Below are 57671 nucleotides of genomic sequence, written 5' to 3'. Positions count from 1 at the left end.
AGAGCGCGCCGGACGGCGGAGAACCGATAGGAGGTGAGCCCGTCGTCACCGCGGACGACGTAACTCTCACCCTCCCGCTCGGGCGCGATCAGCCGCTCGTGCGCGAACTCGGCGATCGCCTTGCGGATCAGCAGGCGGTTGGCCTGCTCCCAGCGCTCGGGGGAGAGATGGGCCACGGCGTCGGCGAGGCTCATGCGCCCACCCCCGTGGCCGTGACGAACTGCTCTCGCGTGCAGAAGCTCAGCAACGCCTTCTTCTCCGGCTTCTGGATCTCCCGTGCGGGCACGAACCCGACGGCCTCGTTCAGGGCGTGCACGGCCTTGTTGCGCACGTCCGGCTCGACGACGACCCGGTGTGTCGCAGGGTCCTCGAAGAGACGGGCTACTACGGCCGTGATGACGGCCTTCGTGAACCCGTGCACCGGCGTGTCGGTGGCCGGGGTCAGGAAGTGCATGCCGACGTCCCCCGGCTCGGGCTCGTACAGCCCGACCAGCTCTCGGTGGGCCGGGTCGTACTTCTCCATGAGGAAGGCGGGCTCGCCGTCGTGCAGCCCGAGGAGGGCGTGGTGGTGCTCGTCGGCCGCGATCTCCATGTACGCCCGCTCGACGTCCTCCAGTTTGGCGTCCTGCATCATCCAGAAGGCCGCCTTGGGATGGGTGACCCAGCCGTGCAGCAGCTCGGCGTCCCGCAGGGGGTCGAGGGGGCGGAAGGTGAAGGCGCCTATGGCGTTGGTCGTGGTGTTCATACCGCAAACTCCTGGAAGGCGATCGTCTTCTCGACCGGGTAGTACTCGGAGCCGAGCAGCTCCCGGATGATGTACGCGTTGCGGTACGCGCCCATGCCCAGGTCAGGGCTTGTGATGCTGTGCGTGTGGACGCCCGCGTTCTGCAGGAACACGCCCCGGCCCGTGGTGTCGATCGCGTAGTTGCGGGCGACGTCGAAGTTGCCCTGCGAGTCGTGGCGCAGCCGGTCGCGGACCGGCTTCAGGAACTCCGGCTCGGCGTACTTGTAGCCGGTGGCGAGGATCAGGCCCTGGGAGCGCAGCTCGTAGTCCTTCTCCTGCTCCTCCTGGCGGAAGGCGAGCGTGTACGTGCCGTCCTCGTGGCGCGCGCTGTTCAGCGAGGAGTTGGTGAGCAGGCGGGTGGGGACCGGGCCGCCGAGGTTCTTCTGGTACAGCAGATCGAAGATCTCGTTGATCAGGTCGCCGTCGATGCCCTTGAACAGGCCCTTCTGCTGGGCCGTGAGGCGGTAGCGGGTCTGCTCCGGCAGCTCGCGGAAGTAGTCGATGTACTCCGGCGAGGTCATCTCCAGCGTGAGCTTGGTGTACTCCAGCGGGAAGAAGCGCGGGGAGCGGGTCACCCAGTTCAGCTGGTAGCCGTGGACGTCGATCTCGCTGAGCAGGTCGTAGTAGATCTCGGCGGCGGACTGGCCGCTGCCGACCAGCGTGATCGACTCCTTGCGCTGCAGTTCCTGCTTGTGCTGCAGATAGCGGGAGTTGTGGATGAAGTCGCCGCCCAGGCCCTGGCAGGACTCCGGGACGTACGGCGGGGTGCCCGTGCCGAGGACGAGACGACGACCGTAGTACGTCTCGCCGCCCGCCGTCCGTACCGCGTAGACCTCGCTCTCGTCCTCGTACACGACCTCGGTCACGGTCGTGTCGAAGCGGATGGAGGAGAGCTTCGAGGCGGCCCAGCGGCAGTAGTCGTCGTACTCGACGCGCAGCGGGTAGAAGTTCTCGCGGATGTAGAAGGAGTACAGGCGGCCCGATTCCTTCAGATAGTTCAGGAAGGAGTAGGGCGACGTCGGGTCGGCGAGGGTGACCAGGTCCGACATGAAGGGCGTCTGGAGGTGGGCGCCCTCCAGGAACATCCCCGAGTGCCACTCGAAGTCCGGCTTGGACTCCAGGAAGACGCCGTCGAGCTCGTCGATGGGCTCGGTGAGGCAGGCCAGGCCGAGGTTGAAGGGGCCGAGGCCGATCCCCACGAAGTCGTGGACGTGGGTGCTGGGCTCAGGAAGCGCGGTCAAGGGACTCTCCCAGGTACTGCTCGGCGTGGCCGGCGATCAGGTCGAGGACCGCGGCGATGTCGGCGGCCGTCGTCTCGGGGTTGAGCAGGGTGAACTTCAGGTAGTGGCGGTCGCCCACCTTGGTGCCCGCGACGATCGCGTCGCCGGAGGCGAACAGCGCCTTGCGGGCGTACAGGTTGCAGCGGTCGATCTCCGCCGGGTCGGTGACGGCCGCCGGGATGTAGCGGAAGACCAGCGTGGACAGCTGCGGCTGGACCACGACGTCGAAGCGCGGGTCGGCGGCCAGCAGTGTCCAGCCCTCGGCGGCCAGGTCGCACACCTCGTCGAAGAGCTCGCCGACACCGTCGGCGCCCATGACGCGCAGCGTCATCCACAGCTTGAGCGCGTCGAAGCGGCGGGTGGTCTGCAGGGACTTGTCGACCTGGTTGGGGATTCGTTCCTGCACCATGCGGCGCGGGTTGAGGTAGTCGGCGTGATAGGTGGCGTGGCGCAGCGTGGCCGCGTCCCGCACCAGGACGGCACTCGAACTCACGGGCTGGAAGAAGGACTTGTGGTGGTCGACGGTGACGGAGTCGGCGCGCTCGATGCCGTCGAGGAGCTCCCGGCGGGTGGGGGAGACCAGCAGGCCGCAGCCGTACGCCGCGTCGACGTGCATCCAGGTGCCGTACTGGGCGCACAGCTCGGCGATCTCGGGCAGCGGGTCGATCGAGCCGAAGTCGGTGGTGCCGGCGGTCGCGACGACCGCCATGGGGACCAGGCCGCCCTGGACGCAGCGCTCCAGCTCATGGGCGAGCGCGAGCGTGTGCATGCGCTTGTCCTGGTCGCAGGGGATCGCGACGACCGCGTCGGGGCCGAGACCGAGGAGTTTCGCGGACTTCTTCACGCTGAAGTGGCTGACCTCGGAGGCGAAGATGCGCAGCCGCGCGGTGTTGTCGGCCTTGGCCTCCTCGCGGGCGAGCAGCAGCGCCTGGAGGTTGGACTGCGTACCGCCGCTGGTGAACACGCCGTCGGCGGCCGGGCCGAGGCCGATGCGCTCGGCGGTCCAGTCGATGAGCTTCCGCTCGATGAGGGTGCCGCCCGCCGACTGGTCCCAGGTGTCGAGGGAGGAGTTGACGGCGGACAGGACGGCCTCGCCGAGCACCGCCGGGATGACGACCGGGCAGTTGAGGTGGGCGAGGTAGCGCGGGTGGTGGAAGTAGACGGCGTCCCGGAGGTAGACCTCCTCGAGCTCGTCCAGGGCCGCGGTCGTGTCGCCCAGCGGCCGGTCCAGGTCGATCCTGTCGATGCCGGGGGCGAGGGCGTCGACCGTGACGCCGGTGAACGGCCGGTCGGTGGTGGCGAGTTTCGCCGCCACCCGCTCGACTCCTTCGGTCACGGAGCGGCGGTACCGCTCCGCGGTCGTGTCATTGAGCAGGTGCGAGCGCATGGGGGGTCCTCCGGACGGCTCAGGACAAGGGGCGGGGTCGCGACGTATGACTTAGGTTAGCCTAACCTAAGTTGACGTGCGACCCCGCCCCACCTGTGGCTTTGTGGCCGATTTCCGTGCCTGGGTTGTTGATTGGCGCGATTACGCCTGCTCGCGCAGCTGTTCCTCCGTCAGGCCGCGGCGCCAGTAACCGACGAAGGTGACGCGCCTGCGGTCCATCCCGCGCTCGCGCACCAGATGGCGGCGCAGCGCCTTCACGCATCCGGACTCGCCCGCGATCCAGGCGTAGGAGGTGGTGGCGTGCGGTAGTTCGGCGGCCCTGAGGGCGTCGAGGGCCATGAGGGGCCCGTCGGCGCAGCGCTCGCGCTCGTCCCGCACAAGCCAGGTGATGCCCGCGTCGGCCAGGGTGTGCAACTCAAGGCGGTCCGCGGCGTGCTGGACCTCCAGCCAGACGCGCGCCCGGGTGCCGGGCGGCAGCGACTCCAGGATGGCCGAGGCCGCGGGGAGGGCCGTCTCGTCCGCCCACATCACGACGAGGTCGGTGTCGGCGGGCGGCCGGAAACGCACCGCCGTGTTGTCGGCGATCGCCGGGCCGAGGACCAGCACGCGGTCACCGGCCCGGGCGCCTGCCGCCCAGCGAGAGGCGGGGCCGGCCGGGGCGGCGGCCCCGGGCTCCACCCCGTGCAGCGCGAAATCGATGTCGATCTCGTCGACGCCGTCCGGGGCGCGGCGCTGGGCGCGCACCGTGTACGACCGCATCACCGCCCGCACGTCGTCGGGCAGTTCACGCCAGGCGTGCCACCAGCTGTCGCCGGCCTCCAGCGGCACGACGGGCTCGGGCTGCCCGGGGTGCGGCAGGAAGAGCGAGAGGCTCTGGTCGCGGCCACCGGAGGCGAAGGCGTGCGCATCGGGGCCGGTGAACGTGACACGGACCATGGACGGGCCGAGCCGCCTCGTCCGTACGACGTGAAGTGCGAAGAAACGGAACGGGGCGGCCACGGCTGTCGTCATCTCGGGCTCCTGGAGCGTCGATGAGGTTCTTTATGAGGTTGGACTGCGGTGGGTGGAGCGGGGGTCAGCTGACCTTCTTCGCCGTCTCGATGGCCTTCGCGAGGTTCTCGAGGATCGGCGCGCACTTGTCGTAGGACAGGATCGGCTCGGGCGTACGGGCGATGACCTGGCCGGCCTTGACGGCGGGCAGCTTCTTCCAGGTCGCCTCGGTGATGTCGGCCGGCTGGATGGCCGACGTGCGGTCGTCCATGATGATGATGTCGGCCTTGTACTTGTCGACGTTCTCCCAGCTCAGGTTCTCGAACCAGCCACCGCTGGCCTTGAGGGCCTTCGCCGACGGCTCGACGATGTTCACGCCGAGGGCCTTGAAGTACTCGAGGTCGATGGAGAGGTTCGAGCCGGAGACGTAGAAGATGTCCTGGCTCGCGGAACCGGCCAGCACCTTGATGTCGGGGTGGGCCTTGGCGGCCGTGCGCAGCCGGGCGGCCGCGTCCTCGAAGCGCTTCTTCGCCGCGGTGATCTTCTCGGACTTCACGTCGGCGCCGAGCGACTCGGCGAGCGCGAGCATGCGCTGCAGCGGCTTGTCCATCTGGCGGTCGTAGACGGAGATGCCGACGCTCGGGGCCAGCTTGAGGATCTTGTCCTTGGACTCCTCGGGGACGTACCAGAGGGTGCCCGCGTCGTCGAACATCGTGGAGATCAGCACATCGGGGGAGAGGCCCGCGTACTTCTCGATGTTGAACTCGCCCCAGGTGTTGCCGAGGATCGTGACCTTGCTGATGTCCAGGTCGCCGGCCTGGACGTCGGCCTTGCCGTCCTTGGTCTTGGTCGGGCCGAAGACGCCCTTGACCTCGACGCCGTAGTCGTGGAGGGCGGCCGCGACACCGGTGAAGGCGACGATGTTCGCCGGGGTCTTGTCCAGCTTCACGGTCGTGCCGCGGTCGTCCTTGAACGTCCAGGGGCCGGACTTCTCGGCCGCCGTCGTCGCGTCCGAGCTGCCGCTTTTCGCGTCGGTGTCGCCGCAGGCGGTCAGCAGTGCGCCGAGGCCGAGGGCACCGCCCGCGGCCAGGATGCCGCGGCGGGAGAGGTGGGAGACACGAGCGTTGGGCATGGGTCGGCTGCTTTCGTGACGGGGCGTAGCGCCCCCCGGACAAGGTCGAAGGTAGGTTAGCCTAACCTCATCACTTGTCCAGGGGGCGGGTCGCCTCCGTCTCGCGGGCCGGGTCCCGTCCCGGTGTGTCAGCCCGCGAGCCCCAGTTCGCGGGCGATCAGCATCCGCTGGACCTCGCTTGTGCCCTCGCCGATCTCGAGGATCTTGGAGTCCCGCCACATACGGGCCACCGGATACTCGTTCATGAAGCCGTAGCCGCCGTGGATCTGGGTCGCCTCGCGGGCGTTGTCCACGGCGATCGTCGACGAATAGAGCTTGGCCAGTGCCGCCTCCTTCTTGAACGGTTCGCCGCTGATCAGGCGCGATGCCGCGTCCCGCCAGGCGAGCCGGGCCGTGTGGGCCTTCATCTCCATGTCGGCGATCTTGAACTGGACGGCCTGGTTGGCACCGATCGGGCGGCCGAAGGCGTGGCGTTCCTTCGCGTACTTGACGGACTCGTCCACGCAGCCCTGCGCCAGGCCCGTCGCCAGCGCCGAGATGGCGATGCGGCCCTCGTCGAGGATCCGCAGGAACTGGGCGTAGCCGCGGCCCGGTTCACCGAGCAGGTTCGCCGCCGGGACCCTTACGTCGTCGAACGCGAGCTCCCGGGTGTCCGATGCGTTCCAGCCGACCTTCGAGTACGGCGGCGCCACCGTGAAGCCCGGGGTGCCCGACGGCACGATGATCGACGAGATCGACGGCTTGCCGTCGTCCGTGCGGCCGGTGACGGCCGTGACCGTGACCAGGCCGGTGATGTCCGTCCCCGAGTTGGTGATGAAGCACTTCGTGCCGTTGATCACCCAGTCGTCCGTCGTCTTGTCCAGGACCGCGGTGGTGCGGGTCGCGCCCGCGTCCGAGCCGCCGTCAGGCTCGGTCAGGCCGAAGGCGCCCAGGATCTCGCCCGAGCAGAGGCGGGGCAGCCACTCCTGTTTCTGCGCCTCGGTGCCGTAGCGGAAGACCGGCATCGCGCCCAGCGAGACCCCGGCCTCCAGCGTGATGGCGACGGACGAGTCCACGCGGGCGAGCTCTTCGAGCGCGATCCCGAGCGCCAGATAGTCGCCGCCCATGCCGCCGTACTCCTCCGGGAACGGCAGGCCGAACAGACCCATGCGGCCCATCTCGCGCACGATCTCGTACGGGAACTCGTGCCGCTCGTAGAAGTCGCCGATCTTCGGGGCGACGACGTCGTGTGCGAACTCCTCGACCGTGCGGCGGAGTTCCTCGTGTTCCGGCGACAGCCGGTGGTCGATCGTCATGCTGACGACTCCTTGTGGGAGAGGGCACGCACCGTGCGGGACGGGCTGGGCCGGCTGAGGTGGGCGGCCATCCACACACTGGTGGCGGTGAGACGGCCGAGGTCGACCCCGGTCTCGATGCCGAGGCCGTGCAGCATCCAGACCAGGTCCTCGGTGGCGAGGTTCCCGGTGGCGCTCTTCGCGTACGGGCAGCCGCCGAGGCCGCCCGCGGAGGCGTCGACGGTGGTGACGCCGTGCTGGAGCGCGGCCAGCGTGTTGGCGAGGGCCTGGCCGTAGGTGTCGTGGAAGTGCACGGCGATGGCGTTCGTCGGTACGCCCTCCTCGTTGAGCTCGGCGAGGAGGGTCTGCACATGGCCGGGGGTCGCGACGCCGATGGTGTCCCCGAGGCTCAGCTCCTCGCAGCCCATGTCCATCAGCGACTTGGCGACCCGGACGACCTGGTGGATGGGGACGGGGCCCTCCCACGGGTCGCCGAAGCACATGGAGAGATAGCCGCGGACATGGGCCTTCTCCGCCCGTGCCCGTTCGACCACCGGCTCGAACATGGCCAGGGACTCGTCCACCGTCCGGTTCAGATTGGCCTTGGCGAAGGACTCCGTGGCGCTGGCGAAGACGGCGACACGGCTGGCGCCGAGCGCGAGGGCCCGGTCGAGGCCGCGCGCGTTCGGCACGAGCACGGGCAGGGCGACGCCTTCCAGGTCCCGTATGAGCGGGAACAGCTGCTCGGCGTCGGCCAGCTGGGGCACCCACTTGGGGTGCACGAAGCTGGTGGCCTCGATGGTGGTGAGGCCCGACTCCGCCAGGCGGCGGATGAAGTCCGCCTTGATCTCGGTGGGCACGGCGGACTTCTCGTTCTGCAGCCCGTCGCGCGCACCCACCTCGTGGATCCGCACCCGCGCGGGCAGATCCTGGGCCGGGACGGCCATGGGCAGTCCGGCTGCGGTCATGACGCCACCTCCTCGGGTGCGGATGACTTCTCGTGCGACTCGTCCACGGGGGCCGACGTGGCGGCTGGGGGCGGCGGCTCCGCGGCCGAGGGCGATTCCTCGGCGGACGAGCCGTGATCAGGGGGCTCGTGCGGGTCGACCACCGCCAGCACCTGGTCCATGGCGACGGTCGAGCCGGGCACGACGTCCAGCTCTCTGACCGTGCCGGCGTGCGGGGCGGAGATGACGTGCTCCATCTTCATCGCCTCGACCACCAGCAGGCTCTGACCCGCGGTCACCTCGTCGCCCACGGAGACCTTCACCACCGTGACCGTGCCCGGCATGGGCGCCGTGAGCGAGTCGGCGCCCGAGAGGGCGGCGCCGGTCAGTGCGGCGGCCACCGGGTCGTGGTCCCGCACGTGCCAGGCGTCGGCGTCCCGGCCCAGCCAGTCGCCCGCCCGGTGGAAGGCGTGCCGGATGCCGTCGAGGGTGACCGTGACGCGGCCGGGCTCGACGGTGTGGGTGCCCCGCGCGACGTACTCGACGGGGTCCAGGCCCGGGAGCTGCAACCAGTGCCTGACCGGCGCCGGTTCACCGCCGAGCCGCCAGCCGCTGGGCACCGAGAAGGGGTCGGTCCAGCCCCCGCCCCGGGGTTCGAGCGCCGCCTGGCGGACCGCCGCCGCGGCCTCGTACACCTCGTCGGGCACCGACTGGTCCACGAGGGCGTCCGTCTCGCGCTCCACCAGGCCGGTGTCCAGGTCGCCCGCGACCACGGCCGGATGGGCCAGCAGCCGGCGCAGGAACCCGGCGTTCGTCTGCACGCCCAGGGTGACCGTCCCGGCCAGGGCGGCCCGCAGTCTGCGCAGTGCCGTGGCCCGGTCGGGTCCGTGCGCGACGACCTTCGACAGCATCGGGTCGTAGAGGCTGCCGACCTCCGTGCCCTCGCTGAGCCCCGAGTCGGTGCGGACCCCGTCGCCCTGGGGCTCGTGCAGCGCGAGCACCGTGCCGCCCGAGGGCAGGAACCCGCGCGCCGGGTCCTCGGCGCAGATGCGGGCCTCGACGGCGTGCCCGTCGAGCCTGATGTCCTCCTGCCCGTACGGCAGGTGTTCGCCCGCCGCGATCCGCAGCTGCCACTCGACCAGGTCCAGGCCGGTGACGAGTTCCGTCACCGGGTGCTCGACCTGGAGGCGGGTGTTCATCTCCATGAAGAAGTACGAGGAGGGGTCGCCGCCCGGGACGATGAACTCGACCGTGCCCGCGCCCTCGTAGCCGCAGGAGCGGGCCGCCTGGACGGCCGCCTCACCCATTGCCGTGCGCGTCTTGTCGTCCAGGAGGACGGACGGCGCCTCCTCGATGATCTTCTGGTGGCGGCGCTGCAGCGAGCACTCGCGCTCGCCGAGGTGGATCACATGGCCGTGCGCGTCCGCCAGGACCTGGATCTCGATGTGCCGGGGCCGGTCGATCCAGCGCTCCACGAGCAGCGTGTCGTCACCGAAGGAGGCGCGGGCCTCGCGACGGGCGGCCGCGATCTCGTCCAGCAGCGCGGACTCGACGCGGCTGAGGCGCATGCCCTTGCCGCCGCCGCCCGCCGACGGCTTGAACAGCACCGGCAGGCCGATCTCCCGGGCGGCCTCGGCGAGCTGGGCGTCGTCAAGTCCGCTGCCCGACGAGCCCGGCACGACCGGCACCCCGGCCTCCTGCACGGTCTCCTTGGCGCGGATCTTGTCGCCCATCAGCTCGATCGCGGAGGAGGGTGGTCCGATGAAGACGAGACCCGCGTCCGCGCAGGCCCGGGCGAAGGCCGCGTTCTCCGCGAGGAATCCATATCCCGGGTGCACCGCCTGGGCGCCCGTGCGACGCGCCGCGTCCAGCAGCCGCTCCACCGAGAGATAGCTCTCGGACGCGGGTGGCGGACCGATCCGTACGGCCGTGTCCGCTTCCCGTACATGCCGGGCGCCCGCGTCGGCGTCGCTGAAGACGGCCACCGAGCGCACACCGAGGGCCCGGAGCGTACGGATGACGCGGACGGCGATCTCGCCCCGGTTGGCCACAAGAACCGTGTCGAACATTCCCACCCTCACATCCGGAAGACGCCGAAGCCGGCGGCGGTCGAGTCCCTCTCGGGAAGCGGGGCGTTGGCGCAGGCGGTCAGGGCGAGGCCGAGTACCTGCCGGGTCTCCAGCGGGTCGATCACGCCGTCGTCCCACAGCCGCGCGGTCGCGTAATAGGCATTCCCCTGCGTCTCGTACTGTGCACGGATCGGGGCCTTGAAGGACTCCTCGTCCTCGGCGGGCCACTCCTCGCCGCGCGCATCCAGCTGGTCCCGCTTGACGGTCGCCAGCACGGACGCCGCCTGCTCACCGCCCATCACCGAGATCTTGGCGCCGGGCCACATCCACAGGAACCTCGGCGCATACGCCCGGCCGCACATCGAGTAGTTGCCCGCGCCGTACGACCCGCCGATCACCACGGTCAGCTTCGGGACGCGTGTGCAGGCCACAGCCGTGACCATCTTGGCGCCGTGCTTGGCGATGCCGCCCGCCTCGTAGTCCCGGCCGACCATGAAGCCCGAGATGTTCTGCAGGAAGACCAGCGGGATGCCGCGCTGGTCGCACAGCTCGATGAAGTGGGCGCCCTTCTGCGCGGACTCGGAGAACAGGATGCCGTTGTTGGCGACGATCCCCACCGGATGGCCGTGGATCCGCGCGAAGCCGGTCACCAGCGTCTGCCCGAACTCCGCCTTGAACTCGGCGAAGCGAGAGGCGTCGACCACGCGCGCGATGACCTCCCGTACGTCATAAGGGGTGCGGGAGTCCACCGGCACCGCCCCGTACAGCCCGGCCGGGTCCGCCTTCGGCTCCACGGCCGGCTCGACCGGCCAGGGGAGCTCCCCGCGCGCGGGGAGGGTCGAGACGATGGTCCGCACGATGCGCAGCGCGTGCGCGTCGTCCTCCGCCAGATGGTCCGTCACCCCGGAGACCCGTGAGTGGACCTCGCCGCCGCCCAGCTCCTCTGCCGTGACGACCTCGCCCGTCGCGGCCTTCACCAGCGGCGGGCCGCCCAGGAAGATCGTGCCCTGGTTGCGGACGATCACGGCCTCGTCGCTCATCGCGGGCACATACGCGCCGCCCGCCGTGCAGGAACCGAGCACGGCCGCGATCTGCGGGATCCCGGCGCCCGACATCCGCGCCTGGTTGTAGAAGATCCGCCCGAAGTGCTCCCGGTCCGGGAAGACCTCGTCCTGCATGGGCAGGAAGGCGCCGCCCGAATCCACCAGATAGACACAGGGCAGGCGGTTCTCCAGGGCCACCTCCTGGGCGCGCAGGTGCTTCTTCACCGTCATCGGGTAATACGTGCCGCCCTTGACCGTCGCGTCATTGGCGACGATCACGCACTCGCGGCCCGACACCCGGCCGATCCCCGCGATCACCCCCGCCGCCGGGGCGTCCCCGCCGTACATCCCGTACGCCGCGAGCGGGGCCAGCTCGAGGAACGGCGAACCCGGGTCGAGCAGCGTGTCCACGCGGTCGCGCGGCAGCAGCTTGCCGCGCGCCACATGGCGGGCGCGAGCCCGCTCGCCGCCGCCGAGCCGGGCCTCGGCCAGCCGGGAGCGCAGCTCCTCGCCGAGTGCGCGGTGCGCCGCCTCGTTGACCCGCCAGGCCTCCGAGGCGGGGTCCGCCCCGCTCGTCAGCTCCGGTGCCTCGTGCATCGCGTCGAGCCCCCTTGCCCGTACCGATGAAGCCGATGAAGCCGGTCAAGCCGTCGCGGCAGCCGAGCCTGTGCAGCTGCCGCAGCCGCGCGGCGAAGTTAATGACCGTTAACCCATTTCCCTCAGGTTAACGACCGCTAACCTCCCTGTCTAGAATTACCGCATGGTCACCAGAACCGACGCCCCCACCCGGCGCGAGCAGATCCTCAAGGAAGCCGCACGGCTCTTCGCCGAGCGCGGCTTCCATGGCGTCGGCGTCGACGAGATAGGAGCCGCCGTCGGCATCAGCGGCCCCGGTCTCTACCGCCACTTCGCCGGCAAGGACGCGATGCTCGCCGAGCTGCTCGTGGGCATCAGCGGGCAGTTGCTGACCGGCGGCAAGCGGCGGGTCGCCGAGACCGACGGGGATCCCGAGGCGCTGCTCGACTCCCTCATCGAGGGGCACATCGACTTCGCGCTCGACGACCGTCCACTGATCACCCTGCACGACCGCGAGCTGGACCGCCTCCGGGAAAGCGACCGCAAGCTGGTCCGCCAGCTGCAGCGGCAGTACGTCGAGCTGTGGGTGGAGGTCGTCCGGCAGGTCTATCCGGACCTGGCCGAACCGGCGGCGCGGGCCTCCGTGCACGCGGTGTTCGGGCTGCTGAACTCGACTCCGCATCTGAGCCGGCCGGGGGCGCTGCCCGGGCGGGCGGCCACCGCGGATCTGCTGCACCGGCTTGCACGGGGGGCGTTCGCGGCGGCGGCCGGGAGCGGGGCCGTGAACCGGTCCGACGCGAGGTCCGTTAGAGGTGATGTGCCTTAGGCGTGGCCGCGTTCGACGTGACGTGCGTCTCTGGACGGTCGCGGTAACTGGCCGGTAACCTGGGTCTGAGCAAGCGCTTAGTCCTAAGTTTGTCTGCTTGTCAGTCCGCTGGTTCCGATGGTCGCGAGCCGTAACGAAGGAGCATGTCCGTGCGCCGTACCGTTTTCAATGAGGACCACGAGGCGTTCCGGGAGACCATCCGCGCCTTCATCGAGGCCGAGGTCGTACCGGTCCACGACGAGTGGTTCGCGGCCGGCCAGGCGCCGCGCGAGTTCTACTACAAGCTCGCCGAGCTCGGCGTCTTCGGCATCCGCGTCGGCGAGGAGTACGGCGGCGCCGGCATCGACTCGTACAAGTTCGAGGCCATCATGTACGAGGAGACCGCCCGCGCGGGTGTCTCCTTCGGCGGCTCCGGCGTGCACGTGCTGCTCGGCCTGCCGTACATCAAGCTGCTCGCCACCGACGAGCAGAAGAAGCGTTACCTGCCGAAGTTCGTCTCCGGCGAGGAGATGTGGGCGATCGCGATGACCGAGCCGGGCACCGGCTCCGACCTCGCGGGCATGAAGACCACCGCCAAGCTCTCCGAGGACGGCACGCACTACGTCCTCAATGGCGCCAAGACCTTCATCACCGGCGGCGTGCACGCCGACCGCATGATCGTCTGCGCCCGCACCGCGGCGCCCACCGCCGAGGACCGCCGCCACGGCATCTCCCTCTTCGTCGTGGACACCAAGGCCGAGGGTTACTCCGTCGGCCGCAAGCTCGACAAGCTGGGCCTGAAGACCTCCGACACCGCCGAGCTGGCGTTCGTCGACGTCAAGGTGCCCGTCGAGGACCTCCTCGGCGAGGAGAACAAGGGCTTCTACTACCTCGGCCACAACCTCGCCTCCGAGCGCTGGGGCATCGCCTTCGGCGCCTACGCGCAGGCCAAGGCCGCCGTCCGGTTCGCCAAGCAGTACGTCCAGGACCGCGTCGTCTTCGGCAAGCCCGTCGCCGCCTTCCAGAACACCAAGTTCGAGCTGGCCGCCTGCCAGGCCGAGGTGGACGCGGCCGAGGCCGTCGTCGACCGTGCGACGGAGGCCCTCGACGCCGGTGAGCTGACCCCCGCCGAGGCCGCCAGCGCCAAGCTGTTCACCACCGAGGTCGCCCACCGCGTGATCGACCGCTGCCTCCAGCTGCACGGCGGCTACGGCTTCATGAACGAGTACCCGATCGCCCGCCTGTACGCGGACAACCGCGTCAACCGCATCTACGGCGGCACCAGCGAGATCATGAAGACGATCATCGCCAAGGACATGGGCCTGTAGCCCCCAGAGGGCCTCTTGATCATCAGTCGTAACACGACACCGGCAAGCTAGCTGCATGCATCAAGCACTCCAGTCCCTGCTCGATCTGCTCGACCTCGAGCAGATCGAGCAGGACATGTTCCGCGGCCAGTCCCGCCCCTCCCTGGTTCCGCGCGTCTTCGGCGGCCAGGTCGCGGCGCAGGCCCTCGTCGCCGCCGGGCGCACCGTCCCCGGGGACCGGCACGCGCACTCCCTGCACTCGTACTTCCTGCGTGCGGGGGACCCCGGCGCCCCGATCGTCTACACGGTCGACCGCATCCGCGACGGGCGCTCCTTCACCACCCGCCGCGTGGTCGCCGTCCAGCACGGGCAGCCGATCTTCCATCTGTCCGCGTCCTTCCAGACGTACGAGGAAGGGCTCGAGCACCAGGCGGACATGCCGGCCGCGCCCGATCCCGAGACGCTGCCCACGGCCGCCGAGTCACTGCCGAAGTACGCGGACGTCTTCGGCGACCCCACCGTCGCGGAACGGATGCTCGAGGCGCGGGAAGCGGTCGATCTGCGGTACGTCGACGAACCGCCGTTCGGCACGGTCGGGCAGCTCCGTGAGCCGCGCTCGCAGGTCTGGTTCCGCACCAACGGCAAGCTTGTGGACGATCCGCTGCTGCACGTCTGCCTCGCCACCTATGTCTCCGACATGACGCTGCTCGACTCCGTGCTGCTCGCGCACGGGCGCGGCGGCTGGGCCATCGGCGACGTCGTCGGGGCGTCCCTCGACCACGCGATGTGGTTCCACCGGCCGTTCCGGGCCGACGAATGGCTCCTGTACGACCAGGAGTCGCCCTCCTCGTCCGGCGGGCGGGGGCTCGGGCAGGCCCGGATCTACACGCAGGACGGGCGGCTGGCCATCACCGTCATCCAGGAAGGCGTCGTGCGGGTGCCGCGGGCGAAGTGAGCCCGGCGGCGGGCGGGGCCTCGGCCCCGCTCCGCCGCGGCCTCGCTCATGCCTTGCTCATGCCTTGCTCATGCCTCGATCAGGCCGGCCTGTGCCAGCAGGTACGCCGTCATCGGGTCGTAGTGGCGCGGGTTCGTCACGTGGTCGTCGAGGGGAACCGTGACCTGGACGGTGCCCTCGGCCTCGCCGATGAAGAGCGCCGGGTCGTTGCAGTCCGCGTAGCCGACGGAGTCGATGCCGCGCTGACCCGCGCAGCCCGCCCAGCCGTGGTCGGCGACCACCAGGTCGGGCAGCGGGCGGCCCTCCTGCTCCAGGCCGTCCAGGATCGCCGCCATCGGCTCGGGCGAATGCGTGTGCCACAGGGTCGCACCGCGCTCAAGCACCGCGACGTCCGCGAACTGCCAGACGTAGCCCCCGTCCGCCTGCAGGCCCTCCGGGATCACCATGATCTCGCACCCGGCGGCGCGCAGCGCCGCGGCCGTCGCGCGGTGCACGTCGAGCAGGCCGCCCGGGTGACCGGTCGCGAACAGTACGCGCTGCCGGCCCGCGGCCGCCTTGCGCAGCCGGGCCGCCAGGCGGTCCAGGCCGTCGACCGTGAGCTCCGGGTCGATGGTGTCCTGCCCGTGCCGGTGCTTCGGATCGTCGTTGACACCGCACCGCTCGGCCATCACCGCGAGCACGTTCTGCTCGTCTGTCCAGCGGTCGCCGAGCTCCAGGCCGAGCCAGTAGTGGCGGTCGCCGTTCGCGAGCTTGCGGTAGTGGGAGAGGTTGTTCTCGCGGGGAGTGGCGACGTCGCCCGCTATGCGGGTGCGGACGAGATGGCCGACGAGGTCGGCGCGGCTGGGTGTCCCAGATATCGGCATGAGCCCCATTCTGCCGTCGGCTGCCCGGACGGGCGGCGGTGTCCCGGACGCTGGGACGCGCCTCACGTCCGCGCGGCCGTCCTCGCGCCCAGCGTCCGGCTACTCCGACTGCCTCAAACCGAACCACAGCTCCATGCGTACGTCCGGGTCGTCCAGGTCACTGTCGAGCAGTGCCGCGCAGCGGGCGATGCGCTGGCGGACGGTGTTGCGGTGGACCGAGAGGGCGACCGCTGTGCGGTCCCAGCTTCCGTGGAGGGAGAGCCAGGTGCGCAACGTCTCGGTCAGCGCGGCGCCCTGCGGGGTGCCCGTGAGCGGGGCGAGCAGCACGCGCGCGTGGGCGTCGGCTTCGTCCGGAGGGACGAGCGCGGCGAACCCGGAGCGGTCGCTGTGCGACACGAGCGGCGTACGCGTGGCCAGGGCCCGGGTCAGGGCCCTGGCGGCCTGCGCGTCGGCGACGCCGAGTTCGCGCGGCCCGCACGGCGCGCTCATTCCGAGCGTCCAGCCGGGTTGCTCGGCGACCTGACGGCCGGCAGGGACGAGGAGCCGTACGACGTCGCCGTCCACGTCCACGAGGGCGGTGCCCAGCGCGGCGCCCAGCGCGGCGGCGCTGACGGGGGCGACGGAAGCGGGGCCCGCCGTGCCGGTTACGCCCACTGCGTCCGCTGTGCCGGCTGCGCGTGGCGTCCCCGTCGGGTCCGCCGTGCCGGTCGAATCTGCCGAGCCCGCGGTGTACGCAGCGACTGCCATGTCCGCCATGTCCGCCATGTCTGCTGTGCGGACCGAGCGGTTGCCGCCCGTATCGCCGGCGCGGTCGTTCGTGGCGCTCCCGCGTGGGCCGCCACGACCAACGGCGCGGTCCCTGTCCTCGTCGTTTCCCCCTCGGCGGCCGAGTGCGCCGGCCGCACCCGCTCCTCCTCGGCAGCCGTCCGGCCGCGCGTGGGCCACGACCCACCGTTCGCCGCCCAGCAGCGGTGCCACCTCCTCCGGGGCGGCGCCCAGCAGCAGCCGGACCAGGGCTGTCGAGCGGGCGGCCCCCGTGGTGTTCTCGTGCTCCCCGGTGAGCAGCGAGAGAAGGACCACGGCGACGCCCGCGATCGTATGGTCGCCGGGGTCGCGGCGGGCGGTGGCGATGCCGAGCGCGAAGCCCTGGCCGCCGCCGAGCGCGTACGCGGTGAGGTGTACGCCGGCCGCGGTGTCGGCCGCCGCGGACGGGCGTGCGCCGGGGCCCCGGTTCCCGGAGCCCGGTCCCGTGCCGGTATCGGTGCCCGCCGCGCCTTCCGCAGGCCGTACCACCGACGCCAGCTCGGACAGGGCGCGCAGCGCCTGGCCCACGGGCGGGCGTCCCGCGGTCGCCGCCTGCGAACCGTCCGGGCCGAACAGCACAGCCCAGCCACCCAGGCGCTGCGCCAGCTGGCGCAGGACCGCCGGTACCGGATCGGGCCGGGCCGCCGCGACCGCGAGGCCCTGCTGGGCCTCCGTCACCCGGCGCAGCTCCGCGTGCCGGGCCTGGGCCATGAGGCCCCACACGGCGCGGGCGACCGCGCTGAAGGTGGTCCGCGGCGGCACCTCGACGAGCGGCAGCCCGTAGCGGTCGCAGGCCGTGATCAGGGCGCGCGGCACGGTGTCGTGCACCGGCGCGAGGCCGAAGCCGAGCGCCGCGCCGCCCGCCTGGACGATCCGGGACACGTAGTCGTCGAAGTACGACCCCGTGCCCGCGGCCTCCGTGGCGTGCACGCCCGCCGTGAGCAGCAGTTCGCCGCCGAGGAGATACGGATAGGGGTCGGCCATCTCGGAGGTGTGGGCCCACAGGATCATCGTCGGCTTGGCCGCGGGGCCGGCGATCTGGCGCAGCCCGAGGTCATCGCGGGCCAGCAGGGCGGCCAGCGGGACGGGCGGGGTCGGTGGGGCGGCGGGGTCCGGCACGGTGGACGTTCCCTCCATTTCGTTCCGGAGGAATGGATGAAACGTACACTTCAGCGCCGCATTCCGGCCACCTAGTGTCGTGCCGTCGGTGACCGCGGGTACGGGCGGATGTCCCCGCGCTCAGTCGCCGGCCACCGGGCCCGTGAGCCGAGCGCGCTCGCCGGCCTGCCCCCACCCATCTGCACGACACGCCACCGAGGCGCGCGAAGGAGGGCCCATATGGCCGTCGACTACACCGTGATCGTGGTCTATCTGGCCGGGATGCTCGCCATGGGCTGGTGGGGCATGCGCCGCGCCAAGTCGAAGAGCGAGTTCCTGGTCGCGGGCCGCCGGCTCGGCCCTGCCATGTACTCCGGCACCATGGCCGCCATCGTCCTGGGCGGCGCGTCCACCATCGGCGGCGTCGGTCTCGGCTACCAGTACGGGCTGTCGGGCGCCTGGATGGTCTTCACCATCGGCCTCGGCCTGCTCGCCCTGTCGGTCTTCTTCTCGGCCCGTATCGCGCGGCTGAAGGTCTACACCGTCTCCGAGATGCTCGACCTGCGCTACGGCGGCCGCGCCGGCGTCATCTCCGGTGTCGTGATGTGGGCGTACACGCTCATGCTCGCGGTCACGTCCACGATCGCGTACGCGACGATCTTCGACGTCCTCTTCGACATGAACCGGACGCTCGCGATCATCCTCGGCGGCTCGATCGTCGTCGCGTACTCGACGCTCGGCGGCATGTGGTCGATCACGCTCACCGACATGGTGCAGTTCGTCGTGAAGACCATCGGTGTGCTGCTCCTGCTGCTGCCCATCGCGGTCGTCAAGGCCGGCGGCTTCAGCGAGATGAAGGCCGAGCTGCCCACCGAGTACTTCGACCCGCTGGGCATCGGCGGCGAGACGATCTTCACCTATGTCCTGATCTATACGTTCGGCATGCTCATCGGGCAGGACATCTGGCAGCGCGTCTTCACCGCGCGCAGCGACAGGACCGCCAAGTGGGGCGGCACGGTCGCGGGCACGTACTGCCTGGCGTACGCCCTCGCGGGTGCCGTCATCGGTACGGCGGCCAAGGTGCTCTACCCGAAGCTGGACAGCGCGGACGACGCCTTCGCGACCATCGTCAAGGACGAACTGCCCATGGGCGTGCGCGGTCTCGTGCTGGCCGCCGCCCTCGCCGCGGTGATGTCCACGTCCTCCGGTGCGCTGATCGCGTGTGCGACCGTCGCCAACAACGACATCTGGTCGCGGCTGCGCGGCGCGGTCTCCAAGGGGGCCGACTCGGGCGAGGCGCACGACGAGGTGAAGGGCAACCGCGCCTTCATCCTGATCATGGGTGTCGCCGTGGTCTGCATCGCGATCGCCCTCAACGACGTGGTCGAGGCGCTGACCGTCGCGTACAACCTGCTCGTCGGCGGGCTGCTCGTGCCGATCCTCGGCGGGCTGCTGTGGCGGCGCGGCACGGTGCAGGGCGCGCTCGCGTCCGTCGTGGTCGGCGGTCTCGCCGTCATCGGGCTGATGTGGGGGTACGGCATCCTCGCCAACGAGCCCGTGTACTACGGCCTGCTGTCCTCGCTCGTCGCGTATGTCGTGGTCTCCCTGGCGACGAAGCCGACCGACCCGGCGGTGCTGGCGCACTGGCGCGAGCGGCTGGCGGGGCGGGGCGGCGAGGCTCCGGCGGTGGCCGATGCGGCCGTGACAGGCGCCGCGGGCGCCTGACCGACCCGTTCCTGCGCGGCCCGCTGCTGCGGCACGCCCCCGTTGCCGGACCGGCGTCGGTGACTGTCAGTGGGCCGCGCAACACTTGGCCGAGAAGATCCGCACCACCGGATCCGCACCACCGGACCCGCACCACCCGGATCCGCACCACCGGACCCGCACCACCCGGATCCACACCCCTGGATCCGTAGCACTTGGAGGAGTTCCACCGATGAACAGCACCGACCACCCGGTTATCGGCGGCGAGGGCAGCCCCCGCGGCCCCGTCGACTCCTCCCGTGTCCCGCGGTACGCCGGGCCTGCGACGTTCGCCCGGCTGCCGCGCATCGACCAGGTCGAAGCCGCCGACGTGGCCGTCGTGGGCGTGCCGTTCGACACGGGTGTCTCGTACCGGCCGGGCGCCCGCTTCGGTGGCAACGCGATCCGGGAGGCCTCGCGCCTGCTGCGGCCGTACAACCCGGCGCAGGACGCCTCGCCCTTCGCGCTCGCGCAGGTCGCGGACGCCGGTGACATCGCGGCCAACCCCTTCGACATCAACGAGGCCGTGGAGACCATCGAGGCCGCCGCGGACGAGATCCTCGGCACCGGCGCGCGGATGATGACGCTCGGCGGCGACCACACCATCGCGCTGCCGCTGCTGCGCTCGGTCGCGAAGAAGCACGGCCCGGTGGCGCTGCTGCACTTCGACGCGCACCTCGACACGTGGGACACGTACTTCGGCGCGGAGTACACGCACGGCACGCCGTTCCGCCGGGCCGTCGAGGAGGGCATCCTCGACACCTCCGCGCTCTCCCACGTCGGCACGCGCGGCCCGCTGTACGGCAAGCAGGACCTGACCGACGACGAGAAGATGGGCTTCGGCATCGTCACGTCCGCGGACATCTACCGGCGCGGCGCGGACGAGGTCGCCGACCAGCTGCGCCAGCGCATAGGCGAACGCCCGCTGTACATCTCCATCGACATCGACTGCCTCGACCCGGCGCACGCCCCCGGCACCGGCACCCCCGAGGCCGGCGGCATGACCTCGCGCGAGCTGCTCGAGATCCTGCGGGGGCTGGCCTCCTGCAACCTGGTCTCCGCGGACGTCGTGGAGGTCGCCCCCGCCTACGACCACGCCGAGATCACCGCCGTCGCCGCCTCGCACACCGCGTACGAGCTGACGACGATCATGTCCCGGCAGATCGCGGCGGCGCGTGAGGCGGCCGGTGAGGAAGGTGTGGCCAAGTGACCCACGACCACGACCTGGAGCTGCGTCCGACCGCCGCACAGACCGAGGCCGCGCTCAACCCCCCGGCGGGCCGCAACGGCGGCGACCTCGTCATCGAGACCCTGCAGGGCCTCGGCGCCACCACCGTCTTCGGGCTGCCGGGCCAGCACGCGCTCGGCATGTTCGACGCGCTGCGCCGCTCCTCCCTGCAGTACGTGGGGCTGCGCGTCGAGAACAACGCCGGGTTCGCCGCCGACGCGTACGGCCGGGTCACCGGTGAGGCGGCGCCGCTGCTGCTGTCGACGGGCCCGGGCGCGCTGACCTCGCTGGCCGCCCTCCAGGAGGCGGCGGCGGCGAGCGCCCCCGTCCTCGCCATCAGCAGCCAGATCCCGGTCGCCGGGCTCGGCGGCGGCCGCCACGGCTATCTGCACGAGCTGCCCGACCAGCAGGCGTCGTTCCGCGGCATCGTGAAGTCGGTGCACACGGTGCGTACGCAGTCCCAGATCCCCTCGGCGATCGCCGAGGCCTGGGAGTCGGCGCTGACCGCCCCGCACGGGCCCGTCTGGGTGGAGATCCCGCAGGACGTGCTGCTCGCCGAGACGGCCCTGCCCGTCGTCACGGCGGTCGACGCGACCCCGCACGACCTCGTCCCGCGCCCCGAGCTGACCGCGGTGGCGGCCGACCTGCTCTCGCGCGCCGAGCGCCCCGCGATCATCGCGGGCGGCGGTGTCGTACGGGCCGACGCGTCCGGGAAGCTGCGCGCCCTCGCGGAGAAGATCCAGGCCCCGGTCGTGACGACGTTCGGCGGCAAGGGCGCCTTCCCCTGGGAGCATCCGCTCTCGCTCCAGTCCTGGCTGGAGGACCGGCACACGACCGACTTCCTGGAGGACGCCGACGTCCTGCTGGTGGTGGGCTCGGGCCTGGGCGAGCTGTCGTCGAACTACGGCACGTTCAAGCCGCGCGGCCGCGTCATCCAGATCGAGGCCGACCTCGGCAAGCTGGAGTCCAACTACCCGGCGCTCGGCATCCACGCGGACGCGCGCCTGGCGCTGTCGGGGCTGCTGGAGACGGTGCAGGAGCGTCCTGACCCGACCGCACCGGAGCGCGTGGCGGCGCTCCTGGCCGAGGTCCGCGACCGGATCGCCGCCCAGGACCTCACCCTGGAGCAGCAGGTGCTCGCCGCCGTGCGCGCCGCCCTGCCCGACACGGCGCTGTCCTTCTGGGACATGACGATCCTGGCGTACTGGGCCTGGTCCGCGTTCGACGCCCGCCGGCCGAACACCATGCACTCGGCGCAGGGCGCGGGCGGCCTCGGCTACGCCTTCCCGGCGGCGCTCGGAGCGGCCGTCGCCGACCCCACCCGCCCGGTCCTGGCGGTCTCGGGCGACGGCGGCGCGCTGTACTCCATCGCCGAACTGGCCACGGCCAGGCAGCACGACCTCAACGTCACCTGGCTGATCGTCGACGACGGGGGCTACGGCATCCTGCGCGAATACATGACGGACGCCTTCGGCCAGGCCACGGCCACCGAGCTGTCCCGCCCGGACTACGCGGCCCTCGCGGAGTCGTTCGGTGTGCCGGGGGTCCGGACGAGCCCGGAGACCCTGGAGTCGGACCTGGCGAAGGCCCTGGCGGCACCCGGGCCGTCGGTGGTGGTGCTCCCGGCGGTGCTACGGATGTTCGCGCCGACGCATTTGGGGGGCCCGACGAACTGAGCCGGAGAGCTGCCCGCTCGGCACCCAAGATCGCACAGGGTCTAGGACCGAGGACCGGGCAGCCCTGCGACCTTGGTCCCCTCCTGCCCCCCGAATTGTTGCGGCGGGATGAAAACCGCACCCCGTGGCGTTGTGATCGTCCGGCGGCAGAGGACGAACGGGAGGCGCCGGCGTGGCAGTGCAGAAGGGTGCGGTCGGGCAGGGGGAGGAGCCCGGCTGGGCGCGGCGGCTTGCGGGGTACGCGTGGCGGTACCCGAAGGACGTCGTGCTCGCGCTCGGCTCGTCGCTCGCCGGTATGGGCGTCATGGCGCTCGTGCCGCTGATCATCAAGGTGATCATCGACGACGTGATCGAGGACAAGACGCGGTCCATGGCCGTCTGGGCCGGCGCGCTGATCGGCGCCGCCGTCCTCGTCTACGTCTTCACCTATGTGCGCCGCTACTACGGCGGCCGTCTCGCGCTCGACGTGCAGCACGACCTGCGTACCGAGATGTACGGGACGATCACCGGACTCGACGGGCGGCGGCAGGACGAACTGTCCACCGGGCAGGTCGTCGGGCGGGCCACCAGCGATCTCCAGCTCATCCAGAGCCTGCTCTTCATGTTGCCGATGACCATCGGCAACGTCCTGCTCTTCCTGATCTCCCTGGTGATCATGGCGTGGCTGTCGCTGCCGCTCACCCTCGTCGCGCTCGCCGTCGCCCCCGCCCTCTGGTACATCGCCCGGCGCAGCCGCTCCCGGCTGCACCCCGCCACCTGGTACGCGCAGGCGCAGGCAGCGGCCGTCGCGGGCGTCGTCGACGGGGCCGTGTCGGGTGTGCGCGTCGTCAAGGGCTTCGGGCAGGAGGAGCAGGAGACCGGGAAGCTCCGCGAGGTGAGCCGGCGGCTGTTCGCGGGGCGGCTGCGCACCATCCGGCTCAACGCCAGATACACCCCGGCCCTGCAGGCCGTCCCGGCCCTCGGGCAGGTCGCGATGCTGGCGCTCGGCGGCTGGCTGGCGGTGCGCGGGCAGGTCACGCTCGGTACGTTCGTGGCCTTCTCCAGCTATCTCGCGCAGCTCGTCGGCCCGGTCCGGATGCTCGCCGTGGTGCTTACCGTCGGCCAGCAGGCACGCGCGGGCGTGGAGCGCGTCCTCGAACTCATCGACACCGAGCCGAGCCTCAAGGACGGCACCACGGAGCTGCCCGCGGACGCCCCCGCGACCGTCGAGTTCGACGACGTGTCCTTCGCGTACGCGGACGGCCGGCCCGTCCTCGAAGGGCTGTCGTTCGAGATCCGGCCCGGTGAGACCGTCGCCGTCGTCGGCGCGTCCGGCTCCGGCAAGTCCACCGTCTCGCTGCTGCTGCCGCGCTTCTACGACGTGACGCACGGCGCCGTCCTCATCGGCGGCCGCGACGTGCGCGAACTGACCCTGGACTCGCTGCGCGCGGCCATCGGACTCGTACCGGAGGACAGCTTCCTCTTCTCCGACACCGTGCGCGCCAACATCGCGTACGGAAAGCCGGACGCCACCCAGGAGGAGATCGAGGCGGCCGCCCGCGCCGCCCAGGCCGACCGGTTCGTCTCCGAGCTCCCCGACGGCTACGACACGACGGTCGGCGAGCACGGGCTCACCCTCTCCGGCGGCCAGCGCCAGCGCGTCGCGCTCGCCCGCGCCATCCTCAGCGACCCGCGCCTCCTCGTCCTCGACGACGCCACCTCCGCGGTCGACGCGCGCGTGGAGCACGAGATCCACGAGGCGCTGGCCCAGGTGATGGAGGGCCGGACGACCCTGCTCATCGCCCACCGCCGCTCGACCCTCGGCCTCGCCGACCGCATCGCGGTGCTCGACGGCGGACGGCTCGCCGACATCGGCACGCACGAGGAGCTGCAGGAGCGCTCGGCCCTCTACCGGCGGCTGCTCACCGACCCCGACGAGATGGGCGGGGTCTCGCCCGGCCACCAGCCCCCGGCAGCCGAGCCCGAGGAGGACCGTTCCCTCCGCGCGGAGCTCGACGCCGAGTTCGACGCCGAGCGTGGCATCACCCCGCGCCTGTGGACCGGCGACCGCGAGCCCAAGGACACATCCCTGTCCGGAACGCCCGCCACGCCCGAACTCCTCGCCCAGGTCGAGGCACTGCCCCCCGCCGACGAGACGCCCGGCATCGACGAGGCCCGCGCGGTCACCGCCGAGGAGTCGTACGGACTGCGCAGGCTGCTGCGCGGCTTCGGCAGGCCCCTGCTGTTCTCACTCCTCCTGGTCGCCGTCGACGCGGGCATGGGACTGCTGCTGCCGGTGCTGATCCGGCACGGCATCGACGAGGGCGTCACGCGGATGGCGCTCGGTGCGGTGTGGGCGGCGGCCGGTCTCGGCCTGGTCGCCGTGCTCGTCCAGTGGGCCGCGCAGATCGGTGAGACGCGCATGACCGGACGGACCGGCGAACGCGTCCTGTACTCGCTCCGCCTGAAGATCTTCGCGCAACTGCAGCGGCTCGGACTCGACTACTACGAACGCGAGCTGACCGGCCGCATCATGACCCGCATGACCACGGACGTGGACGCGCTGTCCACGTTCCTGCAGACGGGCCTGGTCACCGCGTTCGTCTCCGTCGTCACCTTCTTCGGCATCATGGCCGCGCTGCTGGTGATCGACTTCCAGCTCGCACTCGTGGTCTTCGCGACGCTGCCGCCGCTGATCGTCGGCACGTACTTCTTCCGCAAGCAGAGCGTGAAGGCGTACGAACTCGCCCGTGAGCGCGTGTCGGTGGTCAACGCCGACCTGCAGGAGACGGTGTCCGGGCTGCGGATCGTGCAGGCGTTCAGGCGCGAGCGGCCCAGTGGGCGGCGGTTCGCGGAGCGCAGCGACAGCTACCGCCAGGCCCGGATCCGCGGCCAGTGGCTGATCTCCGTCTACTTCCCCTTCGTGCAGATGCTGTCGTCCGTCGCCGCGGCCGCCGTGCTGATCGTGGGCGCGGGACGCGTCGACGCCGGCACGCTCACGACCGGCGCCCTGGTCGCGTACCTCCTCTACATCGACCTGTTCTTCGCGCCCGTGCAGCAGCTGTCGCAGGTCTTCGACGGTTACCAGCAGGCCACTGTCTCGCTCGGCCGCATCCAGGAGCTGCTCCAGGAGCCGACGTCCACGAAGGCCGCCGCCGAGCCGCTCGACGTGCTGTCGCTGCGCGGCGAGATCGCCTTCGAGGACGTGACCTTCGCGTACGGGGAAGCCGACGAGAACGGAGACGTCGAAGAGGCTCTCAGCGGTGTCACACTGCACATCCCGGCCGGGCAGACCGTCGCCTTCGTCGGCGAGACGGGCGCCGGCAAGTCGACGCTCGTCAAGCTCGTCGCGCGGTTCTACGACCCGACGGACGGCCGCGTGACGGCGGACGGCACCGACCTGCGCGCCCTGGACCTGACCAGCTACCGCCACCGCCTGGGTGTCGTCCCGCAGGAGGCGTACCTCTTCTCCGGCACCGTCCGCGATGCCATCGCCTACGGCCGTCCCGAGGCCACGGACGCCGAGGTGGAGGCGGCGGCCCGTGCCGTCGGCGCGCACGACATGATCGCCAGGCTCGACGGCGGCTATCTGCACGAGGTCGCGGAGCGCGGCCGCAATCTCTCCGCCGGGCAGCGCCAGTTGATCGCGCTGGCCCGCGCCGAGCTCGTCGACCCGGACATCCTGCTCCTCGACGAGGCCACGGCATCCCTCGACCTGGCCACCGAGGCCCAGGTCAACCAGGCGACCGACCGGCTCGCCGGCAAGCGCACCACACTCGTCGTCGCGCACCGGCTCACCACGGCGGCCCGCGCGGACCGCGTCGTGGTGATGGCCGACGGCCGGGTCGCGGAGGAGGGCACCCACGACGAACTCCTCGCACGCGGGGGGCGGTACGCGGCGCTGTGGCGGACCTTCATCGGGGAGCCGGAGGAGACCGTGGAGGTCGGCACGGCTCCGTGACGGGAGGCCGGCACGGCCCGTGACGACTGGGGCACCTCCCGGATCCTCAAGGCCACCTCCCAGGCCCTTGAGGCACTGGGGGATGCCCCTGGTTCGTCCGTTCCACGGTGTGCATGCAACCACGGGCCCGGCGTGGCGCGTCCCGTTCACCAGTACGGTGATACTGGTGCGACAAGAGGGGCTGCAGTGGACATTGGTGCGATACGCCGGGGCCTCCGGCGCCGCAGCGTGCTCGGTACGGCCCTTCTGACGACGGTGGCGCTGCTACTCCTCGCGGGGCCTGGCAGCGGCACCGCCGCAGCAGCCTCCTCCCTCTGTCCCGGCCGCAAGGTCCGTACGCTCCCGTTCTCCACCGGTGAAGTACGTGTCTACAAGAGCCGTGGCTACATCTGCGCGGTGACCATGCCTAAACGTTCCGGCACGCGCACGCAGATGTCCGTCAGCGTGCAGGCGCGCGGCAGCCGTCCGGTGCGGGACAGCGGGAGCTACAGCCATCACGCGGGCCCGGTCACGGTGCACGCGGGCCACCGCTGTGTATGGATCAAGGGAGCCGTGGGTCCGGGCTCGGTGAGCTCGGGCTGGATCCTCTGCTGAGGGATCGCTGCTGGCGGATCTCTGCCGAGGGATCTCCCTCTCATTTCCCGCTCGCCTCAACTTCCCCTGGTGTCAGGTCAGTTGCTCCGCTAGGTTCCGGCGCATCTGTGTTCCATCAGGGGAGGGTGCATGCGCAAAGCAGTCAGCTGGCTGCTGTCGCTCGTGGTGCTGATCGGCACCCTGAGCGCGGCCGGTGCGGCCACCGCCGCAGAACCGGCGGCCGCCGACACCGACATCAAGGACCGGCTTCTGGCCATACCCGGCATGAGCCTGATCGAGGAGAAGCCCTACGACGGCTACCGCTACTTCGTCCTCGACTACACCCAGCCGGTCGACCACCGGCACCCGTCCAAGGGCACCTTCGAGCAGCGCATCACGGTGCTGCACAAGGACGCCAGCCGCCCGACCGTCTTCTCCACATCGGGCTACAACGTCTCCACCACGCCAAGCCGTTCCGAGCCGACGCGCATCGTCGACGGCAACCAGGTGTCGTTGGAGTACCGCTTCTTCACGCCCTCCCGGCCCGACCCGGCCGACTGGTCCGCACTCGACATCTGGCAGGCCGCGAGCGACCAGCACCGCGTCTTCGAGGCGCTGAAGCCCGTCTACGGCAAGAACTGGCTCGCCACCGGCGGCTCGAAGGGCGGTATGACCGCCACGTACTACGAGCGGTTCTATCCGCACGACATGGACGGCGTCGTCGCGTACGTCGCGCCCAACGACGTGGTGAACAACGAGGACTCGGCGTACGACGCGTTCTTCGACAAGGTCGGCACCAAGGAGTGCCGCGACAGGCTGAACGCGGTGCAGCGCGAGGCGCTGGTACGGCGTGAGCCGCTGGAGAAGAAGTACGCCGCGTACGCCGAGGACAACGGCTACACGTTCACAACCGTCGGCTCGCTCGACAAGGCGTACGAGGCGGTCGTGCTCGACCTGGTGTGGGGCTTCTGGCAGTACCACCTCGAGGACGAGTGCGCAGACGTGCCCGACGCGTCGACCGCGACCGACCAGGAGATCTTCGACTACGTCGACGCGATCTCCGGCTGGTCCTTCTACTCCGACCAGGGGCTCGAGCCCTACACGCCGTACTACTACCAGGCGGGCACCCAGCTCGGCGCGCCCACCATCCAGCAGCCCTGGCTGGGCGGTCTCTCCCGGTACGGGTACCAGCCGCCGCGGAACTTCGTGCCGCGGTCCATTCCGATGACGTTCCAGCCGTGGGTGATGCGGGACGTGGACAGCTGGGTGCGGCACGACGCGCGGCAGATGCTGTTCGTCTACGGCGAGAACGATCCGTGGGGTGCCGAGCGCTTCCGGCTCGGGAAGGGGGCGCGGGACTCGTACGTGTTCACGGCGCCGGGGGCCAACCATGGTGCGCGGGTCGCGGGTCTGGCGGAGGCCGATCGCGACCTTGCGACGGCGCGGATTCTTGCGTGGGCGGGGGTTTCGGCCGCGGCTTCGGCCGAGGCGAAGCCGCTGGCCGCGTATGACGCGAAGCTGGACCGGCAGCAGCTCCGGCGAGAGCCGGCACTGCGGCCGTAGGCTGCCCTGTTTGTGGGCAGGCGTTCCGCCCCAGCGGAACGCCTGCCCACAGCGGAGCGGCGGAGCCGCCCGCAGAGGTGGCGGCGTCAGACGCGGACCGCGCAGCCCACCGGCAGCGTGCCGCCCAGTTCGACGTACAGGGCCGTCGACGACGGGCACTTGGGGCGGGACGTGACCGCCTTCGTCACCCGGTACTCGGGGGCCTTCTTGCCCTTGCCGTCGCACGACGTCTCGCGAACCTCCCCGCGCCCCGCCGAGTACACGCAGTCCCCGACGATCGTGCGCGGCCCCCCGCCGCCCCCGGGATCCCCGGGGTGCGGCGCCTCGAGGTTGCGCATGCACGCGTACCCCTGCGGCACCGCCCCGTCGCCGTCCTCGTCCAGGGCCGGACTGCTCTCGCTGATGTGCAGCACGAAGTCGGTGCGCTCGGGGCACGACGGCCCCTCCGACACGCCGCCGTCGTAGCGCGCGATGACCCGTGCCGCCGCCTTCTCGCTGGTGCACGACACCTCGGTGAACGTCTCGCGCCCCCGCGAACTGCACTCGTCGAGGGCGAGGAACACCGCGCCGTACCCCGAGGGCCGGGTCGGCGACGGTTGCCCGCCGAGCCTGCCGTCCTCCGAACCCGCCCCCGATGGCGGGGACTTCTGACACCCCGTGAGCGCCGCTGCGGCGACCAGCAGCGCGCACACCACCCCCGCGGTCCGCGCGTTGAGCATGACCAACCCCCCATAGATCCATCAAGCGTGACCTGCCGGAACGGGCACACGCCAGATGTGCAGGGGATTTGCGTCTCTTGGGGGTGGTGCGCCGGGTGTCCGGCGTACCTCGCGTACGCCGGAGTGCGCAGCTAGTACGACAGTCCGTAGCCGATCGGATACAGCACCTGCGACGGGTCGTCCGCCCGCTGCACCGGAACCGGCAGCCTGCCCTCCGGTTGTGCGCGGCCCGCGATCACCCGTACCGCGGCGCGCAGTTCCACGTCCGTCCAGGAGTACGCGGCGAGACACGCGCCGACGCCGGGCAGCTGCGCCACGTCGTACGGGTTGCGGATCGCCACCGCGACGACCGGTACGCCCGTTGCGACCAGCGCGTCGACGAGGGTGCGCTGCGAGCTGCCGGCCGTGACGTTGTACGTGCCGACGACCACCGCGTCCTTGCCCCGGGCCGCCGCCACCGCCTCGTCGATCTTCGCCTGGGTGGGTGCCGTACCGGTGGACAGGGCGGTGGCGGAGAAGCCCGACTCCGTGAGCGCACCCGCCAGCACGGTTGTCGGCGGGCCGGTCGTGCCGGACGGGGAGGCCGGGTCCGCGCCCACGACCAGCACGTTCTTGTGGGTGAGGCGTGACAGTGGCAGCAGGCCCTGCTCGTTGACGAGCAGCGTCGTCGTCTCCTCGGCGATGCGGTCCGCCGCCGCGAGATGCGCGTCGGTGCCCACGGTCCGGTCGACGCCGTCATGGGAGACGTACGGGTCCTTGAAGAGCCCCAGCTTCGCCTTGAGCCGGAGGATGCGCAGGATCGACTCGTCGAGGCGCGTCTCCGTCAGCTCCCCGCTCTTGACCGCGTTCAGTACCGCGTTCCAGGCGATGTCGAGGCTCGGCGGGTTCAGCAGCTGGTCGACGCCCGCCCTGAGGGCGAGGACGGGGACGCGGTCGTCGCCGTACTTCTGGCGTACGCCCGCCATGCCGAGCGAGTCCGTCACCACCACACCGTCGTAGCCGAGCTGTTCGCGCAGGATGCCCGTGAGGATGGGGTGCGAGAGGGTGGCCGGGTCGCCGGCCGGGTCGAGCGCCGGGACCATGATGTGCGCGGTCATGACCGAGTCGATGCCGGCCGCTATCGCCGCCCGGAACGGGGGCGCGTCCAGCCGGCCCCACTGCTCCGTGGTGTGCTCGATGACCGGGAAGCCGTAGTGGCTGTCGGTCGCCGTGTCGCCGTGCCCGGGGAAGTGCTTGGACGTCGCGGCGATGTCCGCGCTCTGGTAGCCCTTGACCTGCGCGGCGACCAGTCCGGCCACGGCGTCGGGGTCTGCGCCGAAGGAGCGTACGCCGATGACGGGGTTGGCCGGGTTGACGTTCACGTCGGCGACGGGCGCGTAGTTCTGCCGGATTCCCATCGCCCGCAGCTCGGCTCCGGCGATCTGCGCGGCCCGGCGCGCGTCGGACCGCGAGCCCCCGGCGCCGAGCGCCATCGCGCCCGGGAACAGCGTCGCGGGCTTGCCCACGCGCGCGACGATGCCGTGTTCCTGGTCGGTGGAGATGAGAAGGGGAAGCCCGTTCGGTTGCGAGAGTCCGGCCTGCTGGATGCCGTTGGACAGGTCCGCGATCTGGTGCGGATCACGGGTGTTGTGGGCCCAGGCGAAGTAGATGATGCCGCCCACGCGGTACTTGGCGATGAGCTCGGCGGCCGTCCCGACCCCGATCTCCTTGAGGTTGGCGTCGATGTCGGCCTGGTCGGGTTCGGTCGCGGAGTGGCCGTACACCCGCATCACGAAGAGCTGGCCGACCTTCTCCTCGAGGCTCATACGGGAGATGAGCCCCTTGAGCCTGTCGTCCTGGCCGCTGTCCGTGGCGGCGTCCGCGTGTGCCGTGCCGGCGCCCGCGGCCATCGCCGCGGCCGCGCCCGCGGTGGCCGCGAGGAGAGTGCGTCTGGAGGTTCCGGAGTGTCTGTACTGCACGTGCGCTCCTTCCGGAGGAGATCCCGGGGATCCATGGAGGGGCGTGGTGAAGAAAGGCGATGAAGGAAACTTCCGCGACGCCACGGATATCCTGACAATTTCTTCCAGTCAAGGGTGTGTGCGAGGGCCGTGGCGGGAACGCGCATGGTGGGGACGGCGCAACAGGGAGCGGGCAGGCCCGTCATGAGGGGCCGTCACCGGCGCATTGGAGGGGGGCGCGCCGGTGACGGCGTGCTGCCGGCCGCAGGCGGTGGAGAGGGTGGTCAGCGTTCGCAGCCAGCAGCGAGGCCGACACCGCCCTGCGGAGACTCATCCGTCAGCATGCCGCTTTGACGCGGCTGCATGGGCACGGGTTCCCTGAATTGCGGAGATTCCGCGAAGTTGGTGCGCCGGCGCTCACCGAGGCGCGTGTGCCGAGACCTGAGGCCAGTGGGCCTGCAGGGTCCGAACGGTCTCCGCGATCGCGGGCCGCCGCGCCGCCCCCGTCCGCCACAGCGCGTACAACCGCCGTACGGGCATGGGGTCGAGGCGCACCTCGACGACACCGTCGGGCAGCGGACCGCGCCCAAGGCGGGGCAGCAACGCGATGCCGAGCCCGGCCGCGACGAGCGCGACCAGCGTCGGATTCTCCTCCGCCTGGTGCGCGATGTCCGGCTCGCAACCGGCCGCGCGCAGCGTGCGCACCAGCCAGTCGTGACAGACCCGCCCCGGCGGCTGGCAGACCCACCGCTCCCGCTTCAGATCCTCGCGGCGTACGGACTCCCGTCCTGCCAGGGGATGTCCGACCGGTACGAGCAGGTCGCACAGGTCCTCGCCGATGACGGCCTGTTCGACGCCTGGCGGGGCGGGCAGCGGCGCGATGTCCCAGTCGTGCGCGACTGCCACGTCGACGGCGCCCTTGGCCACCAGGTCGACGGAGAGATGCGGGTCGACCTCGGTCAGCCGGGCGTCCAGCGCCGGATGGCGTACGGCCAGGTCGGCCAGTACGCGGGGGAGCAGGCCGCGCGCCGCCGAGGCGAACGCGGCCACGGTCAGCCGCCCGGCGGGCAGTCCGCGCCGCTCCTCCAACTCCGTCTCGGCGCGCTCGACGATCGCCAGCAACTCCTGGGCAGTGTCGACGAGCCGGTACGCCTCGTCGGTGAGCCGGACCCCGCGCCCATGCCGTTCGAGCAGGACCGTCCGGGTCTCCCGCTCCAGCTTCGCCAGCTGCTGCGACACCGCTGACGGGGTGTAGCCGAGGGCGGCCGCCGCCGCGCCGACGGTGCCGTGGACGGAGACGGCGTGCAGGGCGCGCAGCCGTTGGAGATCGAGCATGGGGACCCCTCGCGTCAGCTCAGGCAGGCAGTTGCGTAAGCGATGCTTCATCCAACCATGAAGAAATCCGCGCTGGTGCTTCATGGTTGTGACCGGCGAAGCTCACGGCATGCGTCCCGTACACATCTGCCTCGCCGTCCTCGTCGCCGCCGTCTGGGGCGTCAACTTCACCGTCATCGAGGTCGGCCTCGACCACTTCCCGCCGCTGCTCTTCTCGGCCCTGCGCTTCCTGGTGGCGGCGCTGCCCGCGGTCTTCTTCGTCGGCCGGCCCAAGGTCGCGTGGAAGTGGATCGTGGCGGTCGGCCTCGTGCTCGGCGTGGCGAAGTTCGGGCTGCTCTTCGTCGGCATGGACGCGGGCATGCCGGCCGGCCTGTCGTCGCTTGTGCTGCAGATCCAGGCCGTGTTCACGGCGCTGTTCGCCATGGTGGCGCTGGGCGAGCGGCCCGGCCGCGTCCGGGTGGCGGGCATGGTGGTGGCCCTCGGCGGCGTCGCGGTCGCCGCGGTGGACGAGGGCACGTCCGGGCCGCTCCTCGCCTTCGCACTGGTCATCGCGGCCGCCGCCTGCTGGGGCGTCTCCAACGTCCTGACCCGCAAGGCCTCCCCGCCGGACTCGCTCAACTTCATGGTGTGGGTCAGCACGGTCCCTGTGCTGCCGCTGCTCCTGCTGTCCCTGCTGACCGAGGGACCGTCCGCGGATCTCGACGCGCTGCGCTCCCTCGACTGGCAGGGCGCGGGCATCATCGTCTACGTCGCCTGGATCACCACGGTCTTCGGCTTCGGCGCCTGGGGGTGGCTGCTGCGCCGCCACCCCGCGTCCACGGTCGCGCCCTTCTCGCTCCTCGTCCCCGTCTTCGGGATGTCGGCGGCGGCGCTGTTCATGGGGGAGCCGGTGAGCCCGCTGCGGTGGTGCGCGGCGGCGCTGCTGGTGGGCGGGGTGGCGCTGACGTCGCTTGCCGGGGCCAGGGGGAGCCGCCAGGCGAAGGCGGATCGTCCGGCGGGGGCCGAGCCCACGGCGAAGTCGCCGGTACTGGCCGAGTAACGGCACCTCATGGGTGCGGTGTCCGGAGCGCGGCGTTCGCCTGAGCGGAGGCGTCGCCGCACTCAGGCGACGGTGTCGCCCGCTGCCGGCCTGCCGCCGCCGGGGAGCGTCCGGTTGTACCGCTCCAGATAGGCGGCGAAGCGCACCAGGTCACCCGTGTTCCAGTCGCCCAGGCGGTTGTCGAACATCGCCTGGCGGCTGCGAGCTGCCGCCGCCAGGGCGCTGTACCCGGCCTCGGTCACCTCGAGGATCTGCGCACGGTGGTCGCGGGGGTCCGGCCGGCGCGCGAGCAGGCCCATTCCCAGCAGGGCCGAGACCTGTCTGCTGACCGTGGACTTGTCGAGCATGTAGTGCGCCGCGAGATCGGTCGCGTTGCAGCCTTGCTGGTCGCTCACGTGCGTCAGGATCGTGTGCGTCACCAGGGAGAGCTCCGGGTGCAGCTGGGCGGCTGCGGCGCGCGCCCGCCGGGTGAGTGCGATCACCTCTCGCGCGATCGCCTGACTGGCCTTCTCCCGGGCGAGGTTCTCCTCGCTGTTCTCCGCGCCCACGTCGCTCACGGCACCCCTCTCGCAACCATCTAGTTGTATGGTACAACAGAATTTAGTTGTATGACCCATCTAAATCTGGGGAGGAACGCACCGCGATGTCAGCTTCAGGCCAGGCCCCGGCCGCCCACGACGGCCCCGCGCTCCCGAAACAGGGAATACCTCCGGGCGCGCTGCGCCACGTCGTCAGCCACCTGCTCGTCCCGCTCCTGATGTGCGTCGGCATGGGCCTGGCGTACCTCGGGGGCCTCGCCAACCCCCAGCCGCACGGGGTCCACGTGGACATCGTCGGATCGGGGACGAAGGTCCAGGTCATGGCGCAGACGCTGCAGGACCGGGCCGGTGACGCGCTCGACATCCGCACGGTCGCCTCGCGCGACGCCGCCGTCTCCCGGCTGCAGCACCGCGAGGTGTCCGGTGCATTCGTCCCGAGCGCCAGGCATCCGGAGCTGCTGATCGCCGAGGGGGGCTCCGAGACCACGGCCACCGTCGTGCAGAAGGTCTTCACGCAGGTCGCCGCGCAGGAGAGCCGGCCCCTGAAGGTCACCGACGTCGTCCCGCTGGGCGAGAACGACCCGACCGGTCAGGCGCTGTTCTTCCTGCTCGTCGCCGTCAGCATCGGCTCCTATGCCTCGGTGGCCGTCATCGGCGGTGCGGGGGCGGTCCTCGCCACCGGGATCCGGGCACTCATCGGAGTCGGAACCTCGTTCGTCGTGAGCATCCTCGGGCTGCTCTTCGCAGGCCCCGTCTTCGGCTTCGTCGACCACGACCTCGCCGCCGTCTGGGCGCTGTCCTGGCTGTACTCCCTGGGCATCGTCTGGGTCGGGACCGGCCTGCACACGTTCTTCAAGCGCTGGACGACGCTCAGCATGACGATCATGTTCGTGGCGCTGAACTTCACCTCGTGCGGCGGAATCTTCGAACCGGCGCTCCAGCCGGGGTTCTTCGGCGCCCTGCACGCCTTCTGGAACGGAGCCGGGTTCCTCGAAGCGGCACGGAACATCGTGTACTTCGACGGCCTCGACGTCGGGGGGTACGTCCTGCGGCTCGCGCTCTGGGCCGTGGTCGGAGCGGTGCTTCTCGGCGCCGCCTATGCCTTCGAACGGCGGGGCAGGCGGTCCGCCGCGGCGGCTCCCCGGACCGCCGCAGCAGAGCCCGCGCGTGCGGACGGCTCCGTACCGCCCGCCGCGCCCGCGCCCTCGTCGGTGCCCGCATCCCAGCGGGCCGCACACCCGTCCGGCGTGCAGCGGCTCTCCCCGCAGGCCGCCGCCGCGACCGGGTGGAGCCACGCGTACTACCACGGTGATCCGGACCACAGTGATCCGAAGCTGGAGGAGGAACTCGAGGAGAACACCCCCGCCTAGGTCCGGGGTGTGCCCTGCGAGCCGGTCACGCCGACTCGTTCAGCAGGCGCGCGAGGTGTGTCCTGCCCGGCCCCAGCAGGCCGGGCAGCGGCGCCGCCGCCTCGTACCAGCGCTTCTCGTACTCCCAGCACAGCCAGCCGTCCCAGTTGTTCCGGCTGAGGACGTCCACCAACTCGGTGAGCGGCAGGACGCCCGCGCCGAGCGGCAGTGGGGTCGTGTCCTCGGCGGAGGCGATGTCCTTGACCTGGACATAGCCGAGATACGGCGCCAGCGCGGCGTATGTCTCGGAGGGCTGTTCACCGCCGAGCCACGTGTGCATCACGTCCCACAGGGCGCCCAGGCGGCGATGGCCCACCAGGCCGAGGACACGGGTGGCGGCGGCGCCCGTGCGGTGCGAGTCGTGGGTCTCGAGGAGGATGCGTACGCCGAGGTCGCCGGCCCACTCCACGGCGGTGCCCAGCCGGCGGGCGGCCGTCTCGTCGGCCTCATCGGCGGTCTGCTCGGTGCCGCCGCCGGGGAAGACGCGGATGAAGGGAGCGCCGAGGTCCCGGGCGAGTTCCAGGAGGCCGCGGATCTCCGCGAGCACCGGCTCGTCCTCGCCGGGGGCCGCCACGCGCGCGTACCCCGCGATTCCCAGGATCTGGACGCCGGCCGCCTTGAACTCCGCGGCGACGTCGGCCCGTTCGGTGAGGCCGATGCCCGGGTGGACCGGCTCCTCCTCGTGGGCGCGCAGTTCGACGCCGTGGTAGCCGTTCTCGGCGGCGAGCCGCACCACCTCGGCGATGGGGAGCCCCGGCACGCCGAGGGTGGAGAAGGCCAGTTTCACAGCTGTTCACCTCGCTGGGGCGGGCCGGGCGTGCGCCACGACGCGCATGCCTTGGCCGGGTCCGTGAGCACGCCCGGAAAGGGCGGCCCCCCGGACCCTACCCGTCACCCGGCGTCCTCGTGCAGAGCCGGCTGTCCGCTCGTGCTGCGGCGTCCACGCGAACCGGACGCGTCAGAGCACCTTGGACAAGAACGCCCGGGTGCGTTCGTGCGATGGGTTCGCCAGGACCTCCCGGGGCGCTCCGGACTCGATGATCGTGCCGCCGTCCAGGAAGACGAGCGTGTCGCCGACCTCACGGGCGAAGCCGATCTCGTGGGTGACCACGAGCATCGTCATGCCGGAGGTCGCGAGGTCCCGCATCACGTCCAGGACCTCGCCGACGAGTTCGGGGTCGAGCGCGGACGTCGGCTCGTCGAACAGCATCAGCTTGGGCTCCATGGCGAGGGCGCGGGCGATCGCCACCCGTTGCTGCTGCCCGCCGGACAGCTGGGCGGGGTAGGCGTCGCCGCGGGTGCCGAGGCCCACCCGGTCGAGCAGGGCGAGTGCCCGTTCGCGGACCACGGCCTTGGGCTCACGGCGGACCCGGCAGGGGGCCTCCATGATGTTCTCCAGCGCGGTCATGTGCGGGAACAGGTTGAAACGCTGGAAGACCATGCCGATGTCGCGGCGCTGTGCGGCCACCTCTTTCTCGCGCAACTCGTAGAGCCTGCCGCCCTGTTCGCGGTAGCCGACCAGCCGGCCGTCGACCTCGAGGCGGCCGGCGTCGATCTTCTCCAGGTGGTTGACGCAGCGCAGGAAGGTGGACTTGCCCGAGCCGGACGGCCCGATGACGCAGGCCACCGCGCCGGGCTCGACGTCCAGATCGATCCCGGACAGCACCTCGGTGTCGCCGTAGCTCTTCCGGACCCCGCGCGCCCTGACGGCCGGTGTCATCGCTGCACCCCCTTGGAGTAACGCCGCTCCAGGAACCGTTGGAGCACCGTGGCGACGGTGGTCAGCACCACGTACCAGATCGAGACGGTCAGCAGCAGCTCGACGATCATGAGGTTGTTGGAGTAGATCTTCACGGCGGACTGGAGCAGTTCGCCGTACTGGATCGCGTACGCCAGCGAGCTGGTCTTGAGCATGCCGACGAACTCGTTGCCGGTCGGCGGCACGATGACCCGCATGGCCTGCGGCAGGACGACCCGGCGCAGGGTGAGCAGCCGGGACATGCCGAGGGCCTGGGCGGCCTCGGTCTGGCCCTTGTCGACCGAGTCGATGCCGGCCCGGACGATCTCGGCCATGTAGGCGCCCTCGTTGATGCCGAGGCCGAGCAGGGCCGCGACGAACGGGGTGATCAGCTGGTTGGTCTGCCAGCTGCCGAGGCCGGGTAGCGTCACGGTGTCGACGACCAGCGAGAGGTTGTACCAGAGCAGCAGCTGGACGATGACGGGTGTGCCGCGGAACAGCCAGACGTAGCCGGCCGAGAACGCGCGTACCTCGCGGTGCCGGGACCGCCCGAGGATCGCGAAGACCACGCCCAGCGCGATGCCGAGGGCCTGGGCGAGCACACTGATGACGACGGTGTTGCCCAGGCCGCTCAGCACCGTGGAGGCGGTGAGGAAGTGGAAGGTGACCGAGTAGTCGATGTCCGCACCCGCGAACGCCCCCACCGCCAGAGCGAGGAAGGCGACCAGCGCGACCAGGAACACCAACCGTCCGTAGTGGCGGACCGGGACCGCCCTGATCTGCTCGCTCATGTGCCCGAGTTGACCTTGGCCTCGGTGACCGCGCCCGCGGGGATGTCCCACTTGTCGATCAGCTTCTTGTACGAGCCGTCACCGATGATCGCGTCGAGTGCCTTCTGGACGACATCGCGCAGCGCGGTGTCCTTCTTGGCGACCGCGATACCGAGCGGTCCGGCCTCGATCTGGTCGCCGGCCACCTCGAAGTCCTTGCCGCCGCCGGACGTACGGGCGTTGTAGGAGGCGACCGGGTAGTCCTCCAGACCGGCCACCGCGCGGCCCTGCTTGACCTGCAGCAGCGCCTCGGTCTCGCGGTCGAAGGAGAGGATCTCGATCTTCTTCTTGCCGCCCTTGACGCAGGTCTTGCTCTGCTCCTCGGCGTATCCCTCCTGGGTGGTGGCGCGCTGCACGGCGATGGTCCTGCCGCACAGGTCGGCCAGCGTCTTCAGGTGCTCGGGGTTGCCCTTCTCGACCAGGAGCATCGCGCCGGCGGTGTAGTAGTCGACGAAGTCGACGCTGCCCTGGCGCTCCTTGGTGTCCGACATCCCGGACATCACCACGTCGATCCGCTGGGACTTCAGCGAGGTGATCAGACCGTCGAAGGAGGCGTTCTTGAACTCGAAGGGGACGCCGAGCTGCTTGCTCAGGGCGTCGGCGAGCTCCTTGTCGAAGCCGAGGACGGTCTTGCCGTCGGTGTCGTAGTACTCCATCGGCGCGTAACTGATGTCCGAGCCGACCACGATCTTGCCGGCCTTGCGCTGCTGCTGCGGCAGTTCGTCGTAGAGCGGGGCGGAGGAGTCCGCCTTGGCGTTCGCGGCGGTCTCGTCGGAGTCCGCGGAGCCGCCGCAGGCGGTGGCCGACGCGGCGACGACCGCGGCCGTCAGGGCCGTGATGAGGAGCTTTCCGGGCTGAAAACCGGGCTGGGAAGTCATGTCCTCTTCTCTTTTCAGGCGTTCAGGGCGTGTCTGAGGGCGTGAGGAGGGACGCGCCGGGCGACATTGACGCGGCGCAGGCCGTTTCTCGGGGGTGGGGCGGTGCGGCGGGCGGCTGACGAGCCGCGGTGCGGGCGGCTTTCAGGACGTGAGCAGATCGCGCCGGGCGACGGTGACGCGGCGCAGGGCGTGCGGCAGCACGGTCGCGCCGGTTCCGGGTCCGTCGGGGACGGTCAGATGGCCGTCGTCCAGGACGTACGGGGCGGTGAGGTCCTCCGCGTAGTAGCGGGAGGAGGCCGAGGTGTCGCCGGGCAGCACGAAGCCGGGCAGCGCGGCGAGCGCGAGGTTGGCCGAGCGGCCGACGCCGGTCTCCAGCATTCCGCCGCACCAGACCGGCACGCCGTGCGCGACGGCGACATCGTGGATACGGCGGGCCTCCAGATAGCCGCCGACCCGCGCCGGCTTGATGTTGATCACGCGGCAGGCGCCCAGCGCGAGCGCGGCGGCGGCGCCCCGCGCCGAGGTGATCGACTCGTCCAGGCAGATGGGGGTGCGGACGACCTTGGCCAGCTCGGCGTGGCCCATCAGGTCGTCCTCGGCCAGCGGCTGTTCGATCAGGACGAGACCGAACTCGTCCAGGCGGCGCAGATGCTCGGCGTCAGTGAGCGCGTAGGCGGTGTTCGCGTCCACCTGGAGCAGCACGTCGTCGCCGAACTCGGCGCGCACCGCGCGGACGGCCTCCACGTCCCAGCCCGGCTCGATCTTCAGCTTGATCCGCACATAGCCCTCGGCGAGATAGCCCTCGACGGCACGCAGCAGCTCGGGGATCGTGTCCATGATCCCGACGGAGACACCGGCAGGCACCCGGTCTTTCACGGCGCCGAGATACGTGCCGAACGACATTCCGTACGAGCGGAGTTCGGCATCGAGAATCGCGGTCTCCAGCACGGCCTTGGCCAGCGGATGGCCCTTGATCTCCTCGACGGCCGGTCCGACCTCGGCGGCGGTGACCTCGCGCAGCGCCGCGACCCGGGGGATCAGGTGGTCGCGCAGCGCCAGTTCGGCACCGGCCGCGAACTCCGGGCAGTACAGCGGATCGGGGTCGCCCGCGAACTCCGCCCAGCCCTCGCCGGTGCCGGTGACGACGCGCAGCAGGAAGGTGTCCCGGACGGTGTCGGTACCGAAGGAGGTACGGAACGCGCCGACCAGCGGCAACCGGACGTGGATCAGTTCGATGCGGTCGATCTTCACGGGGTTTCCTCGCGGTCGGAGCGGGTCAGGTGGTACCAGCCGTCGCGGGTCATCGACGTGGCGGTGAAGCCGTCGGCCAGCGCGTCCGCGAGCACGTCCCGTACCGCCGTGCGCCAGGCCAGGGCCAGTTCGGGCCGCTCACGGCGGATCGCCGTGATGTCCTCGGGGACCCGGCACCACAGCGAGCGGCCGTCGCGGGCGGTGAACGGCTGCCCGTCCGGGCCGGGCACGGGGTCGGGCTCCGGCCGGGCGGCCACCGGCGCCTCGGCGGTGCCGACGCTCTCCAGCCGCCAGACGGCGGTCAGCCGGTCGGTCTCGTCGCCCGCGTTGAAGTCGTCGTCCATCGGGCCGTAGAAGTCCACGGTGTACTCGGCGGCCACCGCACCCAGCTTGACCAGGTTGAACCAGGCGTTGCGGCGGACCAGCGGGTCGAACGTCCAGGTGATCGTCCGTGCGCCCTGCTCCAGCGCCCAGGCGCGCTGGGCCAGCTTCAGCGCGTATCCGACACCCTGGCTGATCCGGGTGGCGCCCGCGATCAGGCTGTAGAGGTCTCCCGTACGCGGCGGGCCGAACACGGCGGCACTCGCGCCGACCAGGCCCGCCGGCCCGAAGGCGGCGTGCACCGCGCCGCCCGCATGGGCCAGGGAGCGCAACACATCACCGGCGAACGGCTCGTGTCCGGGATCGGTCCCCCAGACCTCGGCGAACAGGCCGGACACGGCCAGCAGCCGCTCGGGGGACTCGACGGTCTCGATCCGGACACCCGCGGCCCCGGCGGCGGCCTCGGCCTGCCGGGTCGCGGAATCGAATGACGGGGTGGTGGTGAACACCCCCCAAGCCTTGGGGACGCACCCGTCGTACCGCTTCGGCCGATCTCCCAAGGTCACGAATCAGGGACTGGGAGAACGGCCAAATTCGATCTAGCATCCCGGCCATGCCTTCGTCCCTGCGGCACCTCTGCGACGCGCTGGGCCCGTCGCCCGTCCGGCTGGTGACGGCCCCGCGCGGCGCGGCGGACCAGGTCTCCGGAACCCTGGTCCACGAACCGCGCGGCCCGCTGCCCCGCCGGGACGGCGCCCTGCTGCTCGCCGTCGGCGTCCCGCCGTCCGAGGCCCGGCAGTTGATCGACGCCGTCGCTGCGGCCGGGCTCGCCGGGATCGTCGTCAAGCAGTACGGGGAGCCGGTCGCCGAGCTGGCACTGGCCGCCGAGAAGGCCGAAGTGGCCCTGCTGACCGCCGACGACGACCTGGCCTGGCAGCAGCTCGACGCCCTGGTCACCTCGGCCCTGGCCGCCGTCGCGGGCACCGGCCAGGGCACCGCAGGGCCCGACATCGGCGACCTGTTCTCGCTGGCCAACGCCATCGCCGCGGCCGTCGGGGGAGCCACCGCGATCGAGGACCCGTACCAGCGGATCCTCGCCTACTCGACGCTGCGTGGTCAGGAGATCGACGAGGAGCGCCGCCAGGGCATCCTCGGTCTGCACGTCCCGTACGCGCCCATCAACGTGCCCCAGTACCGCGAACTCGCCCGCGCCACCGACGTCCTGCGGTTTCCGGCCAGCCCCGGCGGTCTCGCCCGGCTCGCGGTGGCGGTCCGCGCGGGCAGCGAACTGCTGGGCTCCATCTGGGTGGTCGACCCGCACGACGACCTGGGCGAGGACGCCGTACGCACGCTCGACGACGCCGCCCGCATCGCCGCCCTGCATCTGCTGCGCGCCCGTACGTCCCACGACCTGGTCCGCCGGCAGCGCGGTGATCTGCTGCGCCGCCTCCTGGACGACCCGGCCAGCGCACCCCTCGTCGGCCCGCAACTCGGACTGCCGGTCGACGCCCCGGCCGTGGTGGCCGCCTTCCACCTCACCGCGGCCGAGCCCGACGACGCCCTCACCGCACGGGCCGCGCTCCAGCTCACCGACCTGGTCAGCCTGCACTGCGAGGCCCACTACAGCCACCACGGCTGCGCCCTCATCGACGGCACCGTCTACGCGCTGCTGCCCGCCGACGCCCACCGCGACTTCGTGGCCGACGTCGCCCGCCGCGCCCACCGCGCGCTGCACCTGCCCGTCCGCGCCGCCCTCGGCTCGGTGGCCCCATCACTGCGCGCCGCCCCAGCATCCCGCCGCGACGCCGACACCGTGCTGCGCACCCTCGCCCCCGCCGGCACCGCCGTGGCCGCCATCGAGGACGTACGCCCCACGGTCACCCTCGCCGAACTCACCGAGCAGGCCCACCTGATACCCCGCCTCGCCGAGGGCGCCGGCCCCGCGATCCGCGCCCACGACACCGCCCACCGCACCGCCTACGCCGAGACCCTGCTCGCGTACTTCGCCGCCGACAGCGACATCTCCAGCGCCGCCCGGGCCCTCAACGTCCACCCCAACACCTGCCGCTACCGCCTCTCTCGCGCCGAGTCCCTCTTCCACCTGAAGCTCTCCGATCCGGACACCCGGTTGGTGCTGTGGCTGCAGCTGCGGCTGTCGGAAGGCTCGGAGGGATCGGAGGGCTCGTAAGAGGTAGAGGTCAGCGACGCGGTGCCCCCGTCGACCCCCGCACCATCAACTCCCCCTGCACCGTCGCGATCCCGCCCGGCGGCGGAGTCTCCCGCCCCATGGCGATCCGCCCCGCCCGCGCCCCCGCCGCGGCCAGCGGCAGCCGTACCGTCGTCAGGGCCGGCACCGCGTCGACGGCGAACGGCAGGTCGTCGAAGCCCGCCACCGACACGTCGTCCGGGATGCGCAGGCCCTCGTCGCGCAGGGCGGCGCAGGCGCCGAGGGCGACCGTGTCGTTGGCGGCCACGACGGCGGTGAACGAGCGGTCGCGGCGCAGGAGTTCGAGCGTCGCGTCGTACCCGGAGCGGCGGTCGTACGGCCCGTGGACGGTGAGCCGGGGGTCGTCCTCGATGCCGTGCGCGGCCAGCGCGTCGCGGTGGCCCTCCAGCCGGTGCCGGGTGGTGGTGCGCTCCTCGGGTCCCGCGATGTAGGCGATACGGCGGTGCCCGAGCGCGATCAGATGCTCGGTGAGCCGCTGTCCGCCGCCGCGGTTGTCGAAGGTGATCGCGACCGCGTCGGTGCCCGGGACCGGCGGCCGCCCGCAGAGCACCACGCGCGTGCCCGCGTCCGCGAGCCTCCGCAGCTTCGCGGACACCGCCTCGCCGTGCGCCGCGTCCTCGACCGCGCCACCGGTGAGGACCACGGCGGCCGCCCGCTGCCGCTGCAGCAGCGTCAGATAGGTGATCTCCCGCTCCGGCGAGCCCCCCGTGTTGCACACGACGGCCAGCCGCTCGCCCCCGGCCCGCCCGTCCGGCTGGCCCCCGATCTCCGACTGGACCGCGCCCGCCATGATCCCGAAGAACGGGTCGGCGATGTCGTTGACCAGGATGCCGACCAGGTCGGACGTGGCCGCGGCCAGCGAACTCGCGGGGCCGTTGAGGACGTAGTCGAGCTCGTCGACCGCGCGCAGCACCCGCTCCCGCGTCTTCGCGGCGACCGGGTAGTTGCCGTTGAGCACGCGGGAGACGGTGGCGGGCGAGACCTGCGCGCGTGCCGCCACGTCAGCGAGGGTCACAGTCATCTGGTCGTCCTCCGGTGCTTGTCCGAGCCCATGTGCACTGGTCGCTCTCCGGTACTTGTCCGAGGTACTTGTCCGAGCCGCAGTGCAGAGGCTAGCTTCTTACCGTATAGAAAGCGCTTGCTAAAGATGCTCGACGTGCGCGGACAGGGCGCACGGGGCCGTACGGAGGGGAAACTCGTGACACGCAAGACGGTGCGCATCGCCATGAACGGCGTGACGGGACGCATGGGCCATCGCCAGCACCTGGTCCGCTCGATCATCGCCATACGCGAGCAGGGCGGCCTCGACCTCGGCGACGGCACCGTGCTGTGGCCCGAGCCGGTCCTCGTCGGCCGCCGCGAGCACGCGCTGAAGGCGCTTGCCGAGCAGCACGGCCTGGAGCCGGAGAACATCTCCACCGACCTCGACGCGGTCCTCGCCGACGAGACGATCGACATCTACTTCGACGCCCAGGTCACCTCGGCCCGCGAGGAGGCGATCAAGAAGGCGATCGCCGCCGGCAAGCACATCTACACCGAGAAGCCCACCGCCACCGGCCTCGACGGTGCCCTGGAGCTGGCGCGCCTGGCGGAGGCGGCCGGCATCAAGCACGGCGTCGTCCAGGACAAGCTGTTCCTGCCGGGCCTGCTCAAGCTGAAGCGGCTCATCGACGGCGGCTTCTTCGGCCGGATCCTCTCCATCCGCGGCGAGTTCGGCTACTGGGTCTTCGAGGGCGACTGGCAGGAGGCCCAGCGCCCGTCCTGGAACTACCGCGCGGAGGACGGCGGCGGCATCGTCGTCGACATGTTCCCGCACTGGGAGTACGTGCTGCACGAGCTGTTCGGCCGCGTGAAGTCCGTCCAGGCCCTCACCGCTACGCACATCCCGCAGCGCTGGGACGAGCAGGGCAAGCCCTACGACGCCACGGCCGACGACGCCGCTTACGGCATCTTCGAGCTCGAGGGCGGCGCGATCGCGCAGATCAACTCCTCCTGGGCGGTCCGCGTCAACCGCGACGAGCTCGTCGAGTTCCAGGTCGACGGCACCGAGGGCTCCGCGGTCGCGGGCCTGCGCAAGTGCCGCGCCCAGCACCGCAGCGCCACGCCCAAGCCGGTGTGGAACCCGGACATCCCGGCCACCGAGGTCTTCCGCGACCAGTGGCAGGAGGTCCCCGACAACGCCGAGTTCGACAACGGCTTCAAGGCCCAGTGGGAGCTGTTCCTCAAGCACGTCTACGCCGACGCGCCCTACCACTGGGACCTGCTCGCCGGCGCCCGCGGCGTCCAGCTCGCCGAGCTCGGCCTGAAGTCCGCGGCCGAGGGCACCCGCCTCGAGGTTCCGGAGGTCGCGCTGTGACCATCCGCCTGCCCGACGCGACCGGCGCCCTGCGCGCCCACGAACCGCGCACCGAACCCTCCGTGTTCACCCCCGGCGGCGCCCCGCTCGCCTCCCGCACGGTCTTCTCCGCCGCCCACGTGGTCGCCGACCCGTTCGCGGACGTGTCCCCCGACTCCCCGGCGGCCGTCGACTGGGACGCGACCCTCGCCTTCCGCCGCCATCTGTGGTCGCACGGCCTGGGCGTCGCCGAGGCCATGGACACCGCCCAGCGCGGCATGGGCCTGGACTGGGCCGGGGCCGCCGAACTGATCAAGCGGTCCGCCGCCGAGGCGAAGGCCGTCGGCGGCCGGATCGCGGCCGGCGTCGGCACCGACCAGCTCACCGCGCCCGCCACCTCGCTCGACGAGGTCGTGGCTGCGTACGAGGAGCAGCTGGCGGTCGTCGAGGAGGCCGGCGTCCAGCCGATCCTCATGGCCTCGCGCGCCCTCGCCGCCGTCGCCAAGGGCCCCGAGGACTACCTGGAGGTCTACGGGCGGCTGCTGCGCCAGTCCGCGGAGCCCGTCGTCCTGCACTGGCTCGGCCCGATGTTCGACCCGGCGCTCGAGGGCTACTGGGGCTCGTCCGACCTGGACGCGGCCACCGACACCTTCATCGAGGTCATCGCCGCGCACCCGGACAAGGTCGACGGCATCAAGATGTCCCTCCTGGACGCGGGCCGCGAGATCGGCGTGCGCCGCCGCCTCCCGAAGGGCGTCCGCTGCTACACCGGCGACGACTTCAACTACCCCGAGCTGATCGCGGGCGACGAGAAAGGCTTCAGCCACGCCCTCCTCGGCATCTTCGACCCGCTCGGCCCGCTCGCGGCCGAGGCCGTACGGGTCCTGGACACGGGCGACGCGAAGGGCTTCCGGGAACTCCTCGACCCCACGGTCGAGCTGTCCCGCCACATCTTCCAGGCGCCCACCCGCTTCTACAAGACCGGTGTGGTCTTCCTGGCCTGGCTGGCCGGGCACCAGGAGCACTTCACCATGGTCGGCGGCCTCCAGTCGGCCCGCTCCCTGCCGCACTTCGCCCGGGCCTACGAACTGGCCGACACCCTCGGCCTGTTCCCGGACCCGGCGCTTGCCGAGGCCCGTATGAAGTCCCTGCTCAACGTGTACGGAGTCCAGCAGTGACCGAACCGCTGAGGGACCTCAGCCGCTTCAGCATCAACCAGATGACGGTCAAGCAGCTCACGCTGCCCGAGCTGGTCTCGGCCTGCGTCGACCTCGGCGTGCCGGGCGTCGGCCTGTGGCGCGAACCGGTGCAGAAGTACGGCGTGGAGGCCGCCGCCAAGCTCGTACGCGACGCGGGCCTCACCGTCACCACCCTGTGCCGGGGCGGGTTCCTCACCGCGATCGACCCGGTCGAGCGGGCGGAGGCGCTGGGCGACAACCACGCGGCGATCGACGAGGCCGCCACCCTGGGCACGGACACGCTGGTCCTGGTCTCGGGCGGGCTCCCCGACGGCAGCAAGGACCTGCACGGGGCGCGCGAGCGCATCGCGGACGCGCTCGCCGTGCTCGGCCCGTACGCCGCTGAGCGCGGGGTCCGCCTCGCGATCGAGCCGCTGCACCCGATGTTCGCGTCCGACCGCTGCGTGGTCTCCACGCTCGCCCAGGCGCTCGACATCGCCGAACGCTTCCCCGCCGAGCAGGTCGGCGTCACCGTCGACACGTACCACATCTGGTGGGACGACCAGGCGCCCGCGCAGATCGCGCGGGCAGGGGCCGCGGGCCGGATCCACACCTTCCAGCTCGCCGACTGGACGACTCCGCTGCCGGAGGGCGTCCTCAACGGCCGCGGCCAGATCGGCGACGGCGCGATCGACATGCGCGAGTGGCGGGGCTACGTCGAGGCCGCCGGGTACACCGGTTCGATCGAGGTCGAGCTCTTCAACGACGGGCTGTGGGCGCGGGACGGCCGCGAGGTGCTGGCGGAGACCGCGGAACGCTTCGTGCAGCACGCGTGACGGACGGGGCCGCCTCCGTGTGCGGCGGCCCCGCCAGAGATCACGCCTATGTGAGTAGTAGCCGGTTACGTGAGTTGTAGCCGGTTACGTCAGTAGTAACCCCTCTCGCCGTCGAGCAGCTCGCGGATGACGTCCAGGTGGCCGGCGTGCCGGGCCGTCTCCTCGATCATGTGGATGACCATCCACCGCAGGTTGGCGGCGGCCGAACGGTAGTCGGGATGGCGGCCCACATCGTCCAGGGAGTGGGCCGCGATGATCTTGTTGGAGACGGCGCACTGCTGCTCGTACTCCTTCAGGAGCTGGTCGAGGGGGACACCTTCGACGCGCATGTCGGCGTCCTCCGGGTCCTCCAGGAACTGGGGCCCGTCGTCGGGGCCGCCGAGGAACAGCACCTCGAACCAGGTCTGTTCGGTCCATCGCAGATGGGAGATGACGCCGGCCATCGTCATCAGCGGCGACGACGGGAGGACGGCCCGGTGCGCGTCCTCGTGCGACAGGCCCTGGCACTTCCACCGCACGATGGAACGCTGCAGGTCCAGCCAGCCGACGAGGGCTGTCCGTTCGTCCGCGGTGAAGGGCGGACGCTCATGGGAAGGCGACATGGGCGCCGACGCTACCGAGGCTCCGTCCCCCGGCGCAGTGGATTTTTCCGCCGAGTCCGGCCCGGAGGGAGGACGGAATTTTCTTGCGGACCCGTGCAACCCTTCGCCGCGGTCGCGGGTCGTACTTGTCGTCAGGGCTTCCGGTGGGGGATCTGGGGGGATCTGGGAAGTTCTGGTTCGGGGAGGGGAACCGAGGGGGTCTGATCGACGGATCAGGCCCCCTCGAGAGGTTCCCGGGGGCTCCGGCACCCCGGCGGCGGTTCAGAAGAAGAAGCCGCAGCGCAGCAGCACGTTCGCGTACGGCCGCGCCTCGCCGGTGCGGACCACCCACGGGATGTCGTCGAATGCGGCCAGTCCCGACGTCCTGGGGAACGCGCGGATCGCGTCCAGAGCGCCGAGCGCCATCAGGTTGTCGGCGGCGAAGACAACGTCGGGCGGCTCGGGCAGCGCGAGGAGTTGATCAGATTCACTCTGCAGAAGTAGATGGAGCCCGGCCGTTGACGCCGCTGCCGCTGCCGCTGGCTGCGGCGCAGGCGGGGGATCCCGTTGTCACTCCGCGGCGATACCGTCGGATCATGGCGAGTCGAGGGGCAGGCGGCGGTGCAGTGGCCGCAGGCGGCGGTGCGGAGGGCGAGCCGCGGCGCATGGCGGTGCTCGAGGGGGTCCTCGAGCGGATCACGTACGCCAACGAGGAGAACGGCTACACGGTCGCAAGGGTCGACACCGGTCGCGGCGGCGGCGACCTCCTCACGGTCGTCGGGGCGCTGCTCGGCGCGCAGGTGGGGGAGTCGCTGCGGATGGAGGGCCGCTGGGGCTCCCACCCTCAGTACGGACGCCAGTTCACCGTGGAGAACTACACGACGGTGCTGCCCGCGACCGTCCAGGGAATCCGCCGCTATCTGGGATCCGGGCTGGTCAAGGGCATCGGACCGGTCTTCGCCGACCGGATCACGCAGCATTTCGGGCTGGACACGCTGAAGATCATCGAGGAGGAGCCGAAGCGCCTGATCGAGGTGCCGGGCCTCGGCCCCAAGCGGACCAAGAAGATCGCGGACGCCTGGGAGGAGCAGAAGGCGATCAAGGAGGTCATGCTCTTCCTCCAGACCGTCCAGGTGTCCACCTCCATCGCCGTGCGGATCTACAAGAAGTACGGCGACGCGTCGATCTCGGTCGTCAAGAACCAGCCCTACCGCCTGGCGGCCGACGTCTGGGGCATCGGCTTCCTCACGGCCGACCGGATCGCGCAGTCCGTCGGCATCCCGCACGACAGCCCGGAGCGCGTCAAGGCCGGCCTGCAGTACGCGCTGTCGCAGTCCACGGACCAGGGCCACTGCTATCTGCCCGAGGAGCGGCTCATCGCGGACGCGGTGAAGCTGCTCCAGGTGGACACGGGCCTGGTGATCGACTGCCTGGCCGAGCTCGCGGCCGACGAGGAAGGTGTCGTACGGGAGCAGATCCCGGCGCCGGACGGCGGCGGCGAGACGGTCACCGCCGTCTACCTCGTCCCCTTCCACCGTGCGGAGGTCTCCCTCTCCGCCCAGCTCCTGCGGCTGCTGAACACGGGCGACGACCGCCTGCCCGTCTTCCAGGACGTGGCCTGGGACAAGGCCCTGTCCTGGCTCGCGGACCGTACGGGCGCGGAGCTGGCCCCCGAGCAGGAGGCCGCCGTGCGGCTCGCCCTGACCCGCAAGGTCGCGGTCCTCACGGGCGGCCCCGGCTGCGGCAAGTCCTTCACGGTCCGCTCGATCGTCGAACTGGCCCGTGCCAAGCGCGCCAAGGTCCTCCTCGCCGCGCCCACCGGCCGCGCCGCCAAGCGGCTGGCCGAGCTCACCGGCGCCGAGGCGTCCACAGTGCACCGGCTGCTCGAGCTCAAGCCCGGCGGAGACGCGGCGTACGACCGGGACCGCCCCCTGGACGCGGACCTGGTCGTGGTCGACGAGGCGTCGATGCTCGATCTGCTGCTCGCCAACAAGCTGGCCAAGGCCGTGCCGCCGGGCGCCCATCTGCTCTTCGTCGGCGACGTCGACCAGCTGCCCAGCGTCGGCGCGGGCGAGGTGCTGCGCGATCTGCTCAGCGGCGGCAGCCCCGTCCCGGCGGTCCGTCTGACCCGTATCTTCCGCCAGGCCCAGCAGTCGGGCGTGGTCACCAACGCCCACCGCATCAATTCGGGCACCCCGCCCATTACTCAGGGGCTGAAGGACTTCTTCCTCTTCGTCGAGGACGACACGGAGGCCGCGGGCCGCCTCACGGTGGACGTGGCGGCCCGGCGCATCCCCGCGACCTTCGGCCTGGACCCGCGCCGCGACGTCCAGGTCCTGGCCCCCATGCACCGCGGCCCCGCGGGAGCCGGGAATCTCAACGGCCTGCTCCAGCAGGCGATCACCCCGGCCCGCCCCGACCTGCCGGAGAAGCGCTTCGGCGGCCGGGTCTTCCGCGTCGGCGACAAGGTGACCCAGATTCGCAACAATTACGAGAAGGGGCGCAACGGCGTCTTCAACGGCACGGTCGGCGTGGTCACCTCGCTCAACCTGGACGACCAGCGCCTGACGGTGCTGACGGACGAGGACGAGGAGGTTCCGTACGAGTTCGACGAGCTCGACGAGCTGGCGCATGCGTACGCGGTGACCATCCACCGGTCCCAGGGCAGCGAGTATCCGGCGGTGGTCGTCCCGGTCACCACGGGCGCGTGGATGATGCTGCAGCGGAACCTGCTCTACACCGCGGTGACGCGCGCGAAGAAGCTGGTCGTGCTGGTCGGTTCGCGCCGGGCGCTCGGTCAGGCGGTGCGCACGGTGTCGGCCGGCAGGCGCTGCACGGCCCTGGACTTCCGTCTCTCGGGCCGCTGAGCGCCCGCTGCGCCGGGCGGGGCCGATACCCGACAAGCGGATCCTGGCTCCCCGGGGTAAGGGAGTAGAGGGGATACGTTTCTGCGGAGATTCCGCTGAGACTCTTCATCCCAAAGCACCCGTTCCGACCAGCCCGACGCCCGCGGAACGAAAGGCCTACAGAATTTTGATCGATCAAACGAGTCGCAAAGGTCACACAGCACTTCCAGAAGCAGGGCGAAGGGGGCAGGATGAGCAGGTTGGCGGCACTCAGTGCCGCCGACAGCCCCAACGGTCGACCCCGAGTGCACTCTCCTGAGCCAAATGGGGGATGGTAGAGACAGTCAGGGCACCTCGAAGATGAGGCACTACGTCGGTGAGGGAAGACGTGAGCGACAACTCTGTAGTACTGCGGTACGGCGACGGCGAGTACACCTACCCGGTGGTCGACAGCACCGTCGGCGACAAGGGCTTCGACATCGGGAAGCTCCGCGCCCAGACCGGTCTGGTGACCCTGGACAGCGGTTACGGCAACACCGCCGCGTATAAATCCGCGATCACCTATCTCGACGGCGAGCAGGGCATCCTCCGCTATCGCGGCTACCCGATCGAGCAGCTGGCCGAGCGTTCCACCTTCCTGGAGGTGGCCTACCTGCTGATCAACGGTGAGCTTCCGAACGTCGACGAGCTCGCCAGCTTCAAGAACGACATCACGCAGCACACCCTGCTGCACGAGGACGTCAAGAACTTCTACCGCGGCTTCCCGCGCGACGCCCACCCGATGGCCATGCTGTCGTCCGTGGTCAGCGCGCTGTCGACGTTCTACCAGGACAGCCACAACCCGTTCGACGAGAAGCAGCGCAACCTCTCCACGATCCGGCTGCTCGCCAAGCTTCCGACGATCGCGGCGTACGCGTACAAGAAGTCGATCGGCCACCCCTTCGTCTACCCGCGCAACGACCTCGGCTACGTCGAGAACTTCCTGCGCATGACCTTCTCGGTCCCCGCCCAGGAGTACGAGCTCGACCCGGTCGTGGTCTCGGCGCTCGACAAGCTGCTGATCCTGCACGCGGACCACGAGCAGAACTGCTCGACCTCCACCGTCCGCCTGGTCGGCTCCTCGCAGGCGAACATGTTCGCCTCGATCTCCGCCGGCATCTCCGCCCTGTGGGGCCCGCTGCACGGTGGCGCCAACCAGTCGGTGCTGGAGATGCTCGAGGGCATCCAGGCCAACGGTGGCGATGTCGACTCCTTCATCCGCAAGGTGAAGAACAAGGAGGACGGCGTCCGCCTGATGGGCTTCGGCCACCGGGTGTACAAGTCCTTCGACCCGCGCGCCAAGATCATCAAGTCGGCGGCGCACGATGTCCTCTCGGCCCTCGGCAAGTCCGACGAGCTGCTCGACATCGCGCTCAAGCTGGAGGAGCACGCGCTCTCCGACGAGTACTTCGTCGCGCGCAACCTCTACCCGAACGTGGACTTCTACACCGGTCTGATCTACCGGGCCATGGGCTTCCCGACCGAGATGTTCACCGTGCTCTTCGCGCTCGGCCGCCTCCCCGGCTGGATCGCCCAGTGGCACGAGATGATCAAGGAGCCGGGTTCCCGCATCGGCCGCCCGCGCCAGATCTACACGGGCGAGGTCCTGCGCGACTTCGTCCCGGTCGAGGAGCGCTGAGGCGTCACTCGGTCTGAGCACGGTCGGCTTCTCGAAACCGGCTTTGCCGCCCCGGAGGCGAACCGAGCTCAAAAAGTAGAGGGAAAGCGCCCCGCTACCAGTCCCCCCACGGGCCGGTAGTCGGGGCGCTTTCCTGTGTCCCGGTGCGGATTCCCCCCACGGGATCCGGCCGGGCGTCTGTAGGGGCAGCGCCAGCTGCGTCAGGTGTCGTCGGCCCTGTCAGGCTTCAGGGAACCCGTCGATACCTGTTGCGGTCCGCCGGGACGCGTACGCACGGGAGGGCCGCTCAAAGCTCCCCGGTGCACGTGCCCCGGCCAACGCTCCCCATGGCTTCCGTGCCATGGGGTACCTCCATCCGGGGACGTCCCCCAAGACGTCCCCCCAATGTCAGAAACGCCCCCCAAGACGTCCCTGGCATCGCCTTCTTAGACTCGCGAGCCCCTTCGATGGTTACGTCCGAACCGCTGTGATCTGCATCTCTTGCATATCTCTTCTGCCTGCGCAAGAGCATCGATACGGCAATCCAGACCCAAGGGTAAGGATGTTGGAGGGGCTCTGTGAAGACCTCATGAGACCTTACCGACGGGTTCACAGCGAGTTCTTACCGGGAGCGGCCGGGACGCAGCCCGCCGGTGCGGCGAAGGCGGACGAAAGCCACCGAACCGGCGCTGCGAGCGGACCCGGGCAGACAGGCCCGCCGCCCGGCGCTAGCGTGCGGGCGGTGAGCGCGCGACGGCGCACCCGCGGCACGGCGGGGGCGGTGGGCCGGGCGCCGGACCGGACGGAAGGACTGGCGGGACGATGCGGGCAGCGGTGTTCGAGCGGTACGGCGAGCCGGCCGAGGTGCGGGACGTGGCGGACCCGGTGCCCTCGTCCCACGGGGTGGTCGTCCGGGTCGAGGCCACCGGGCTGTGCCGCAGCGACTGGCACGGCTGGATGGGGCACGATCCGGACATCACGCTGCCCCATGTGCCCGGCCACGAACTCGCCGGCGTCGTCGAGGCGGTGGGCGACCGGGTGTCCCGCTGGCGGCCCGGTGACCGCGTCACCGTGCCGTTCGTCTGTGCCTGCGGCAGCTGCGCCGCCTGTGCGGAGGGCGACCAGCAGGTGTGCGAGCGGCAGACCCAGCCCGGCTTCACCCACTGGGGCTCCTTCGCGGAGTACGTGGCGCTGGAGCATGCCGACGTCAACCTGGTCGCGGTGCCGGAGGAGATGTCGTTCGTGACGGCCGCCGCGCTGGGCTGCCGGTTCGCCACGGCGTTCCGCGCCGTTGTCGCCCAGGGCAGGGTGGCGCCGGGCCAGTGGGTCGCCGTGCACGGCTGCGGCGGAGTGGGCCTGTCGGCCGTGATGATCGCGGCCGCCTCCGGCGCACGGGTCGTGGCCGTCGACATATCTCCCCAGGCGCTCGATCTCGCGCGGAAGTTCGGAGCCGTGGAGTGCGTCGACGCCTCGGCGGCCGGTGACGTCGCCGAGGCGGTACGCGAGCTGACCGGCGGCGGCGCCCATGTGTCGCTGGACGCCCTCGGGTCGCCGGCGACCTGCGCGGCCTCCGTGGGTGGTCTGCGGCGCCGCGGCCGGCACATCCAGGTCGGTCTGCTGCCGTCCGCGGCCGGCGACCCGGTCGTGCCGATGTCCCGCGTCATCGCCCTGGAGCTGGAGATCCTCGGCAGCCACGGCATGCCCGCCCATGCGTACGCCCCCATGCTGGAGCTGGTGCGCGCGGGCGCGGTGCGCCCGGACCTCCTCGTCACCTCCACGATCCCGCTGTCGGAGGCCCCGCCGGCCCTGGCGGCGATGGGCGCGACGCCAGGCGCGGGGGTTACGGTCGTGGAACCGCAGCGGTAGCAGATCAATCGGTTCTGCGGTGCCGGTTGCCGGGTCGCGAGGCCACCCAGGCACGCACGGTGTCCGCGTACCAGAAGGGTTTGCCGCTCTCGACATGGTCGGGCGGTGGCAGCAGCCCGTGCTTGCGGTAGGACCGGACGGTGTCCGGCTGCACCTTGATGTGCGCGGCGATCTCCTTGTACGACCAGAGCCTTCGGTCGGTCATCAGTGCACCTCCCTGCGAGCGTCGCAGCAGCAGCCGAGCTGGCGGTCGGGGAGCTGGACGCGACGCTGGCGATCACTCAGCTGTGTCTGGTGAACGACAGTGAGTGATCACAGGAGAACAGCTGTGGATCGCATGTGACACAAGCCCTGTGAACACCGGACATGTGTGACAGAAGTGAGGCATTCGTTACGCGGGCGACGCAGAAGGGGACCGACGACGCACAAGGAGACCGACGACGCACAAGGAGACCGGCGACGCAGAAGCGGACCGGAGACGCACAAGCACGTGCGATGCGGAACGCACGTGAGACGCGACAGGCGGCGATTGACGGCTGGGCTGCCGGGGTCTTCACGGCGGCCGGGCATGCGTAGTGGACCGGCCCCGCTGCGCCGGTTCCGGTCCACACCTCCCCGCTGCCCTCTGTTCCCCCCGGTCAGAGAGCTGGAAAGCCCCAGCATGCCGTCAGCGCAGCCTGCCGGTCTTGGAGAAAAGCGCACTCCGCTCCGGTGACAGCACCAGACTCGTGGCCTCGCCGGTCATCCGGTCGGTGCGGGGCGGTCCCGACCGGTGCGGTCCTGGTCGGTTGCGGGCCGCGGTGAACTCGGCAGGTGTGCAGCCGGTCATAACCCTGAACTCGCCGCTGAGATGCGCCTGGTCGTAGAACCCGCAGGCCGCCGCCGTCTCGGCCTGGCTGTGCCCGGCCACGAGCATCCGCCGGGCGCGCTGCAGCCGCAGCACCCGGGCGGCCGCCTTGGGGCCGAGGCCGATCTGCTCCCGGAAGCGGTTCTCCAACTGGCGTACGCTCCAGCCGACCTCGCGGGCGAGGCGGCTGACGGGGATGGCGCCACCGGTGCGGACGAGCGCGTTCCAGGCGCCGACGATCCGGGGCGAACACGGGGTCGCGGCATCCGCGCAGCGGGCCAGGACCTCGTCCAGCAGGGCGAACCGGGCGCTCCAGGTGCCGAGCCCGGCCAGTGCGGAGACGAGTTCGGCGATGCTGCCCCAGCCGGCGAGCCCTCGCGGTCTGCCGAGGTCGTCCGGGTCGACGCACTGATTGGCCAGCTCGTGCTGTGCGACGCCGAAGAGCGAGAAAGCGGCCCAGGGCGCGAGCAGAACCGAGACACCTGACAGCCGCCCCTCGTGCTCGCCGACCGCCGGCATCGTGCCGAGACCCGCGCAGACCGAGACGAGGGAGACGGCGGGGCGCCCCGCGGTGGAGATCCGTACGGGCTCCTCGAAGCCGAGCATCAGGGTGACCGCGCCGATCGGCGTCTCCAGCCGGCGCCGTGGATGATCGAGGTTGAACCGGAAGCCGCGGTAGCTGATCACGCCCGGCCGCAGCCGCGGGTGGGGCAGTGCCCATGCGGCTTCCCAGGTACTGGTGGCACGGCTGACCGGCCGTGGCGCCGCCGCCGGCCCCCTCCCCGTCGTCATGCCGGTCAGCTTTCCGGCCGCCGGAGAAAAGTGTCAAGACGGTAAGGATGTCAGGACAATGCATTGACAGGGCGCATGGATGCGACTAAACCCGGACTTCGAGATACGTCCCCGTCCCCGAACCCCCGAAAGAGCCGGCCGACGCCGCCGCCGCTCCGACGCCCTCAACGCTCCCCTTGAGAGGCGTATGTACGGTGCATGCAGAGTGTCGGATGCTTGAACTGCCAGGCGTGGCAGACGTGTTGAGCAGAGGTCGACGACCTTGGCCCCCACGTGCTCCACGTCCGGCATCGATCGCCTCCGGTGCGGGAGGCCGCTTCGCCCTGGCAGGAGCGAAGCGCGAGCGCCGACTCCCCGCCCGTCACGCCCCCGCGCCGGAGGTTCCGTTCGGAGCTGCACGAAAGCCCCGCCGCCGGGCGCTCCATGTGTCTACGCCGACCCCGAAATGGCAGACACAGTGTCCGGCGCGCTGCCCGCTCCCGCGTGGTGGGATGAAGGCGTGGCCGAGGCCGGAACCCGCACGTCGGTCACCGAGGCCCACGAGGAGTACGACGACCAGGACGTCAGGACCGACGCCGCCGTCCGTGAAGGTAGGGATCTTGTCATGACGAAGACCGTCAACCACTGGATCGGCGGGAAGACCGTCGAGGGCGCGTCGGGCACGTACGGCCCGGTCACCGACCCCGCGACCGGTGCCGTCACCACACAGGTCGCCTTCGCGACCGTCGACGAGGTGGACGCCGCGGTCGCCGCGGCCAAGGCGGCCTACGCGACCTGGGGCACGTCGTCGCTCGCGCAGCGCACCGCGATCCTGTTCAAGTTCCGGGCGCTGCTGGACGCCAACCGCGACGCGATCGCCGAGCTGATCACCGCCGAGCACGGCAAGGTCCACTCCGACGCGCTCGGCGAGGTGGCCCGCGGCCTCGAGATCGTCGAGCTGGCCTGCGGCATCACCACGCAGCTGAAGGGCGAGCTGTCCACCCAGGTGTCCAACCGGGTCGATGTGGCCGCGATCCGGCAGCCGCTGGGCGTCGTCGCCGGCATCACGCCGTTCAACTTCCCGGCCATGGTGCCGATGTGGATGTTTCCGATGGCCATCGCATGCGGCAACACGTTCGTGCTGAAGCCGAGCGAGAAGGACCCGTCGGCGTCCATGAAGGTCGCCGAGCTACTCGCGGAGGCCGGGCTGCCGGACGGCGTGTTCAACGTCGTGCACGGCGACAAGGTGGCCGTGGACCGGCTGCTCGAACACCCGGACGTTGCGGCCGTGTCGTTCGTCGGGTCCACGCCGATCGCCCGCTACATCCACACCACGGCCTCCGCGAACGGCAAGCGCGTACAGGCCCTCGGCGGCGCCAAGAACCACATGCTGGTGCTGCCCGACGCCGACCTGGACGCCGCCGCGGACGCCGCCGTCTCGGCCGCGTACGGCTCCGCGGGCGAGCGCTGCATGGCCATCTCCACGGTCGTCGCGGTCGGTTCGACCGGTGACGAGCTCGTCGCGAAGATCAAGGAGCGGGCCGAGAAGATCAAGATCGGCCCGGGCGACGACCCGGAGTCCGAGATGGGCCCGCTCATCACGGCCGCGCACCGCGACAAGGTCGCCTCGTATGTGAAGGGCGCCGCCGACCAGGGCGCCGAGGTGGTGCTCGACGGCACCGGCTACACCGTTCCCGGCTTCGAGAACGGCCACTGGATCGGCCTGTCCCTGCTCGACAAGGTGCCCACCGACGCCGACGCCTACAAGGACGAGATCTTCGGCCCGGTGCTGTGCGTGCTGCGCGTCGACACGTACGAGGAGGGCGTCGCGCTCATCAACGCCTCGCCGTTCGGCAACGGCACCGCGATCTTCACCCGGGACGGCGGCGCGGCCCGCCGCTTCCAGCTGGAGATCGAGGCGGGGATGGTCGGCGTCAACGTGCCGATCCCGGTGCCCGTCGGCTACCACTCCTTCGGTGGCTGGAAGGACTCGCTCTTCGGCGACCACCACATCTACGGCAACGACGGCACGCACTTCTACACCCGCGGCAAGGTCGTCACGACCCGCTGGCCGGACCCGTCCGAGGCCCCGGCGGGCGTGGACCTCGGGTTCCCGCGCAACCACTGATCGGCTGTCTGTCACTGATCGACCGTCTGATCGGCTGCCGTCGGCCCCGTGCGGACGTCCGTATTCCGGACGTCCGCACAAATTTTTTTGCGGTCATGGCTACGGTTCCCGTACGGACTCGGCCGATCGGACACCGCAGGCGAAGAGCCGCTTCCGCCATGGCAACTCACGCGCGGGCAGCTGCCCCGCCGTAAGCGCGCGGGCCTCGGAAACCCACGATCACCTGCGGAATCCGAAGACAAACGACCGTTGACGCTTCGGTTTCCGCAAGGGTTCCCTACGTTCTTCTCCGGGACCGGGCGAGCCCTTCGTATGGTTGGTCCGCCCAGGGGCGTCGGGTGTGGCTTTCAAGGTTCTGCCGCTTGT

At 71.0% G+C, this 57671-nt stretch carries 45 protein-coding genes and 1 pseudogene (1 of these 46 running past the window's edge); 19 read left to right on the top strand and 27 right to left on the bottom strand.

What is annotated here, in order from left to right:
• From ACWD4J_RS09610 to ACWD4J_RS09565, 10 genes are all read right to left on the bottom strand, one after another.
• Nucleotides 1-194, bottom strand: the beginning of a protein-coding gene (locus ACWD4J_RS09610; RefSeq protein ID WP_451394769.1) for an IucA/IucC family protein. 1576 nt of this gene lie to the left of the window's left edge; only the first 194 of its 1770 coding nucleotides appear in the window; its start codon is at nucleotides 192-194; its stop codon lies beyond the left edge, outside the window.
• Nucleotides 191-745, bottom strand: a complete 555-nt coding sequence (locus tag ACWD4J_RS09605; protein WP_451394768.1) for a GNAT family N-acetyltransferase — start codon at nucleotides 743-745, stop codon at nucleotides 191-193. The genes ACWD4J_RS09610 and ACWD4J_RS09605 overlap by 4 nt, the downstream gene beginning before the upstream one ends.
• The gene (locus ACWD4J_RS09600; protein WP_451394767.1) at nucleotides 742-2025 is read right to left on the bottom strand and encodes a lysine N(6)-hydroxylase/L-ornithine N(5)-oxygenase family protein; all 1284 of its coding nucleotides are present in this window, start codon (nucleotides 2023-2025) and stop codon (nucleotides 742-744) included. Before ACWD4J_RS09600 ends, ACWD4J_RS09605 begins: the two co-directional genes overlap by 4 nt.
• On the bottom strand, nucleotides 2009-3451 hold the full coding sequence (gene desA, locus ACWD4J_RS09595; protein WP_451394766.1) for a lysine decarboxylase DesA: 1443 nt from the start codon (nucleotides 3449-3451) through the stop codon (nucleotides 2009-2011). The genes ACWD4J_RS09600 and desA overlap by 17 nt, the downstream gene beginning before the upstream one ends.
• 141 nt (nucleotides 3452-3592) lie before the next feature.
• Nucleotides 3593-4462: a siderophore-interacting protein gene (locus ACWD4J_RS09590; protein ID WP_451394765.1), complete on the bottom strand. Its 870-nt coding sequence runs from the start codon at nucleotides 4460-4462 to the stop codon at nucleotides 3593-3595.
• A 64-nt stretch (nucleotides 4463-4526) separates the two neighbouring features.
• Nucleotides 4527-5573 (bottom strand): ABC transporter substrate-binding protein, encoded by a 1047-nt coding sequence (locus ACWD4J_RS09585; RefSeq protein ID WP_451394764.1) that lies wholly within the window; start codon nucleotides 5571-5573, stop codon nucleotides 4527-4529.
• Nucleotides 5574-5701: 128 nt separating this feature from the next.
• Nucleotides 5702-6862, bottom strand: coding sequence for an acyl-CoA dehydrogenase family protein (locus ACWD4J_RS09580; protein ID WP_451394972.1), 1161 nt, complete (start codon nucleotides 6860-6862; stop codon nucleotides 5702-5704).
• 2 nt (nucleotides 6863-6864) lie between these two features.
• Nucleotides 6865-7815, bottom strand: a complete 951-nt coding sequence (locus tag ACWD4J_RS09575) for a hydroxymethylglutaryl-CoA lyase (protein ID WP_451394763.1) — start codon at nucleotides 7813-7815, stop codon at nucleotides 6865-6867.
• Nucleotides 7812-9863 carry an acetyl/propionyl/methylcrotonyl-CoA carboxylase subunit alpha gene (locus ACWD4J_RS09570; protein WP_451394762.1) on the bottom strand — a complete coding sequence of 684 codons (2052 nt, stop codon included), beginning with the start codon at nucleotides 9861-9863 and terminating at the stop codon, nucleotides 7812-7814. Before ACWD4J_RS09570 ends, ACWD4J_RS09575 begins: the two co-directional genes overlap by 4 nt.
• An 8-nt stretch (nucleotides 9864-9871) precedes the next feature.
• Complete coding sequence (locus ACWD4J_RS09565; protein WP_451394761.1) at nucleotides 9872-11503, bottom strand: carboxyl transferase domain-containing protein; 1632 nt, start codon at nucleotides 11501-11503, stop codon at nucleotides 9872-9874.
• A gap of 163 nt (nucleotides 11504-11666) precedes the next feature.
• On the opposite strand from ACWD4J_RS09565, the gene ACWD4J_RS09560 reads away from it, so the two are divergent.
• From ACWD4J_RS09560 to tesB, 3 genes are all read left to right on the top strand, one after another.
• A complete protein-coding gene (locus tag ACWD4J_RS09560; RefSeq protein ID WP_451394760.1) occupies nucleotides 11667-12308 on the top strand; it encodes an SACE_7040 family transcriptional regulator in 642 nt (213 codons plus the stop codon).
• A 149-nt stretch (nucleotides 12309-12457) separates the two neighbouring features.
• On the top strand, nucleotides 12458-13615 hold the full coding sequence (locus ACWD4J_RS09555) for an acyl-CoA dehydrogenase family protein (protein ID WP_451394759.1): 1158 nt from the start codon (nucleotides 12458-12460) through the stop codon (nucleotides 13613-13615).
• A 55-nt stretch (nucleotides 13616-13670) separates the two neighbouring features.
• Nucleotides 13671-14549, top strand: a complete 879-nt coding sequence (tesB, locus tag ACWD4J_RS09550; protein ID WP_451394758.1) for an acyl-CoA thioesterase II — start codon at nucleotides 13671-13673, stop codon at nucleotides 14547-14549.
• Between the two features lie 68 nt (nucleotides 14550-14617).
• Here the strand turns inward: tesB and ACWD4J_RS09545 are convergent, their stop codons facing one another.
• Complete coding sequence (locus ACWD4J_RS09545) at nucleotides 14618-15412, bottom strand: phosphatase (protein ID WP_451394757.1); 795 nt, start codon at nucleotides 15410-15412, stop codon at nucleotides 14618-14620.
• A gap of 99 nt (nucleotides 15413-15511) precedes the next feature.
• A complete protein-coding gene (locus ACWD4J_RS09540; RefSeq protein ID WP_451394756.1) occupies nucleotides 15512-17353 on the bottom strand; it encodes a PucR family transcriptional regulator in 1842 nt (613 codons plus the stop codon).
• A gap of 201 nt (nucleotides 17354-17554) precedes the next feature.
• Here ACWD4J_RS09540 and ACWD4J_RS09535 point away from each other — a divergent pair, with 201 nt between their 5' ends.
• From ACWD4J_RS09535 to ACWD4J_RS09510, 6 genes are all read left to right on the top strand, one after another.
• Nucleotides 17555-19039: a sodium:solute symporter gene (locus ACWD4J_RS09535; protein WP_451394755.1), complete on the top strand. Its 1485-nt coding sequence runs from the start codon at nucleotides 17555-17557 to the stop codon at nucleotides 19037-19039.
• Between the two features lie 211 nt (nucleotides 19040-19250).
• Nucleotides 19251-20267, top strand: coding sequence for an agmatinase (gene speB / locus ACWD4J_RS09530; protein ID WP_451394754.1), 1017 nt, complete (start codon nucleotides 19251-19253; stop codon nucleotides 20265-20267).
• Nucleotides 20264-21961, top strand: coding sequence for a thiamine pyrophosphate-binding protein (locus tag ACWD4J_RS09525; RefSeq protein ID WP_451394753.1), 1698 nt, complete (start codon nucleotides 20264-20266; stop codon nucleotides 21959-21961). Before speB ends, ACWD4J_RS09525 begins: the two co-directional genes overlap by 4 nt.
• A gap of 178 nt (nucleotides 21962-22139) precedes the next feature.
• Complete coding sequence (locus ACWD4J_RS09520; protein ID WP_451394971.1) at nucleotides 22140-25901, top strand: ABC transporter ATP-binding protein; 3762 nt, start codon at nucleotides 22140-22142, stop codon at nucleotides 25899-25901.
• 186 nt (nucleotides 25902-26087) lie between these two features.
• A complete protein-coding gene (locus ACWD4J_RS09515) occupies nucleotides 26088-26495 on the top strand; it encodes a hypothetical protein (protein ID WP_451394752.1) in 408 nt (135 codons plus the stop codon).
• A gap of 129 nt (nucleotides 26496-26624) precedes the next feature.
• A complete protein-coding gene (locus ACWD4J_RS09510; RefSeq protein WP_451394751.1) occupies nucleotides 26625-28037 on the top strand; it encodes an aminopeptidase in 1413 nt (470 codons plus the stop codon).
• An 86-nt stretch (nucleotides 28038-28123) separates the two neighbouring features.
• Here the strand turns inward: ACWD4J_RS09510 and ACWD4J_RS09505 are convergent, their stop codons facing one another.
• The 3 genes from ACWD4J_RS09505 to ACWD4J_RS09495 form a co-directional block, all read right to left on the bottom strand.
• The gene (locus ACWD4J_RS09505; protein WP_451394750.1) at nucleotides 28124-28756 is read right to left on the bottom strand and encodes a hypothetical protein; all 633 of its coding nucleotides are present in this window, start codon (nucleotides 28754-28756) and stop codon (nucleotides 28124-28126) included.
• Between the two features lie 131 nt (nucleotides 28757-28887).
• On the bottom strand, nucleotides 28888-30645 hold the full coding sequence (locus ACWD4J_RS09500; protein ID WP_451394970.1) for a glycoside hydrolase family 3 protein: 1758 nt from the start codon (nucleotides 30643-30645) through the stop codon (nucleotides 28888-28890).
• 465 nt (nucleotides 30646-31110) lie between these two features.
• Nucleotides 31111-32028, bottom strand: a complete 918-nt coding sequence (locus tag ACWD4J_RS09495) for a LysR family transcriptional regulator (protein WP_451394749.1) — start codon at nucleotides 32026-32028, stop codon at nucleotides 31111-31113.
• Between the two features lie 109 nt (nucleotides 32029-32137).
• Here ACWD4J_RS09495 and ACWD4J_RS09490 point away from each other — a divergent pair, with 109 nt between their 5' ends.
• Complete coding sequence (locus tag ACWD4J_RS09490; RefSeq protein WP_451394748.1) at nucleotides 32138-33067, top strand: EamA family transporter; 930 nt, start codon at nucleotides 32138-32140, stop codon at nucleotides 33065-33067.
• A gap of 62 nt (nucleotides 33068-33129) precedes the next feature.
• Here ACWD4J_RS09490 and ACWD4J_RS09485 read toward each other — a convergent pair whose 3' ends face one another.
• Nucleotides 33130-33624 carry a MarR family winged helix-turn-helix transcriptional regulator gene (locus ACWD4J_RS09485; RefSeq protein ID WP_451394747.1) on the bottom strand — a complete coding sequence of 165 codons (495 nt, stop codon included), beginning with the start codon at nucleotides 33622-33624 and terminating at the stop codon, nucleotides 33130-33132.
• An 86-nt stretch (nucleotides 33625-33710) separates the two neighbouring features.
• On the opposite strand from ACWD4J_RS09485, the gene ACWD4J_RS09480 reads away from it, so the two are divergent.
• The gene (locus ACWD4J_RS09480; protein ID WP_451394746.1) at nucleotides 33711-34976 is read left to right on the top strand and encodes a hypothetical protein; all 1266 of its coding nucleotides are present in this window, start codon (nucleotides 33711-33713) and stop codon (nucleotides 34974-34976) included.
• A 25-nt stretch (nucleotides 34977-35001) separates the two neighbouring features.
• Here the strand turns inward: ACWD4J_RS09480 and ACWD4J_RS09475 are convergent, their stop codons facing one another.
• The 6 genes from ACWD4J_RS09475 to ACWD4J_RS09450 all read right to left on the bottom strand — a co-directional run bounded on the left by ACWD4J_RS09475 (nucleotide 35002) and on the right by ACWD4J_RS09450 (nucleotide 40542).
• Complete coding sequence (locus ACWD4J_RS09475) at nucleotides 35002-35802, bottom strand: sugar phosphate isomerase/epimerase family protein (RefSeq protein WP_451394745.1); 801 nt, start codon at nucleotides 35800-35802, stop codon at nucleotides 35002-35004.
• Between the two features lie 171 nt (nucleotides 35803-35973).
• Nucleotides 35974-36735: an amino acid ABC transporter ATP-binding protein gene (locus ACWD4J_RS09470; protein ID WP_451394744.1), complete on the bottom strand. Its 762-nt coding sequence runs from the start codon at nucleotides 36733-36735 to the stop codon at nucleotides 35974-35976.
• Complete coding sequence (locus ACWD4J_RS09465) at nucleotides 36732-37544, bottom strand: amino acid ABC transporter permease (protein WP_451394743.1); 813 nt, start codon at nucleotides 37542-37544, stop codon at nucleotides 36732-36734. Before ACWD4J_RS09465 ends, ACWD4J_RS09470 begins: the two co-directional genes overlap by 4 nt.
• Entirely contained in the window at nucleotides 37541-38461 is a 921-nt protein-coding gene (locus ACWD4J_RS09460; RefSeq protein ID WP_451394742.1) for an ABC transporter substrate-binding protein, read from the bottom strand. The genes ACWD4J_RS09465 and ACWD4J_RS09460 overlap by 4 nt, the downstream gene beginning before the upstream one ends.
• Before the next feature lie 141 nt (nucleotides 38462-38602).
• On the bottom strand, nucleotides 38603-39712 hold the full coding sequence (gene menC / locus ACWD4J_RS09455) for an o-succinylbenzoate synthase (protein ID WP_451394741.1): 1110 nt from the start codon (nucleotides 39710-39712) through the stop codon (nucleotides 38603-38605).
• Nucleotides 39709-40542: a chorismate synthase gene (locus ACWD4J_RS09450; RefSeq protein WP_451394740.1), complete on the bottom strand. Its 834-nt coding sequence runs from the start codon at nucleotides 40540-40542 to the stop codon at nucleotides 39709-39711. Before ACWD4J_RS09450 ends, menC begins: the two co-directional genes overlap by 4 nt.
• A 104-nt stretch (nucleotides 40543-40646) precedes the next feature.
• Between ACWD4J_RS09450 and ACWD4J_RS09445 the strand changes: the two genes are divergently transcribed.
• Nucleotides 40647-42221 carry a PucR family transcriptional regulator gene (locus ACWD4J_RS09445; RefSeq protein WP_451394739.1) on the top strand — a complete coding sequence of 525 codons (1575 nt, stop codon included), beginning with the start codon at nucleotides 40647-40649 and terminating at the stop codon, nucleotides 42219-42221.
• 10 nt (nucleotides 42222-42231) lie between these two features.
• Here ACWD4J_RS09445 and ACWD4J_RS09440 read toward each other — a convergent pair whose 3' ends face one another.
• Nucleotides 42232-43281 carry a LacI family DNA-binding transcriptional regulator gene (locus tag ACWD4J_RS09440; RefSeq protein WP_451394738.1) on the bottom strand — a complete coding sequence of 350 codons (1050 nt, stop codon included), beginning with the start codon at nucleotides 43279-43281 and terminating at the stop codon, nucleotides 42232-42234.
• A gap of 177 nt (nucleotides 43282-43458) precedes the next feature.
• Between ACWD4J_RS09440 and ACWD4J_RS09435 the strand changes: the two genes are divergently transcribed.
• Genes ACWD4J_RS09435 through ACWD4J_RS09425 form a run of 3 tightly spaced genes read left to right on the top strand, consistent with a single transcriptional unit; the run spans nucleotide 43459 to nucleotide 46609 of the window.
• Nucleotides 43459-44616, top strand: coding sequence for a Gfo/Idh/MocA family protein (locus tag ACWD4J_RS09435; RefSeq protein ID WP_451394737.1), 1158 nt, complete (start codon nucleotides 43459-43461; stop codon nucleotides 44614-44616).
• Nucleotides 44613-45773: a dihydrodipicolinate synthase family protein gene (locus ACWD4J_RS09430; protein WP_451394736.1), complete on the top strand. Its 1161-nt coding sequence runs from the start codon at nucleotides 44613-44615 to the stop codon at nucleotides 45771-45773. The genes ACWD4J_RS09435 and ACWD4J_RS09430 overlap by 4 nt, the downstream gene beginning before the upstream one ends.
• A 41-nt stretch (nucleotides 45774-45814) precedes the next feature.
• Complete coding sequence (locus ACWD4J_RS09425) at nucleotides 45815-46609, top strand: sugar phosphate isomerase/epimerase family protein (RefSeq protein ID WP_451394969.1); 795 nt, start codon at nucleotides 45815-45817, stop codon at nucleotides 46607-46609.
• 89 nt (nucleotides 46610-46698) lie between these two features.
• Here ACWD4J_RS09425 and ACWD4J_RS09420 read toward each other — a convergent pair whose 3' ends face one another.
• Both ACWD4J_RS09420 and ACWD4J_RS09415 read right to left on the bottom strand, forming a co-directional pair.
• A complete protein-coding gene (locus ACWD4J_RS09420) occupies nucleotides 46699-47211 on the bottom strand; it encodes a DinB family protein (RefSeq protein WP_451394735.1) in 513 nt (170 codons plus the stop codon).
• A gap of 315 nt (nucleotides 47212-47526) precedes the next feature.
• A pseudogene (locus ACWD4J_RS09415) lies at nucleotides 47527-47676 on the bottom strand (LacI family transcriptional regulator); the annotation flags it as partial.
• A 179-nt stretch (nucleotides 47677-47855) separates the two neighbouring features.
• On the opposite strand from ACWD4J_RS09415, the gene recD2 reads away from it, so the two are divergent.
• The 3 genes from recD2 to ACWD4J_RS09400 all read left to right on the top strand — a co-directional run bounded on the left by recD2 (nucleotide 47856) and on the right by ACWD4J_RS09400 (nucleotide 53559).
• On the top strand, nucleotides 47856-50057 hold the full coding sequence (gene recD2 / locus ACWD4J_RS09410; protein ID WP_451394968.1) for an SF1B family DNA helicase RecD2: 2202 nt from the start codon (nucleotides 47856-47858) through the stop codon (nucleotides 50055-50057).
• 367 nt (nucleotides 50058-50424) lie between these two features.
• Nucleotides 50425-51714: a citrate synthase gene (locus tag ACWD4J_RS09405; RefSeq protein ID WP_451394734.1), complete on the top strand. Its 1290-nt coding sequence runs from the start codon at nucleotides 50425-50427 to the stop codon at nucleotides 51712-51714.
• Between the two features lie 801 nt (nucleotides 51715-52515).
• Nucleotides 52516-53559 (top strand): zinc-dependent alcohol dehydrogenase family protein, encoded by a 1044-nt coding sequence (locus tag ACWD4J_RS09400; RefSeq protein ID WP_451394733.1) that lies wholly within the window; start codon nucleotides 52516-52518, stop codon nucleotides 53557-53559.
• A 4-nt stretch (nucleotides 53560-53563) separates the two neighbouring features.
• On the opposite strand, the gene ACWD4J_RS09395 is transcribed toward ACWD4J_RS09400, so the two are convergent.
• Nucleotides 53564-53764, bottom strand: a complete 201-nt coding sequence (locus ACWD4J_RS09395) for a helix-turn-helix transcriptional regulator (RefSeq protein WP_067280795.1) — start codon at nucleotides 53762-53764, stop codon at nucleotides 53564-53566.
• 462 nt (nucleotides 53765-54226) lie between these two features.
• Nucleotides 54227-55198, bottom strand: coding sequence for a helix-turn-helix domain-containing protein (locus ACWD4J_RS09390; RefSeq protein WP_451394732.1), 972 nt, complete (start codon nucleotides 55196-55198; stop codon nucleotides 54227-54229).
• 604 nt (nucleotides 55199-55802) lie between these two features.
• On the opposite strand from ACWD4J_RS09390, the gene mmsA reads away from it, so the two are divergent.
• Nucleotides 55803-57305: a CoA-acylating methylmalonate-semialdehyde dehydrogenase gene (gene mmsA / locus ACWD4J_RS09385; protein WP_451394967.1), complete on the top strand. Its 1503-nt coding sequence runs from the start codon at nucleotides 55803-55805 to the stop codon at nucleotides 57303-57305.
• Nucleotides 57306-57671: the final 366 nt, after the last annotated feature.

The organism is Streptomyces sp. NPDC002577 (assembly GCF_053594815.1).
This window is presented reverse-complemented; position numbering and strand designations above follow the sequence as displayed.

Bases quoted from the DNA above. Each gene is read 5' to 3' on its own strand.
- ACWD4J_RS09605 (WP_451394768.1), bottom strand. From the start codon at position 745: ATGAACACCACGACCAACGCCATAGGCGCCTTCACCTTCCGCCCCCTC.
- desA (WP_451394766.1), bottom strand. From the start codon at position 3,451: ATGCGCTCGCACCTGCTCAATGACACGACCGCGGAGCGGTACCGCCGC.
- ACWD4J_RS09590 (WP_451394765.1), bottom strand. From the start codon at position 4,462: ATGACGACAGCCGTGGCCGCCCCGTTCCGTTTCTTCGCACTTCACGTC.
- ACWD4J_RS09585 (WP_451394764.1), bottom strand. From the start codon at position 5,573: ATGCCCAACGCTCGTGTCTCCCACCTCTCCCGCCGCGGCATCCTGGCC.
- ACWD4J_RS09575 (WP_451394763.1), bottom strand. From the start codon at position 7,815: ATGACCGCAGCCGGACTGCCCATGGCCGTCCCGGCCCAGGATCTGCCC.
- ACWD4J_RS09570 (WP_451394762.1), bottom strand. From the start codon at position 9,863: ATGTTCGACACGGTTCTTGTGGCCAACCGGGGCGAGATCGCCGTCCGC.
- ACWD4J_RS09565 (WP_451394761.1), bottom strand. From the start codon at position 11,503: ATGCACGAGGCACCGGAGCTGACGAGCGGGGCGGACCCCGCCTCGGAG.
- ACWD4J_RS09560 (WP_451394760.1), top strand. From the start codon at position 11,667: ATGGTCACCAGAACCGACGCCCCCACCCGGCGCGAGCAGATCCTCAAG.
- tesB (WP_451394758.1), top strand. From the start codon at position 13,671: ATGCATCAAGCACTCCAGTCCCTGCTCGATCTGCTCGACCTCGAGCAG.
- ACWD4J_RS09545 (WP_451394757.1), bottom strand. From the start codon at position 15,412: ATGCCGATATCTGGGACACCCAGCCGCGCCGACCTCGTCGGCCATCTC.
- ACWD4J_RS09540 (WP_451394756.1), bottom strand. From the start codon at position 17,353: ATGGAGGGAACGTCCACCGTGCCGGACCCCGCCGCCCCACCGACCCCG.
- ACWD4J_RS09535 (WP_451394755.1), top strand. From the start codon at position 17,555: ATGGCCGTCGACTACACCGTGATCGTGGTCTATCTGGCCGGGATGCTC.
- speB (WP_451394754.1), top strand. From the start codon at position 19,251: ATGAACAGCACCGACCACCCGGTTATCGGCGGCGAGGGCAGCCCCCGC.
- ACWD4J_RS09510 (WP_451394751.1), top strand. From the start codon at position 26,625: ATGCGCAAAGCAGTCAGCTGGCTGCTGTCGCTCGTGGTGCTGATCGGC.
- ACWD4J_RS09505 (WP_451394750.1), bottom strand. From the start codon at position 28,756: ATGCTCAACGCGCGGACCGCGGGGGTGGTGTGCGCGCTGCTGGTCGCC.
- ACWD4J_RS09500 (WP_451394970.1), bottom strand. From the start codon at position 30,645: ATGGCCGCGGGCGCCGGCACGGCACACGCGGACGCCGCCACGGACAGC.
- ACWD4J_RS09495 (WP_451394749.1), bottom strand. From the start codon at position 32,028: ATGCTCGATCTCCAACGGCTGCGCGCCCTGCACGCCGTCTCCGTCCAC.
- ACWD4J_RS09490 (WP_451394748.1), top strand. From the start codon at position 32,138: ATGCGTCCCGTACACATCTGCCTCGCCGTCCTCGTCGCCGCCGTCTGG.
- ACWD4J_RS09480 (WP_451394746.1), top strand. From the start codon at position 33,711: ATGTCAGCTTCAGGCCAGGCCCCGGCCGCCCACGACGGCCCCGCGCTC.
- ACWD4J_RS09470 (WP_451394744.1), bottom strand. From the start codon at position 36,735: ATGACACCGGCCGTCAGGGCGCGCGGGGTCCGGAAGAGCTACGGCGAC.
- ACWD4J_RS09465 (WP_451394743.1), bottom strand. From the start codon at position 37,544: ATGAGCGAGCAGATCAGGGCGGTCCCGGTCCGCCACTACGGACGGTTG.
- ACWD4J_RS09460 (WP_451394742.1), bottom strand. From the start codon at position 38,461: ATGACTTCCCAGCCCGGTTTTCAGCCCGGAAAGCTCCTCATCACGGCC.
- ACWD4J_RS09445 (WP_451394739.1), top strand. From the start codon at position 40,647: ATGCCTTCGTCCCTGCGGCACCTCTGCGACGCGCTGGGCCCGTCGCCC.
- ACWD4J_RS09440 (WP_451394738.1), bottom strand. From the start codon at position 43,281: ATGACTGTGACCCTCGCTGACGTGGCGGCACGCGCGCAGGTCTCGCCC.
- ACWD4J_RS09425 (WP_451394969.1), top strand. From the start codon at position 45,815: ATGACGGTCAAGCAGCTCACGCTGCCCGAGCTGGTCTCGGCCTGCGTC.
- ACWD4J_RS09420 (WP_451394735.1), bottom strand. From the start codon at position 47,211: ATGTCGCCTTCCCATGAGCGTCCGCCCTTCACCGCGGACGAACGGACA.
- recD2 (WP_451394968.1), top strand. From the start codon at position 47,856: ATGGCGGTGCTCGAGGGGGTCCTCGAGCGGATCACGTACGCCAACGAG.
- ACWD4J_RS09400 (WP_451394733.1), top strand. From the start codon at position 52,516: ATGCGGGCAGCGGTGTTCGAGCGGTACGGCGAGCCGGCCGAGGTGCGG.
- ACWD4J_RS09395 (WP_067280795.1), bottom strand. From the start codon at position 53,764: ATGACCGACCGAAGGCTCTGGTCGTACAAGGAGATCGCCGCGCACATC.
- ACWD4J_RS09390 (WP_451394732.1), bottom strand. From the start codon at position 55,198: ATGACGACGGGGAGGGGGCCGGCGGCGGCGCCACGGCCGGTCAGCCGT.
- mmsA (WP_451394967.1), top strand. From the start codon at position 55,803: ATGACGAAGACCGTCAACCACTGGATCGGCGGGAAGACCGTCGAGGGC.